This is a genomic window from bacterium (genome assembly GCA_013360215.1).
Lineage (GTDB): Bacteria > CLD3 > CLD3 > SB21 > SB21 > JABWCP01.
Genome location: JABWCP010000025.1, coordinates 1 through 46,797, shown reverse-complemented (window position 1 = coordinate 46,797; position 46,797 = coordinate 1). Strand labels below are relative to the sequence as shown.

General features: G+C 45.0%; 44 protein-coding genes. 19 read left to right on the top strand and 25 right to left on the bottom strand.

The features are described 5' to 3' along the window. Positions 1 to 126 (bottom strand): single-stranded DNA-binding protein (locus tag HUU58_13200; protein NUN46628.1); only part of this gene is annotated, 126 nt, incomplete at its 3' end. Positions 127 to 323: 197 nt separating this feature from the next. Here HUU58_13200 and HUU58_13195 point away from each other — a divergent pair. From HUU58_13195 to HUU58_13170, 6 genes are all read left to right on the top strand, one after another. Further along, entirely contained in the window at positions 324 to 1,166 is an 843-nt protein-coding gene (locus tag HUU58_13195) for a WYL domain-containing transcriptional regulator (protein NUN46627.1), read from the top strand. A gap of 127 nt (positions 1,167 to 1,293) precedes the next feature. After that, positions 1,294 to 2,073 (top strand): ParA family protein, encoded by a 780-nt coding sequence (locus HUU58_13190; protein ID NUN46626.1) that lies wholly within the window; start codon positions 1,294 to 1,296, stop codon positions 2,071 to 2,073. A 12-nt stretch (positions 2,074 to 2,085) separates the two neighbouring features. Beyond that, on the top strand, positions 2,086 to 3,015 hold the full coding sequence (locus HUU58_13185; GenBank protein ID NUN46625.1) for a ParB/RepB/Spo0J family partition protein: 930 nt from the start codon (positions 2,086 to 2,088) through the stop codon (positions 3,013 to 3,015). A 2-nt stretch (positions 3,016 to 3,017) separates the two neighbouring features. Then, positions 3,018 to 3,182: a hypothetical protein gene (locus tag HUU58_13180; GenBank protein ID NUN46624.1), complete on the top strand. Its 165-nt coding sequence runs from the start codon at positions 3,018 to 3,020 to the stop codon at positions 3,180 to 3,182. Beyond that, the gene (locus HUU58_13175; GenBank protein ID NUN46623.1) at positions 3,139 to 3,585 is read left to right on the top strand and encodes a hypothetical protein; all 447 of its coding nucleotides are present in this window, start codon (positions 3,139 to 3,141) and stop codon (positions 3,583 to 3,585) included. Before HUU58_13180 ends, HUU58_13175 begins: the two co-directional genes overlap by 44 nt. 149 nt (positions 3,586 to 3,734) lie before the next feature. Next, positions 3,735 to 4,652 (top strand): radical SAM protein, encoded by a 918-nt coding sequence (locus HUU58_13170; protein ID NUN46622.1) that lies wholly within the window; start codon positions 3,735 to 3,737, stop codon positions 4,650 to 4,652. Positions 4,653 to 4,892: 240 nt separating this feature from the next. Here HUU58_13170 and HUU58_13165 read toward each other — a convergent pair whose 3' ends face one another. The 7 genes from HUU58_13165 to HUU58_13135 form a co-directional block, all read right to left on the bottom strand. Next, the gene (locus tag HUU58_13165; protein NUN46621.1) at positions 4,893 to 5,168 is read right to left on the bottom strand and encodes a hypothetical protein; all 276 of its coding nucleotides are present in this window, start codon (positions 5,166 to 5,168) and stop codon (positions 4,893 to 4,895) included. After that, on the bottom strand, positions 5,165 to 6,193 hold the full coding sequence (locus HUU58_13160) for an RHS repeat-associated core domain-containing protein (protein NUN46620.1): 1,029 nt from the start codon (positions 6,191 to 6,193) through the stop codon (positions 5,165 to 5,167). The genes HUU58_13165 and HUU58_13160 overlap by 4 nt, the downstream gene beginning before the upstream one ends. 2 nt (positions 6,194 to 6,195) lie before the next feature. Further along, the gene (hutH, locus tag HUU58_13155; protein NUN46619.1) at positions 6,196 to 7,710 is read right to left on the bottom strand and encodes a histidine ammonia-lyase; all 1,515 of its coding nucleotides are present in this window, start codon (positions 7,708 to 7,710) and stop codon (positions 6,196 to 6,198) included. Between the two features lie 8 nt (positions 7,711 to 7,718). Further along, a complete protein-coding gene (locus tag HUU58_13150; GenBank protein ID NUN46618.1) occupies positions 7,719 to 8,468 on the bottom strand; it encodes an EI24 domain-containing protein in 750 nt (249 codons plus the stop codon). A gap of 10 nt (positions 8,469 to 8,478) precedes the next feature. After that, positions 8,479 to 9,699, bottom strand: coding sequence for an SGNH/GDSL hydrolase family protein (locus tag HUU58_13145; GenBank protein NUN46617.1), 1,221 nt, complete (start codon positions 9,697 to 9,699; stop codon positions 8,479 to 8,481). Beyond that, positions 9,699 to 11,069, bottom strand: coding sequence for a dipeptidase (locus HUU58_13140; protein ID NUN46616.1), 1,371 nt, complete (start codon positions 11,067 to 11,069; stop codon positions 9,699 to 9,701). The genes HUU58_13145 and HUU58_13140 overlap by 1 nt, the downstream gene beginning before the upstream one ends. A gap of 74 nt (positions 11,070 to 11,143) precedes the next feature. Beyond that, entirely contained in the window at positions 11,144 to 12,118 is a 975-nt protein-coding gene (locus HUU58_13135; GenBank protein ID NUN46615.1) for an isoaspartyl peptidase/L-asparaginase, read from the bottom strand. A gap of 147 nt (positions 12,119 to 12,265) precedes the next feature. Here HUU58_13135 and HUU58_13130 point away from each other — a divergent pair, with 147 nt between their 5' ends. Together HUU58_13130 and HUU58_13125 are read left to right on the top strand one after the other, a co-directional pair. Beyond that, a complete protein-coding gene (locus HUU58_13130; protein ID NUN46614.1) occupies positions 12,266 to 15,526 on the top strand; it encodes a hypothetical protein in 3,261 nt (1,086 codons plus the stop codon). A 23-nt stretch (positions 15,527 to 15,549) separates the two neighbouring features. Then, complete coding sequence (locus tag HUU58_13125) at positions 15,550 to 16,011, top strand: GatB/YqeY domain-containing protein (GenBank protein NUN46613.1); 462 nt, start codon at positions 15,550 to 15,552, stop codon at positions 16,009 to 16,011. 89 nt (positions 16,012 to 16,100) lie between these two features. On the opposite strand, the gene HUU58_13120 is transcribed toward HUU58_13125, so the two are convergent. The 11 genes from HUU58_13120 to sucC all read right to left on the bottom strand — a co-directional run bounded on the left by HUU58_13120 (position 16,101) and on the right by sucC (position 26,489). Beyond that, positions 16,101 to 16,520, bottom strand: coding sequence for a hypothetical protein (locus HUU58_13120; GenBank protein ID NUN46612.1), 420 nt, complete (start codon positions 16,518 to 16,520; stop codon positions 16,101 to 16,103). A 99-nt stretch (positions 16,521 to 16,619) separates the two neighbouring features. Next, complete coding sequence (locus tag HUU58_13115) at positions 16,620 to 17,096, bottom strand: nuclear transport factor 2 family protein (GenBank protein ID NUN46611.1); 477 nt, start codon at positions 17,094 to 17,096, stop codon at positions 16,620 to 16,622. A 346-nt stretch (positions 17,097 to 17,442) separates the two neighbouring features. After that, positions 17,443 to 17,892: a Holliday junction resolvase RuvX gene (gene ruvX / locus HUU58_13110; protein ID NUN46610.1), complete on the bottom strand. Its 450-nt coding sequence runs from the start codon at positions 17,890 to 17,892 to the stop codon at positions 17,443 to 17,445. A 41-nt stretch (positions 17,893 to 17,933) separates the two neighbouring features. Next, positions 17,934 to 18,251 (bottom strand): integration host factor subunit beta, encoded by a 318-nt coding sequence (locus tag HUU58_13105; GenBank protein NUN46609.1) that lies wholly within the window; start codon positions 18,249 to 18,251, stop codon positions 17,934 to 17,936. A gap of 100 nt (positions 18,252 to 18,351) precedes the next feature. Further along, complete coding sequence (locus tag HUU58_13100; protein NUN46608.1) at positions 18,352 to 19,131, bottom strand: class I SAM-dependent methyltransferase; 780 nt, start codon at positions 19,129 to 19,131, stop codon at positions 18,352 to 18,354. Next, positions 19,128 to 20,750: a hypothetical protein gene (locus HUU58_13095; GenBank protein NUN46607.1), complete on the bottom strand. Its 1,623-nt coding sequence runs from the start codon at positions 20,748 to 20,750 to the stop codon at positions 19,128 to 19,130. The genes HUU58_13100 and HUU58_13095 overlap by 4 nt, the downstream gene beginning before the upstream one ends. Before the next feature lie 17 nt (positions 20,751 to 20,767). After that, the gene (locus HUU58_13090) at positions 20,768 to 21,436 is read right to left on the bottom strand and encodes a hypothetical protein (GenBank protein NUN46606.1); all 669 of its coding nucleotides are present in this window, start codon (positions 21,434 to 21,436) and stop codon (positions 20,768 to 20,770) included. Beyond that, positions 21,433 to 22,863 (bottom strand): HAMP domain-containing histidine kinase, encoded by a 1,431-nt coding sequence (locus tag HUU58_13085; GenBank protein ID NUN46605.1) that lies wholly within the window; start codon positions 22,861 to 22,863, stop codon positions 21,433 to 21,435. Before HUU58_13085 ends, HUU58_13090 begins: the two co-directional genes overlap by 4 nt. Positions 22,864 to 22,941: 78 nt before the next feature. After that, positions 22,942 to 23,829, bottom strand: coding sequence for a site-specific tyrosine recombinase XerD (gene xerD / locus HUU58_13080; protein NUN46604.1), 888 nt, complete (start codon positions 23,827 to 23,829; stop codon positions 22,942 to 22,944). Between the two features lie 302 nt (positions 23,830 to 24,131). Further along, positions 24,132 to 25,226: an adenosine deaminase gene (add, locus tag HUU58_13075; protein NUN46603.1), complete on the bottom strand. Its 1,095-nt coding sequence runs from the start codon at positions 25,224 to 25,226 to the stop codon at positions 24,132 to 24,134. 45 nt (positions 25,227 to 25,271) lie between these two features. After that, positions 25,272 to 26,489, bottom strand: a complete 1,218-nt coding sequence (gene sucC, locus HUU58_13070) for an ADP-forming succinate--CoA ligase subunit beta (GenBank protein NUN46602.1) — start codon at positions 26,487 to 26,489, stop codon at positions 25,272 to 25,274. A gap of 355 nt (positions 26,490 to 26,844) precedes the next feature. Between sucC and HUU58_13065 the strand changes: the two genes are divergently transcribed. From HUU58_13065 to thiE, 11 genes are all read left to right on the top strand, one after another. Beyond that, the gene (locus HUU58_13065) at positions 26,845 to 28,002 is read left to right on the top strand and encodes an FAD-binding oxidoreductase (GenBank protein NUN46601.1); all 1,158 of its coding nucleotides are present in this window, start codon (positions 26,845 to 26,847) and stop codon (positions 28,000 to 28,002) included. Positions 28,003 to 28,061: 59 nt separating this feature from the next. Further along, positions 28,062 to 29,084 carry a bifunctional oligoribonuclease/PAP phosphatase NrnA gene (locus HUU58_13060; GenBank protein NUN46600.1) on the top strand — a complete coding sequence of 341 codons (1,023 nt, stop codon included), beginning with the start codon at positions 28,062 to 28,064 and terminating at the stop codon, positions 29,082 to 29,084. 2 nt (positions 29,085 to 29,086) lie between these two features. Then, on the top strand, positions 29,087 to 30,589 hold the full coding sequence (locus HUU58_13055) for a leucyl aminopeptidase (protein ID NUN46599.1): 1,503 nt from the start codon (positions 29,087 to 29,089) through the stop codon (positions 30,587 to 30,589). Between the two features lie 2 nt (positions 30,590 to 30,591). Next, positions 30,592 to 32,127 carry a DUF4301 family protein gene (locus HUU58_13050; protein NUN46598.1) on the top strand — a complete coding sequence of 512 codons (1,536 nt, stop codon included), beginning with the start codon at positions 30,592 to 30,594 and terminating at the stop codon, positions 32,125 to 32,127. A gap of 273 nt (positions 32,128 to 32,400) precedes the next feature. After that, entirely contained in the window at positions 32,401 to 33,948 is a 1,548-nt protein-coding gene (locus HUU58_13045; protein NUN46597.1) for an Rne/Rng family ribonuclease, read from the top strand. Between the two features lie 33 nt (positions 33,949 to 33,981). Further along, positions 33,982 to 34,749 carry a radical SAM protein gene (locus tag HUU58_13040; protein NUN46596.1) on the top strand — a complete coding sequence of 256 codons (768 nt, stop codon included), beginning with the start codon at positions 33,982 to 33,984 and terminating at the stop codon, positions 34,747 to 34,749. A gap of 20 nt (positions 34,750 to 34,769) precedes the next feature. Further along, positions 34,770 to 35,615 carry a GTP cyclohydrolase I FolE2 gene (locus HUU58_13035; GenBank protein NUN46595.1) on the top strand — a complete coding sequence of 282 codons (846 nt, stop codon included), beginning with the start codon at positions 34,770 to 34,772 and terminating at the stop codon, positions 35,613 to 35,615. 12 nt (positions 35,616 to 35,627) lie between these two features. Next, positions 35,628 to 36,572: a M28 family peptidase gene (locus HUU58_13030; GenBank protein NUN46594.1), complete on the top strand. Its 945-nt coding sequence runs from the start codon at positions 35,628 to 35,630 to the stop codon at positions 36,570 to 36,572. Between the two features lie 13 nt (positions 36,573 to 36,585). Continuing rightward, positions 36,586 to 37,356 (top strand): enoyl-CoA hydratase/isomerase family protein, encoded by a 771-nt coding sequence (locus HUU58_13025; GenBank protein ID NUN46593.1) that lies wholly within the window; start codon positions 36,586 to 36,588, stop codon positions 37,354 to 37,356. 106 nt (positions 37,357 to 37,462) lie between these two features. Further along, positions 37,463 to 39,172: a 2-oxoglutarate dehydrogenase, E2 component, dihydrolipoamide succinyltransferase gene (gene sucB / locus HUU58_13020; protein ID NUN46592.1), complete on the top strand. Its 1,710-nt coding sequence runs from the start codon at positions 37,463 to 37,465 to the stop codon at positions 39,170 to 39,172. A gap of 64 nt (positions 39,173 to 39,236) precedes the next feature. Then, on the top strand, positions 39,237 to 39,869 hold the full coding sequence (gene thiE / locus HUU58_13015; GenBank protein ID NUN46591.1) for a thiamine phosphate synthase: 633 nt from the start codon (positions 39,237 to 39,239) through the stop codon (positions 39,867 to 39,869). Positions 39,870 to 39,880: 11 nt separating this feature from the next. Here thiE and ruvB read toward each other — a convergent pair whose 3' ends face one another. The 6 genes from ruvB to HUU58_12985 form a co-directional block, all read right to left on the bottom strand. Continuing rightward, the gene (ruvB, locus tag HUU58_13010; protein ID NUN46590.1) at positions 39,881 to 40,924 is read right to left on the bottom strand and encodes a Holliday junction branch migration DNA helicase RuvB; all 1,044 of its coding nucleotides are present in this window, start codon (positions 40,922 to 40,924) and stop codon (positions 39,881 to 39,883) included. Between the two features lie 5 nt (positions 40,925 to 40,929). Continuing rightward, entirely contained in the window at positions 40,930 to 41,943 is a 1,014-nt protein-coding gene (gene lpxD, locus HUU58_13005) for a UDP-3-O-(3-hydroxymyristoyl)glucosamine N-acyltransferase (GenBank protein NUN46589.1), read from the bottom strand. A gap of 69 nt (positions 41,944 to 42,012) precedes the next feature. Then, positions 42,013 to 42,564: an OmpH family outer membrane protein gene (locus tag HUU58_13000; protein ID NUN46588.1), complete on the bottom strand. Its 552-nt coding sequence runs from the start codon at positions 42,562 to 42,564 to the stop codon at positions 42,013 to 42,015. Positions 42,565 to 42,594: 30 nt separating this feature from the next. Then, positions 42,595 to 43,287, bottom strand: coding sequence for an OmpH family outer membrane protein (locus tag HUU58_12995; protein NUN46587.1), 693 nt, complete (start codon positions 43,285 to 43,287; stop codon positions 42,595 to 42,597). Between the two features lie 15 nt (positions 43,288 to 43,302). Continuing rightward, positions 43,303 to 45,684, bottom strand: a complete 2,382-nt coding sequence (bamA, locus tag HUU58_12990) for an outer membrane protein assembly factor BamA (GenBank protein NUN46586.1) — start codon at positions 45,682 to 45,684, stop codon at positions 43,303 to 43,305. A 65-nt stretch (positions 45,685 to 45,749) separates the two neighbouring features. Then, a complete protein-coding gene (locus HUU58_12985; protein ID NUN46585.1) occupies positions 45,750 to 46,544 on the bottom strand; it encodes an isoprenyl transferase in 795 nt (264 codons plus the stop codon). Between the last annotated feature and the right edge of the window lie 253 nt (positions 46,545 to 46,797).

The following is a 46,797-nucleotide window of genomic DNA, read 5'->3' as shown; positions in this document are numbered from 1 at the left end:
TTTAAATACCTGCGTCGTCGCTACGCTAAACGACGTGATCGGCGTTCCCGTAGGCGTATAGCGTACCTGCGGATCACGGCCCAGACGACCGATCAATACAGCGCGATTCAAACTTCCTTTGTTCATGACTTGTTCTCCTTGTTTTGTTTTTATGTGTTATTAGTAAATTCTTTTTCGTTTCATTTTTTGTATCATTTCCATCATCGTAACGTTATTAATTTATAGTCAGCTGACAGCTCTTTTCTGTCAATTTTTGACAATATTTGATTTCAATATTATTTTTAATGACATTTCAACGATTAATTTTTATTGGGATGCGTAGCATGATTAATAGTATTGATGATCTTCAGCGTCAGATCGAAATCGCCGCGCTGATTTATGAATTCCCCGACAAATATTCCGAAATAGACTTAGCCGAAAAATTTCATACCAGCGAATCTTCCATTCACCGCGATATGCGTGCACTTCGGGCGATGGGCATCACCGTCAATTCCCGCAAACGCGCGTTTCGCATCGAACTATCTCTTTTGCAGATCAATACGCTCATCACGACATATTTCGCCTTCGGGAATAATGAAACGATCAAAAATCTTCCGCTCGTTTTGGAGCGATTTCAAAACAAAACGTTGAGTTTCTTCGTTGAAACGATCCGCGCGATACGCCAAAAGCATGTCATCGAGATCGAATACCGTTCAGCTAAAACCAACCGTTATCAGTGGCGTACCGTCACTCCGGTTACGTTTTACAATGCCGGAAAAACGCATTACCTGATCGCGATACACCAAGACACGGCTAAAATGTTTACCATCGAGCGCATTCAGAACTTTCGTTTTTCGCGGCAGGCATCCTCCATCAAAAATGTCCCAACGCTCAACGAACTGTTTCGCCATTCCTGGGGATCTTTTACCGGCGGTAAACTGACCGACGTGCATCTGCGTTTCAAAGATGATCTAGGCCAATACATGGCCGAAAAATTTTGGATTGAAGAGCAGGCGATGAAACAAAGCGATAACGGGTTTGAAATTCGGCTCAAAGTCAAACTGTCCAATGAATTTATAGCGTGGATTTTGGGATGGGGTGATGCAGTGACCGTTTTGGCCCCGGACGAATTGCGCCAAAGCGTCCTCGAAAAGGCAAAAAGCATCGTAAATCATTATAAAAAATGATCTTATAATGATTAAAAATAGCTCGCATTTTTATAAAAAATGCGTTGCTAAATAGAACCCGCTTCCCTATCTTTGCGGGCTATTCGTGAAACATCATACAGTGTTCCACATCGTTTCAGGAGAATGAATGGGCAGAATTATTGCCATAGCCAACCAAAAAGGTGGCGTCGGTAAAACGACGACTTCGATCAATCTTTCTGCGAGCCTCGCCCATGCCGGCAAACGCACGCTTATTATTGATATGGATCCGCAGGCCAATTCCACGACCGGCCTCGGTTTTGATCTCGAAAAAATCGAACGCGGTTCGTATGAAGTTCTGATTCAAACCGTTCCGGCGACCGATACGATTTTGAAAACGATGATGCCCAGTATGGATCTCCTTCCGGCGCACATCCGCCTTGTCGGCGCCGAAATCGAATTGGTCAATCTCGAAGAACGCGAACACATGTTCAAAAAAGCCATTGCTCCGATTCGCGATCAGTACGAATACATTCTCATTGATTGCCCGCCGTCGCTCGGTCTTCTCACGCTTAATGCGCTATCGGCCGCGGATACGGTACTGATTCCCATTCAGTGCGAATATTATGCGCTCGAAGGATTACGCCAGTTGCTCAATACCATTCGCCTCGTCCAGCGTCACCTCAATACCGATCTGACCATCGAAGGCGTGCTGATGACGATGTACGACAGCCGCCTCAATTTGTCCAATCAGGTCGTGGGCGAAGTCAAAGAATATTTCAAAGACAAAGTTTTCAAAAATGTCATTCACCGCAATATCAAACTCGGTGAAGCGCCCAGCTTTGGTAAACCGATCATCCTCTATGATCCTGCGTCCGTCGGTTCTCAAGACTATATGGGCGTGGCCAAAGAAGTCATCGCCAACGTCATCACGCCGCAACCGGCATAACACAAATTTTATATGAATTTTACGCCCAAAAAAAATACGGGTCTTGGAAAAGGCCTTAGTGCGCTTATTCGCGAAGAACTTAATGCCGACGGTACGCTCAAAGATGAAGTGCGGAGCGATACGCCCATCGCTAAAATACCGATTGACCAGATTCGTGCAAACCCCTTTCAGCCGCGTAAGGAATTCGAACCGCAGGCGCTGGAAGAACTAAAACAATCGATTCTGCAAAACGGTATCATTCAGCCGATCACCGTTCGTAAAACAGCGACCGGTTATGAATTGATCGCCGGAGAGCGCCGTTTTCGCGCCAGCAAATTGGCCGGGCTGACTGAGTTACCCGCTTACATCCGTGAAAATGTCACCGATCAGGAAATGCTCGAACTGGCCATCATCGAAAATGTCCAGCGCGAAAAACTCAATCCGATCGAATTGGCCGAAGGGTACCAGCTACTGATCGAAACCTGCAATTTGACACAAGATCAGGTCGCTCAAAAAATCGGCAAAGATCGTACGACCATTACCAATATTATTCGTTTGCTAAAACTGCCGGCCGATATCCAGGAAAGCCTCAAAAAAGAAGAAATCACCATCGGCCACGGACGCGCTCTGATCGCACTCCCCTCCGAACAGCTTCAGCTCAAAGCATGGAAGCAGATCGTGGACGGCGGCATGTCCGTTCGCAAAACCGAACAGTTGGTCAAAACGACGCTTGAGGAACTCGAAGGAAAAAGCCACAAAGTTTCGCCGAATAAATATGAAATCGAATCCGCGCAACCGGCCAACCCGCATATCGCGGATGTGGAAGGACGCCTGCGTATGAAGTTAGGCACCAAAGTGCGCCTGCATCATCACAAAGACGGCAGCGGCTCCGTAGAGATCGAATATTATTCGAATGACGACTTGCAACGCGTCATCGAAATGATCGAAACCATCCGGGGATAATCATGGGTGTGGGTGAACATATCCGTAAGCAAATCGGCCAATCCAAAAAACGCCCTACGGAACTCGTCGCAGAGCTGAATGAATTTCTAAAAAAAATCGGCAAAAAACCTAAACAGGAAAACAATGAACGAATACGAAAAATTGTTGGTCCTGCTGACAAAAAATGAAATCCGTTTTATTGTAGTCGGAGGATTTGCCTGCGTTTTTAACGGACATGTACGACCGACCGAAGACGTTGATATCATCGTTGATGATCATATTTCCAATCTCAAAAAACTCATTTCCGTTTTATCCGGCTATCATGACGGGTATGCCCGCGAACTTTCAGTTGAAGATTTTCCTGATGAAGAAGGTGCCGTTCGCCTCATTGAAGTTTTTCCAATAGATATTTTTACTCGGATAAACGGCAAACGTTATTCCGATCTCACCTCTCATATTCGTTTTCACGCTTTGGACGGGCACAAAATTCCTTTTTTGGATGCTTCCATGTTGGTTTGGTTCAAAGAACAATCACTCCGTGAAAGAGATCAAATGGATGTTGCGGCTTTGAAGCATCTTTTGAAAAACTAAACAGGTACAGACGAAAACTGATTTTGTTTTTGTTCGATTATAGGACAGCAGGCTGTTTTTGCGCCTGACCAAAAATATCCTCGTAACGGATGCTCAACCAATACGCGCGTGTTTTTTCAATTACCATACGTTGACAGAATTTTATTTTTATGCCCTGTACGCCTGTCACTGTTCGAACCATCCTCAACAAAACCAAACGCCGCGATCCATGGTTTTTGGATGACTATACCCTCAATCCGTACAGCGGCTGTTCGACGGGATGCGTATTTTGTTATGTGCATGGAAGCCGATACGGTACACACACCGAAAAAAAACTATCCTATAAAACCAATGCGCCTGAACTGCTGGATAAACAGTTAAGCCTTCGCGCCAAACGCGGACAATATGGATTTATCGTACTCGCTTCCTCCACCGACCCGTATGGACATGCGGAAAAGGAACTCGGGCTCACGCGCCGATTATTAGAGATCATCTTGCACCACCGATTTCCGGTTCACATCATCACGCGTTCCGATCTGATATTACGCGATACCGATATTTTGATGCACATCGGTAAGACTGCTATTTTGCCCGAAGACTTGTTAGGCAAAGTACCGTCGGGCGCACTCATCACATTTTCTTTTTCGTCGATAGATGATCGCACGGCGCACATCTTCGAACCCGGTGCGACACCGCCGTCGCGCCGCCTGCAAGGACTGAAACAAATTTTGGATGAAGGATTTTACGCGGGCGTCAGTCTGATGCCGCTGCTACCGTGGATATCCGATACGGCAGATCAACTCGAACTATCGTTTTCGACGTTTGCACAAATCGGGGCACGGTATATTTTTCCGGCTTCTTTGACTTTGTACGGTGATCAGCCCTCCGACAGCAAAATCCGTACACTCCGGACGATTCAACAGCATTATCCGCACTTAATAGATAAATACCGTGGGTATTTCGACCGTTCTGCTACGATGCCCGATTATTATCTGACTGCGTTGGAAGAAAAATTGAATAGACTATGCGAAAAGTATCGGCTACCGAATCGGATAAATATTGAACAGAATAACAATAGGTATATATAAATTCACGCACACGCTGCAGTATCATCTCGCGGCACGCGTGACGACACGAACGCATAGCGGGGGTTAGACCTGTCACGCCAAAGGCGTGACGCACGGGCGAACTTCAAAAACTACTTAGCCACGGGGATGAATCATCACGCCGAAGGCGTGACGTGATAGCGCGGAAAAGAAAAACCCTCCGGTAAGGGAGGATTACGGGGAAATACTTTAGATTAATATTAAAAAATAAATCGAATTCTTCTAATTCACTAAAATGATTTTTACATCAAACTCATCACTTAATTCATTAACTGAATCAACAATAACAGAGTGGCTTAAGTTAACAATTTGGTGTTTCTCCCATGTAATGTTTTGATCTCTCATGAATCTCTTGGCTTGATCTGGAGATTCAAAAACTAACAGCTCTACACAATTACCTTCTCCCTTTCTCATAATTGGGCCTGTTGTTTCTTTTCCTTCAAACTCAGAACTGTTAATAATAGCAAACAATCTAGCATCCAAATTAAATGTTTTCATTTTTCGTTCCTTAAATGTTCACCTATAGTTCCTCCTCTTTTATGCTCCTCGCTAATAATGCGTGCTATCTTATTTCCATTTTTGTCAGTTCGCGAATATTGGAATAAAGCCCCAGCCTCTGTGTCAGATACTTTTTTAAAGTTTTTACTTACTTCTCTGCTCGCACCGCCCCATGGATAGGTTTGACCCGAAGTAGCGCTTACTGTTGCATCGGCCTTTCCAAGAACCTTTGCGGCATCGGACATCTTAGCGGTTGTACTTACAGCGTCAGCGGTTTTAACTAAATTTACCGCATCTGCTGCAACCGTAGCTGTCGCAGCAACATCAAGTACAGTTTCAGTAATTGCTGCTGCTTTTGTATAGTTATTAGAACTAGACATATTATCTACGCGTGTGTCCACGGCATTAATCACATTAGCTAAAGCTTGGCCTGGATCTGATGCTATTTCAAGGCCCGCTTTAAGTAGATTCATTGAAAATGAGGCCCCATTCGATTCTTGAGATAATCCATCAACTATACTGCTGCCAAAATTGTAAACCCCTTGAACTATACCTAAAAAAGTTGCAGTTGTTGGGTTATTATTACAAAACAAATTAACGGGATGTGCAGGCTCTAATCCATCCAAATCGATGTATCTAACCGGCATATTGCCGGCATATTGATACGGAGTCCACTGTGGATATTTATCAGTCAACGGATCGACAGAAATAAATCGAGCTATATTTTGGTTGTAATATCTTCGTTTGTAATAAATTAAATCAGATTCTGAATCGTAGAGTTGACTCGTGTAGCCTTCTTTCGGTTCATTGACCGTACTCGACCCGCGTGATTCTTTACCGAAGGGATAGTAATCGCTCCACGAATCTACGGGAACTCCTGCTGTATCTTTGACGGTGACGCGCACGCTTCCGAGGTGATCGGTGAGGTAGTAGTAGCGTTTCTGGAGGGAGTCGAGTTTGCCGAGGAGGTCGTTGCCATAGATATTGTAATGCTCCAAACGCCACGCGGCATCAAGTCTATCCATTTTTATCCCCACACCGCATTTACCATAGCGCCCGTCTGTAACTGCGCATTGGCCGTTTGAATATCCACACTGGTATTGCGGTCTTTATCCAAAGTCGGCACATATTTCCTAAGTAAGTCGTATGCTTTTTGCGTTTTGCCGGCAAATGCGATCGGCTTGCGAAAATCGCCCGCCTGGGCCGCGCACAGCCATTCGATGGCTAAAATATTTTCGACGTTTTCGATAATCCGGTAGGCTTTGCGCGCGCCGATAGTACCCATGCTGACGTGATCTTCTTTATTGGCCGAAGTCGGTACGGAATCTACACTGGCCGGATGGCTCAGCGATTTATTCTCCGATACCAGCGCCGCGGCCGCGTATTGTGCGATCATATACCCGGAGTTGAGCCCGCCATCTTTTGCCAAAAACGGCGGCAAACCGTCGCTCAAATGCCCGTCCATCATCCATGCCGTGCGACGTTCGGAAATATTACCGATTTCACTCACGGCTATCGCCAGAAAATCCATTACGAGCGCGACCGGCTGGCCATGAAAATTACCACCCGATAACACATCGCCGTCTTCCGAAAAAATCAGCGGATTATCTGTCGCCGCATTGATCTCCCGCTCGACGATCTGTTGTACATACGCGATCGCATCCCGCGTCGCGCCATGAACCTGCGGCATGCACCTCACGCTGTACGCATCTTGCACTTTTTTGCAATCGGCATGGGACGCGATCAAAGGACTGCCCGCGACCAGATCACGCAGACGTCGCGCGGACTCGATCTGACCGGTTTGATTTCGCACATCCTGGATACGCGGATCAAACGCTGTCGGCGTACACAGCAAAACCTCCATGGACATGGCGCCGCAGATTTCAGCCGCTTCCATACAATTTTTTGCACGTATGAGATTGACGACCGCCGTAGCCGTCATCGTTTGCGTACCATTGAGCACAGCCAGGCCTTCTTTGGAGCGAAGCCGTACCGGCTTTATTCCTGCGCGCTTCATAGCTTCGCCACCGGGCAGACGTTGCCCCTGAAACCAAGCTTCGCCTTCGCCCATCAACACCAAAGTCAAATGCGCCAGTGGCGCCAGATCTCCGCTCGAACCGACGGAACCTTGTTGTGGTATCACCGGTAGGACGTCCGCATTAAACATGGCTAATAATGTTTCGACGATTTCCAATCGTACACCGGAATACCCTTTGGCTAATCCGTTGGCTTTAAGAAGTAACATCACTTTTGCGATGTCTGCCGGAAAAGGTTCACCGACGCCGCAGGCATGGCTGCGCACTAAGTTTTCCTGTAAAATTTCAAGCTGATCGTCGGAAATGCGTACGTCGCTGAATTTTCCGAATCCCGTATTCACACCGTACACCACACGCCCCGAGCTGACAATGTCTTCGATGGTCCGGCGTCCCCGGTTAATAGTTTGTTTAGCGGATTCGGTCAATACCACGCGGGGTTTATTTTTCAGAATTTCTGAAATCACCGCAATACTCAGATTGTCTCCATGGATGGCAAATTCTGTCATAGCTCCATTCACCGTTTTTGTTGCATAGGTTCACGTATATACATGAGCGTGGCGCTAACGGCCAACACAGGTATAAAAAGTACATTGATAAAAGGAATCATCAAAAGCAGAGCGGAAACGCCGCCGAAACCAAAACAGAAGGCGCGATTGGCCATTACAAAACGCAGCTTTTCGCGAAAACCAAATCGGCGATTTTCCAATACATAATCCAAAAAACTGAATGCTGTCGCGAAACTGACATACCCGAACATCAGTATCGCATAGAGCACACTTCCGAAGCCGGGTATCAGATGGAGCAACATGAGCGGCAATAAAACCAAAGGCGTTATCAGAAACAAAAGAAATGTAATTTTTTTCAGTTCGGCGATCAACGCGCGGTAGAGGTCATGCCACCACGAAGTGGTATGATCGGATACGAGACCTTCAATATGTTCCGATTGTACACTGAGGTACTGATTAAAAGGTGCAGCGACTAATCCGCCGATCAAACTCCAAATGTAGGCCATGATCAGTATATAGATCGTCAGTATGATCGCTGCGACAATCCAAAAAAGTACAATATTCATTTCACCGAGAAACCCGGTTTCCATCCAATGTATGACATCGCTGATATGTATGATCGTCCATACGAAAAAAGCACCGAAAAGCAACACATTGATCAGAAACGGTGCTAACACCCACCGCAGGAGACGGTGATGAACGATAAAACCGAACGCCGTAAAAGGATAACTTGTGCCGCGTAATAATTGAGTTAACATGGGTTCTCTATTAGTTGGTGACGCGATCTTTAATGCGTTCAAATAACGTATCGGCGACCAAACGATGTCCCCTTGCCGTCCAGTGCAGATCATAGGCAAAATGTGTCGTTTCACCGGCTTGATCGGCAGCCTTCAAAGCAGGTTTCAAGTCTATGTAAGCCGTTTGGTTTTCTTTACACATCCGAATGACCAGATTCCTGATTTGCTCCTGTACCTTCTCAGGAGGTGATGAAACAGCCCAAACTAACTTCTCTTTCTGAACAACCGCAAAAGGCGACGGTATGGCCGCCAGCATGATATCCGAATGATTGTGACGCGCCAAGTCAACCAAACGCCCAAACGTTTCCGCCGTAAACTTTTCGTTACGACGCATGGTCAGCGTATCGGGCAAAGCAATATTGGCTTGTTGCCCTGCACACCATCGTGCAAAGGCCGGTCGGTAGATACGATTGGTCAATACATCTTCCCGCATTGCATCCGGAATTTCTTTTATCCGTTTTACAGCGTACGCACTGTCTATACCGGATACCATCAGATGTTGTACGAGTTTATCTTCCGACCAAGGTAACACCGCTCGGAATTCAGTGAGCGCTTTGTGTTTCCATTGCTTCTTGGTAATTTTGATCAGTTTGAATAATCGCGGCGATATCCCTTGTAATGAATTCCGGATAAACGCATAAGCACCCGTTTCGTCTAATACATCTCCTGTCGGCAATACCTCAGAAACTTCATCCGAAACATCATTACCTTCGAAGAACGATACGATCGTCAAATCCGGTTGATAGCGGATGCCGACGGACTGATAAAAGGCTAAATAATCACCGATCGCCCGATTGGAAATGCCAAGATTGATGACTTGTACGCGGCGCGACGAACTCGTGCTTTTAAAGAAAGTATTGAACCTGATTTCAAGCTGCCGTGCATAAACTTCGGCATCCTCTACGCCAAGCCCGTAGGTATAAGAATCACCCAAAATAACTATACGGTACGTATTGCGCGGTTTCTCAAAGGACACATTCGGCGTGCGAAAACCGAATTCATTCTGTTCGTACGCGACATTAAACTCAAACGTTTTGTGACGATACTGATGATTGGGCATTCCGGCATAATACAACAACGGATTATAACCCATCAGCCAAAGAATGCCTTCACAAATCCATAAGGACACGACCACTGCACTGAGGAAAACCCCAATGCCGGCAAAAATGGAAAATGACTTGTGAATTGCCATTATTTCATTTTGGCCATTTCATCATAAAAATACGCCGTGGTCAGAATGCCTTTATGAAAATTATCCAGCTTAAAGCGTTCATTGGGCGAATGGATCGCGTCGGTATCCAAACCAAATCCTAACATAATCGTTTTGAGTCCCAGCAAGCGTTCAAAAGCCGCCACGACAGGGATCGAACCGCCTTCGCGTGTAAAAAGTGGTTTCTTTTTGAATACTTTTTGCATCGCCGTCGAAGCGGCGGTCATTTCTTTGGTCGTAATATCGGTCATAGCCGGATCTCCGCCGTGCAACGCGATCACTTTGACCTGCATCGTTTTCGGCGCTATCTTTTTGATATATTTTTCGAAAAGTTTGGCGATCTCCGCCGGTTTCTGACCGGGAACTAACCGCATGCTGATCTTCGCACCGGCTTTGGATGGCAATACGGTTTTGGCACCTTCACCTTGGAAACCGCCCCAGATACCGTTGCAATCCAGTGTCGGACGCCCGCTCACCTGCTCTAAAATCGAATACCCTTTTTCACCGAATGTTTCTTTGATGCCAAGGTCTTTCAAATAGCCTTTTTTATTAAAGGGCAGTTTTTTATAAGCATCGCGTTGTGCTTTGGTGAGCGGTTTGACTTTATCGTAAAATCCCGGAATCGTGATTTTTCCGTTTTTGTCTTTGAGTTTGGCGATCATGTTAGCCAATTCATTGATCGGATTACCGACGGCGCCGCCATAAGTACCACTGTGCAGATCACGGTTCGGACCGGTTAGTTCGACTTGCATGTAGCAGAGCCCGCGCAATCCGTAAGCAATCGAGGGAATACCGTCATCAAACATGGACGTATCGGAGATCAATACGACATCAGCCTTGAGCATTTCCTTGTTTTCTTTCATAAACGGCTCAAGATGTTCGCTGCCGATCTCTTCTTCGCCTTCGATCATCAGTTTGACATTCACCGGCAGACTACCGTTGATTTTCAAATGCGCTTCGATGCTTTTCAGATTGAGGAACACCTGGCCTTTGTCATCCGCCGATCCGCGGGCATAGATATAGCCGTCACGAATGGTCGGTTCAAAAGGACCGCTGGTCCAAAGATTGAGCGGATCAACCGGCTGCACATCGTAGTGCCCGTACAAAAGTACGGTCGGTTTGCCCGGTGCGCCAAGCCATTCGCCATACACGACAGGATGCCCCGCCGTAGGGCAAACTTTTACGTTATTCAATCCGATATGGGTCATGTGCTGCGCTACCCATTCCGCACAATGCTGTACATCTTTTTTGTTTTCGGGATTGGTACTGACGCTGGGAATTTTCAAAAAATCTTTGAGTTCTTCGACATAACGGTCCTTGTTGGATTCGATGTGGCTGATGACCTTTTCCATGTTGTCTCCGGTTCGAAATGATATAGGTAATTAAGGTTAATTTATACTGAACAGAACTTTTTTTTCGTTTCGGTTTATTCCCAGATTTTAACTTCAAATCTTCCCGATGCATCGGCTGCACCGCGAAACATGCCCGGCGTATTAAACTCAAGTACGATATGGCCTTTTTTATCCACAGCGATCAATCCGCCATCGCCTTTTTCCAAAACTTCATGGATCAGGTAACGCGCACTCTGAGACAACGTTTCATTTTTATACTCAATACGCGCAGCCAGATCGCGGGCGACCGTGTGGCGAATATACTGTTCACCCGTACCGGTACACGACACGGCGCAAGAGGCATTACTGGCGTAAGTACCGGCGCCGATGATGGGCGAATCCCCGATCCGACCTTTTCGTTTATTGGTCATACCGCCGGTCGAAGTGGCGGCATACAAATTTCCCTCGCTGTCCAACACGACACAACCCACTGTACCTTTTTTTTCATCGGCCGAATGATCAAGTTGTATCTGATGTTTCTGTTTCGCTTTTTTCCACTGCTCGTAGCGATAGGCATCGTAGAAATAATCTGCACCGGCCGTATCCACACCCATTTCACGGGCAAAAACTTCAGCACCCTCACCGGATAAAAACACATGCGATGTTTTTTCCATGACAAGGCGTGCCAGCGAAATCGGATTTTTTATTGTTTTAACACCGGCTACCGCCCCACAGGATAACGATTTTCCGTTCATGATCGAAGCGTCCATCTCATGCGTACCGTCCGCAGTAAAAACCGAACCTCGGCCGGCATTAAACAACGGGTTGTCTTCCAGAACGCGAACAACCGTTTCGACGACATCCAGCCCGTTCTGTCCGGTTTCCAACATTGCCACGCCTTTTTGCAACGCCTCCGTCAAACCGGCTGTGTATTTGTTTTTAACAGAGTCGGGCATATCTTTGGAAATCACCCCCGCACCGCCGTGAATGGCTATGGCATATCGTAGTTTGGCCTCTTGCGCAAAGGTTTGCATGGTAACGGCTAAAAAAATTAGAAGAAATAAGTGCATAAAACTTACGAAAAATATCGTCCGATTTTACGTGGGATGTTACCATTTTTACCCGTGAGATTCAACTTTTTATACATGTTTTGTTTTTGCATTTCGCACGTTGGACGCCTATATTTTCCGACATTTATTCACAATATCCTACGCGGCATGAATCGGAAATCGCTGTACTTGATTTTATTCTGTTGGATTATGACGGCTATGCCGATGCATGCGCAGCAGCCCTTTCTCCGTTATTATAATCTGAGTTCCGGTTTTCCACATGCGCAAGTTTGGGATATTGTGCAAGATGCCAATGGTATCCTGTGGTTCGCGACGACCGGCGGATTAGTACGCTACGACGGTATCGAGTACACGGTGTATACCAAAGATGAAGGATTACCCGGCAATACGATTCGAAATCTGAGTTTGGATTCGTCCGGTATCATCTGGCTTGGAACGGATGAGGGTTTAGTTCGTTTTGACGGTAAAAATTTTACTACAATCACCATCACCGACAATGGCGAATCTTTAGCGGTTTGGCAACTCATCAAAGACCGCACGGGCCGCACGTGGATAACTACCGACCGCGGCATTTATTTGCAAGACACCGCTCAATACCATCACATCAAAATCAGTCATCTTCCAGAGTCCGTGTCTTTTCGCACGGCTTTTGTAGACAGTTATGGTCATATCTGGTTTGCCGGCAGTCGGGGTATCGCTTGGAAATATTTTAACGGTACAACCTATACCGATTCTTTTTTTGTTATACCGCGATCACCATCCGCATTTCCGTCTTATGTTTCTGAAATGGCTCAGGACGGCCGCGGACGCTTGCTTTTCGCCACCGACAACGGGCTCGGCGTGACGGATATCAACGCGATGCTTGATCAGAAGAGCCTTGATGTACGCGCTTTTACGCGATTGTATGATAGCCGAAACGGACTTCGAAGCAGCAAAATAAAATCCGTATGCGCGGCCAATGATGCATCGGTGTGGATCGGTACAGAGTTAGGTTTCGCCAAGTTTACAAACGGTAATTTTGAAAATATACTCGCCGATGAGAATGTATCATCTAATAGTTGTGTTTCAATTTTTTCCGATCGCGAGGGCATTATTTGGGTGGGCACAGACGGCGGCGGCGTGATCAAATTACCTTTTCACAATATTCGCAATTTCACCGTCAAAGACGGGTTAGCCTTTAATGTGGTCAATGCGATCACCGGCGATGGGAAAGGAACTATCTTCATCGGCAGCGATCGGGGCGTCAATCGCTGGGATGGAAAAAAAATGCACCTGATCACACCAAACAATCCATTGGCTAATACGATTTGGTCTCTGCATGTTGATCGCAAAGGTGTTTTGTGGATTGGCTCCGAACAGCACATTTACACCTATGAACAGGGACAACTCACCGATCGCACCGATATATTTACTAAAACCGGCGGCCCTATCGTAGACATCGAAGAAGACCTCACCGGTCAACTTTGGTTTGGCACGCTTTCGGGTTTGATCCGATGGGACGGCCTATCCGCAACCGTGATCAATAAAGACTCCGGACTCGCCGGTAATGCGGTGTGGTCCGTTTTTGCCGATTCACAAAATACCATTTGGGCAGGAATTGATGGAGGGCTTTCGCGTATTGAACAATTGCCCAACCATACGATGCATATCACAAACTGGACAAATCGCGACGGACTGATTGATAATACAGTCAATGTGGTTCGCCGTGACCCTTCAGGCATTGTATGGATAGGTACGGATGCCGGAATTTCGCGTTTTGACGGTAGTCATTTTATTAATTACAAACCCAAGTCTCTCGGCTTTGGGGATAACGTCGTACCGGTACTCGCATGGGATTTTATGCATAACGAATTGTGGGTCGGCTGCAAAGGTTTTGGCCGCATGCGTGTTGATGCCGGGATGCAGGTTACCAAAATGCTCAACCGCAATCGCGGTTTACCGATAGACGAGAGCACGACGAACAATGCTTTTTTTATTGATGAAAAGCATCAGATATGGATCGGTACATTCGGCGGTGTCACCTGTTATGATGAAAAGTCCGCGCCCATGAATATGCCCGCACCGCACGTTCTGATTCAGCGGATTCGATCGGATGATTCCGTTTTTGTTTTGCCGGATTTTACGCCGCATCTAACCGATAAATCTTGGACGATAGAAACCAATACCGTTACGTTTGAGTTTGTCGCACCGTCATTTCTTGATGAAAAGGACAACTGGTATCAATACCGCCTCGAGGGATTTGATCAAACGTGGTCGGAATGGACGCGCAAAAGCGAAGTGCGTTATACCAATTTGGGGCCCGGCACGTACACGCTCCATGTTCGTGCACGTAATGCCGAGTACGTGTTGTCATCGGACGAAGCGCGCGCTACACTCCACATTCCGCGACCATTTTGGATGAATCCCGTCATCATGCTTATTTTTGCAGGCATCGCCCTGTATGGCGCTTACGGGACATACCGTATACGTGTCGCATTCAAACTGCGTTCGATGCGTGACCGTACCCAGCGCCTCGAATCCATGGTCAATCAACGCACCTCGGAGATCGAACGGCAAAAAAACGAACTCGAAGGTCTATTGGATCAGCTCAAACGAACCCAATCGCAACTTGTGCAATCAGAAAAAATGTCGGCGCTCGGCCAACTCGTCGCCGGTGTCGCACATGAAATCAACAACCCCACGTCCGTTCTGACGGGCAACGTGGCTTATGTCGGAGATTATATCAAAGTGCTTCGCCAGCTCATAGCCAAATACGAATCCTTGCTACCGGCGTCCCGAGAAATAGCATCGTATAAAGAAGCACTGGATTACGAATTTGTTATCAGCGATTTGGATAATCTGTTATCCGCCATACAACACGCCTCCGACCGAATTCGCCTTATCGTCAAAGATCTTCGTAATTTTTCACGCCTTGACGAAGCCGATCTGAATCAGGTGGATATCCACGAATGCATCGAAACCACGCTGAAACTTTTTTACAACCAATACCGTCACATCCTCCGCATTGAAGGACAATACGAAGCAACCAAGGCGGTTTATTGTTATGCCAATCAAATCAACCAAGTTTTGCTCAATCTTTTTATCAATGCGGCACAAGCTATCGAACAACGATTCCGCGGCAAAAAAACCATCGAAGGTGTCATACGAATTCATACAGCCAATACGGAAAACGGTATCCAGGTTAAAATCAGAGATAATGGCGCAGGCATTCCTCCGTCAATTCGCAGTAAGATTTTCGATCCTTTTTTTACAACCAAACCCGTAGGACAAGGTACAGGTCTCGGTTTGTCCATATCCTACTCCATCATCGAAAAACATAACGGCTCAATCTCTGTGGACAGCCGCGAAGGTGAATTTACCGAGATGACATTTAGTCTTCCTTTACAACCTAAAACTCTACCATCATAATTTATAAACATACAAGGAGTGTTATGAACGTTGTTGATTCCGAATTATTTAAAAAACTCGGCGAAGATATGAAAGCCGCCATGAAATCCGGCGAAAAGGAAAAACTAGATATTATTCGCACGCTCAAAGCCGGATTGCAGAAAGTTTTAATCGATAAAGGTCAAAATTTTAAAGCGGAAGACGAGATGAATTTTCTTCTCGCGGAAAGCAAACGCCGTAAAGAAGCTATCGAATTATATGAAAAAGGTGGACGTCAGGATCTGGCCGACAAAGAAAAAACCGAACTGGCCCTCATTAGCGAGTTCCTTCCGAAACAGTTGAACGATGATGAATTGGCCGCTATTATTGACGAGGCGATTCGTACAACAGGTATTACCTCCGCCAAAGACATGGGTAAACTCATGGGCGCACTCATGCCTAAAGTCAAAGGTAAAGCCGACGGAAAAAAAGTTCAGGATATGGTCAAATCCCGATTAGCCGGTTGAGGCATTCCTCATAAAATCATAGTTCAATAAAAAAACGCCTCAACATGGAGGCGTTTTTTTATTACATCCATCACATCACTTGACGAAAACTATTTTTGCAATTTGAATATTAAACCATCCATAAAACCGGCATAAACTACACGGTCATCCGGTGATGCACTCAAGGCCGTCACCGCCGTTGATCCTGTATAAACGATTTCTCGTTCAAGCCCGTTCATACGCCACACATTACCGTCGGTATCTCCGGCGAAGATGCGATCCCTTGCTTTGACAAAAACATGGATATTTTCAGCGCCTTTTAATTTTATTTTATCGGCTTGACCTCCTAAGGAGGCCCGACCGACTTCATTGGTACGTGTAGAAAAATAATACGAATCTTTTCGGCTCCACTGCACCGCAGGAATCCACGCAGGTTGAGTTAATATCTCCTTCATAGGTTCGTGCGAACCCCGCCATGTAAGGAATCGGAAGCCGATGATACTATGTTTGTATGGTAGTATTTTCGACATTCATCGACTGCCCATCCGAACGGATAAGACTCCAATAAATGATTACAAAGCATAAACTTATGCCCGAGATTGCGGATTGTACAACATTGATGAAATGAATTATTTGTTCAATTGAGCTCTAATTTGTGCATTATATTTTTTGTAGTCCCCATAATCAAAATGCTTTGTAATTTGGCCATTTTTGACCTCCAAAATGGTGACAAACGGGATCGAAATTAGAAGCGCTTCATCGCTTTTTTCCTTGTACCACGATGTCGGTACGATACACTCAAATGTGGAAGAAATAATAACCAAGGATCCCGTACTGAAAACTCTCTCCATATTAAATTTTACGTAGGGTGGTCTATCGTTCTTGAAACGATCTTTAAAAACGTTATTAAAAAAACCATGTACTTTTTCTTTTCCGTCGAAAACATAAGGCTGACCAAATGCTTCGGTCGCGGTTGGGTCTTCAAAATGAACACCGTCGGAGTAAAATGATTTCATTTTCTCAAAGTCCCAATTGCTGTATGCCTTCATATATTCTCTGGCCACGGTTTCAATGGAATCTGTTTTCGTTTGGGCAAATGAATCCATAGTTATTACCATCAAACAAGCGAAAAAAAAGGAGAAGTTTTTCATAACATCGATCACTTTTGGGGTTAATTAACTCTGTTTATTGGATACAATATACGTAAGTAGTTACTAATAATGCAATTTTTTTTTAGCAACAACCAAAAAACATAAACTTATAAGTAGAGGCCATTTCGATAAGTTAAGTCGGTTTCAGTTTTTGAACTGCGCGTAAACGATTGGTTGGGTTTTGTGGCATAACGGCTTCTAAGAATGCGTCACAAGCGAATGGTGCGCGTTTTGCATTCATTCTACGTTCTTTGAACGAGATATAGAAGGCGAACATATCCTCCACGTGTCGCAAGTGGTCTTATTTTTTTGGATGAAGGCGCAGGTAATCGAGATAATGCTGAAGAATCACCAGCGCCGCTAACGTATCTATTTTTTCTTTAGTGCGGCGTTTTTTCTTTTCTTCCGCCTCGATCAAAAGTCGTTGCGCCGACACGGTGGAAAAACGTTCTTCCCAGGGAATAATCGGAAGCGCCGTTTTTTCTTTGAGGATGGATATGAATTGATTGACGGTACGTGTCTTTTCCGTAGCCTCACCGCTTGGTGCTATGGGCAGACCAATTATTATTTCCGTCACATCTTCTTTCGAAATTATTTGAGCAATCTGATTGGCAGCATGACGGTCATTTTCGACTGCCAGCGTCGTTAGGCCGGATGCAATGATCTGCATCGGATCCGTGATCGCAAGACCGACACGCCGCTCACCGTAATCAATAGCTAAAATGCGTCCTTTTTCCATAAAAAAAGCCATGGTTTTTTCCATGGCTTATTATTCATATAAAATTATTTCTTTTATTCCTGCTCGCCCTTCAGGGGTTGTTTCAAAACCTCTTTGAGCAACTTACCGGGTTTAAAATGTGTTTTACGACGCGGGGGAACAAATATAATCTCGCCGGTTTTCGGATTGCGTGCTTTGGGTTTGGCTTTGGTTGTTTTGACTTCAAACACTCCAAAATCGCGCACTTCGATCCTGACATCCGGATCGGCCTCGGAGAGTATCTCCCGGATCGAATCAAATACAATATCTACAACGTGTTCCACTTCGTGAATTTTTTGACCAAGCTTATCAGCTACACGTTTGGAAACATCTTTTTTGGTCATAGTTTTCATTGGAGAATCTCCTAATGCACGCGCAAAGCTAAAACAAATAAAATCAACTAAATTCGCCCAATTATAAAATAAATAACTAATTAAGTCAAGTAAAATCAGGTCATTTTCTTCGCATGGTCATGTACATACCTAAAACAAAAAACTCACGGATGAATGGTAAGTACTTCATTAAATTTATTTTACGTGGTTTTTTCCCATAGCGAATTTCATAGGATGGCCGCACCAAATAATAATCATAACGATCAATTTTGAAAGCCGATGCGCGAATGGATTTTTTTAGGGAGCCAATTGTAGTTTGACTGGCGATCAGTTCATGTGCTACTTGCAGTGCGGCATCGTTCCCCTTTTCCACTGTTTTCACGTACTTGATATACAATGAGTTAGGTAGTAAATGCGTATAGGGTAATTTTCCCAAAAAAGTTTTCGAGAAAACCTGCTGATGTGCGCCATAAGGCCCGTAATACGGCGGAAACGTAATAAAAATAACACCGTTTTCACTTAACAGCGTATCGCATATCTCAAATGCTTCTTTCTTTTTAGGCAAATGTTCGATCACGTCACGAAATAGTATAATATCATATTTATCGGCATACCGCTCACGATGTGAAGGATCATAGATATCGGCGGTAACGTATTGCACTTTGGGAGTATTAAGTTTGGTATAATCAAAAGGATTTAGCTCCACGCCGACCGCTTTCGATGCGCGTTCGGCAAACGCCTCTATCACCCCACCGCTTCCACAGCCGATCTCTAAAATTTTTTTTCCGTCAATGGAAACGCCCCATTGCTCCAGCATGGGAATGAGATATTGTTTGGCCAGTATGTTCTGATACGTAAAATAATATTCCTGCCAATTGGCGAAATCGGATGGACGAATCATGACGGTTGTTTTACCTTTTCAAAAATGTAGATGACAAATTTTTGATCGGACGATAGGAATTGCTGCTTGAGTTGAAAATTCTTATCACCCGCCAGATCTTCGCGAAGTTGAACATTGGAACTCAAACGATGGCTATAGTGCGAATCCCAAATTACGAAGCTTCCGACAGGTAAATCCGCAAGCTTCTCTTTTCGCATACTTTCATAGCCACCCTCTTCCATTGTTTTGGTATAGTTATTAAAATTATCAAAGAAAAACCACCATGTGTGTGCGATCATGACTTTGGGCGTTTTACCACGGATGTTCTCTTTATAATAGTCATAACAATTTTTTACGGTCTGATGCTCGGGAGCAAACGTAAGCGGTTTTTCTTTAACAAAACAATAGGCTACCGTTAGTATGACAGTCCCGGTGATCATCATTTTTTTAAAGAAAATTCCATCTAATTTAAGTACCGCTCTTAAAATAAATAATAAAAATAAAACAAGCGCTGTTCCGAATTTAAGATGTTCTGCTTTATCCGATAAAAAATACTGGCCAACCAATTCAAACGAGTAGTATGCCAAAATCAAAACGCTTAGTGCCGCTAATATAAATGCATCCCAAACGACTGAATTTGTTTTTTGTTTATCCTCAAACCCGATCCAACGATTGAATCCATCCAAGGCTAAAAGAGCGATCATGGGACCGACGGCTACAAAATGACGTAAAAAACCGACCGAGGCTACATTCCCTTTCCAGTAGAAATATACATGCACCGCAAACATCAAAACCACAGAAGTATTAAGTAGAGACAGCTTGCGTAATCTGATATCCGAGACCAACTGGAACAATAGAAAAACAAAAATCACAGGACCCGTAATAAAAATAAATCGCTGAAAATAATGTTCAAAAGGTCCGTTTTGATATAACCCGTGCCCAAAAGCTTTGGATTGGGTCAACAGATACAGCGGGTCTCCTGTCGAAATCATGCCGGCGATTTGATACACGGCTAAACCCGTACCAAGCAGCAATACCGGTACCCATCGGCGTTCACGCAGCCAGGGAATCGCTATCAAAGGAAGTATAAGCACCGTCTCGGAGCGCGCCAAGGGCACCATCGAGAAAAGTAAAGCGGCTTGCCATAACTTATTGCGATAATAAAAATATAATGCGATGGCAACGAAAAAAGCCGCCAGCGGTTCGGCACATAAACTAAATGATGTCGTTAAGACCAACGGTTGAAAAAAAACAAAAAGTACAACCATCCAAGCATAAGGCCGTCCACTTTCCTGTGCGGCTTTATAGGTAAAAAAACATGTCATCACGGTCAAAAGAGCTACACCGGAAGCGACATACCAATACCCAAACTGAGCCGGAATCGAAAACAGCAAAATAGCCATCGGGCGCCCCCAGATATCCAAAAAATATCCGGGCTTCACAAACGCCGCCTGCGACATAAAATAACGCCCTATGTTATCATCGTCATACGGGCGCGGTGAATTGACCATATAATAGATAAGTGTCAATACTACGGTTGACATGGATAATAACAACCATGTTTTCGTTTGATTCCAATCCGTCAATTCGGACGATTTCAAAGGAGGTGTGTTTTTGGTTTTACTTTCTTTGTTTTTCATAACATGTTTTATGTGAATTAAAAAGTTTTAACTAATTGAATGCGAGCCGTTCCTGTGCTCGGCGGTTCGATATAAAATCTCCATCCGGTCGTGCTTTGAGCCGTGGTCATGCGCTTATATTGACGCGTCACATGTACGATACTCATCACATGATTGACAAACAAACCAAAATACATATATGTAGAAACCTGACGAAATCGCTTCGTATCGGCACGCATCTTATCGTACTTCCGACGATCAGAATCTTTTTGCCACTGCCAATAGTTGGCATCGGTCTCATCATATAAAAAATCCGTTCCTGTTGCACGGCGCTGCGTTTCATTGTACGTGTAGATATCGCGATACTTCCCGATATTCACATAGTATTTCGCCGGTTTAGGTGATCGGATATCTACGCCGGCTTTTCTTGCCGCCAAAGCGCGAGCGTCTTCTTTAAGCCATCCGCTGTACGCACGCGTATAAAAATGAGTAGCCCAAAACAATACTTCCGCCGTAGCAAAATACTTACCGCTTCCCCATCGCTCAAATTTCCAATCCGATAAATACAATTCACCCGTACCGGGCGCTAATAAGGATAGTATAATCGCTTTCTTTTTTGATGGGCCGGATGGCGTTTGCTCTTGCGCCTGTATACCAAAACTATACGACAACATCACTACTGCACACAACAAATACCGTAACCTCATGCAGACACCCCTTCTTTTGTCGGAAAGACCAAATGCACAATCGTACCAGTCGCTCCACTCGACGTAATGGTTATATCTCCGTTGTTTTCATCTACAAATTTTTTTACGATGGCTAAACCTAAACCGGAGCCCTTTTCTTTCGTCGTAAAGAACGGATCAAAGATTTTCTCTTTTATATTATCCTCGATGCCATGTCCGTTATCCTCGACGGTAATTTCGATCATCGCATTGACACGCTGCGACACGATACGCACGCGGGGCAACACATTACCCGACTGCATGGCATTTTCGATCAGATTGATCAAAATTTGCCGCAAGTGCCCCGGATCCGCATAAACTTGTTTCTCATTCAACTCGACTTCCCACTGTACCGATTTTTCCGTCGTAAGCGCCGAAAGATTGATTCGAATTTCATCAATAAGTTTGGACAAATCACAGACCATCGGTTGCGGCTCTTTAGGTCGTGCGTAGTCTAAAAAATCATTCACGATTTGTTTCATTACATCCAACTCGCGCAAGACTTTGAGAATAGCTTTCTTGCGGTTATCGCCGTCCGGAATTTCTTTATTCAGTAAATGGGCATACAATTCCATCCCGCCAAGCGGATTGCGCAATTCATGCGCTACGCCGGCCAACATAGTTTTCATATACTGATCGCGTTTAAGGATATTTTCACGCATGCGATCCATAGTACGTCCCAAAAAACCCACCTCATCGCCGGTTTGAATAGCAATTTTGCGATCAAGCTTTCCGCTGCCGATATGTTCCGCTTCGACCATAATCTGTTTTATCGGCGTAGAAATAGAACGTGAAAAATAAAACCCGATTGCTACGGACACAACCACACCGATGATGCCGACGGTGATTAAATGCCATTCGATGCGCTTCATCAAATATAAGAACGTCGCGCTGCCGTCCACAGCGATGACGCCATGGGTCTGCCCGTTCACCGTGAGCGCCACAAAGGCTGTTTTATATAATTTTCCGTCATATGTCTCAAACAATATGGAGTGCGATGGCAATCCGGCGGCCGCGCGTTCAAATTCGTATTGATTAAACTTGAGAAAAGGATACGCATACCCGATACGTACGCCTTCCTCCGTATCCATAAGACTCCGCCCGTTGGGATCAATGATATAAATTCGCTCAACATCGGTCGCATCGCGCAGATCCGTCAATTTCTGTTTAAACGTACGGTAAGTGCGCGAATTTTCATCGCCGGACTCAAGCTTGGAAACCATTTCGGTATGTATCTGAAGTTTGGCGGCCTGCGCGACGGCCAGCAGTTTCTTCCCGAGTTCTTCATCAAGACTGCTCTCGGTGTACCAATAATGAATAATTCCGCTGGCGCTGAATATGGTAAGGCAAAACGCGGCAAACGTAACGATGAGTTTATTTTGAATTTTAGCGCGTATTCGGCGTAACATAGATGCGCAATCTATCCGATTTCTCCGCTAATGGCAAGCGATTTAAAAGTGCAGTACGCATTATCAGAATAATAATACCTATCCTCGCGGGTGAAATGTCTTGTGCACTTCTTTGAGGTATTCGCGATCAATATGCGTATAGATCTGTGTGGTCGAGATATCCGAATGACCAAGCAACTCTTGCACGACACGCAAATCGGCACCGCCCTCAAGAAGATGTGTGGCAAAGGAGTGACGAAATGTATGCGGTGTAACCTCTTTCTGAATGCCGGCCATCGTGACGTATTTTTTTAAGATTTTCCAAAATCCCATCCGGCTCATCCGCTTACCTTGCGCATTCAAAAAAAGTACTTCGTCCGCCGATCCGCTCGCCGCAAGGTGCGGACGCACTTTCTCCCGATAATAGGTTACCCAATATCCCGCGGTATCGCCCATAGGCACAATACGTTCTTTGGAGCCCTTGCCAAATACCCGAACGTAATCCGAAAAAATATCCAACTGCTTGATCGTCAGTAGTTCCGAGATGCGCATACCGCACGCGTATAGCAATTCGATCATTGCGCGGTCTCGGATACCGAGCCGGGACGAGGTGTCCGGTTGCTCAAGCAACGTTTCGATTTCCGGCACCTCCAGTACCGAAGGTAAGGTTTTTTCGATTTTGGGAAGGTCAATCAATTCGGCAGGATCGTTTTCAAGAATTTCTTCCTGTAAAAGAAATTTATGAAACGTACGGATGGCGGATAAATTACGGGCGATGCTTTTTGCCGTAAGCCCAAGGCCATCCAGCGTTTGCACAAGCTCACGCACGTCTTGCATGGTAACATCTTCGATTTTTTTTCGTTCGCGTGATTCCATGACAAACTTCAGATAGCGTTCCAAATCGTTACGATAGGAAGCGAGCGTATTCGGTGAAACGTTTTGTTCAACCGAAAGATAATCTATGAAGTCCTGAAGATGGTGTTTCATAATCGCTTATTTACACGTGAAAAGCATCCCATGCGATTGTAATCAGGTTTTTTAAGAGATCAAAACAAAAACAAGGATGGGTAGTCTATTCTACGATAATCGTTTGGAAAAGAAGATGTAAACAGAATTCTTGGAATGCTTTACAGCTTGACGAACTAACCTTGCAACGCGGCACCGACTCATTTGCAAATCTGCGTTATCACACGATCATCGTGATGATACGCCGACAAACAGCAGAATGGTACAACGGTTTTTAACCTAAGTTAGAACGCACTTCCATGTGGCGGCAGACTAATACTTCCTTAATTGGCCTGCGCTTTATCTTTGATATAGCTGGATTCAAATTCAAAGCTTTGCAGCTCGGCCAACGCATCATTGAGCAGAACGACGCGCTCACGGTATGGAAGAAATGTACTTTTGAAGCCATTGATAATGATGTTGCAAACATCATCAAACGACAGATCAAAAGTTTTCGCCGCACGATAAATTTCTTTGGTTACGGTTGTACCGGAAATCAATCGGTTATCCGTATTGACCGTGACGCGCAAACCGAAATCATAATAGGTGCGCAACGGATGCGACGAAAAATCTTTTACGGCTTTGGTCTGGACATTGCTCGTAAGGCAAATCTCAAGCGGAATGCGGTGATCATTGACATAGTTAAGCAGATCGCCGTCCTCGATAAGGCGTGTACCGTGGCCGATACGGTGTGCACCGCAGTCATGGATCGCTTGTTTGATCGAATCCGGTCCATAGGCTTCGCCGGCGTGGGCGGTCGTATTGACGTTATTTTTGAGTATGAGCTCAAATGCCGCACGGTGATCTTTTGCCGGATAACTGTCCTCTTGACCGGCAAGATCAAAGGCCATGACTTTTTTCCCTTTGTAGGCGACGGTCAATTCGGCCAGTCGCAGAGAAGTTTCAGGGCTGATATTGCGCATACCGCAAATAATAATACCCGTTTTGATTTTATATTTGGATTCGGCGCGTTCGAGTCCACGGATCACCGCGTCCACAATCTCGGTGAGACGCAGTCCGCGATTGATGTGCAGAATCGGCGAAAAACGTACTTCCAGATAACGTACGTTTTCTTTGGCCGCATCCTCCGCCAGCTCAAACGCCGTGCGCTCAATCGCATACGCTTCCTGCATCACGCTGAGCGTGATCGCAAAACCTTTGAGGTAATCCACCAGGTTTTCACACTTATCACCGACTTCAAGATAAGATTTTAATTTGACCGGATCTTCGAACGGCAATTGAACATTTTGTTCTTTAGCCAATTCGATCAGCGTCTCGACGCGATTACTGCCGTCAAGGTGACAATGAAGTTCGGTTTTAGGAAGACGGTGAATCAGTTCTTCTGTTACTTCGATGCGATTGAGTTCTTTTTTTGCCATGGTATCCGCCTATAAAAATTCCCGCTTGCGCGGGAATTTGGTTTTTTAATTTTTCTTTACCGCCTGCAATATCATATCGGCTGCGTCGTTGAGCTCATTGGCCACGAGCATCGGTATTCCCGATTTTCTCAGGATTTCTTTCGCTTCTTCCGCGTTGGTGCCTTTGAGGCGAACGATCAACGGTACGCGAATATTGACGTTCTTTGCAGCTTGCACGACACCGTTAGCAATACGATCGCAACGCACAATACCGCCAAAAATATTGATGAAAATGGCTTTTACATGCGGATCCGACAAAATGATTTTAAAACCATTTTCTACGGTTTGTGGGTTAGCACCGCCGCCGACATCCAAGAAGTTAGCGGGATTGGCACCGGCCAGTTTGATGATGTCCATTGTCGCCATGGCCAAACCGGCACCGTTGACCATACAACCGACATTGCCGTCCAGTTTAACGTAATTGAGATTATATTTTGACGCTTCCACTTCGAGCGGATCTTCTTCGTCAATGTCACGCAATGCGGCAAGATCGGGATGACGATACAGAGCGTTATCATCAAAATTAATTTTGGCATCAAGCGCCACGACACGGTTATCTTTGGTAATGACCAGCGGGTTGATTTCAAACAGTGACGAATCCGTTCCGATAAACGCATCGTACAGCGCCATGGCAAACTTCACAAAATTTTTGTGAATATCGCCTTCGAGCCCGAGGGCAAACCCGAGGCGCTGCGCCTGAAACGCACGAAAGCCGACCGTCGGATCAACGTATTCTTTGATGATTTTTTCGGGATGCTCTTCCGCCACTTTTTCGATTTCGACGCCGCCTTCAGTAGAGGCCATCATCACATATTGGGAGCGTGCACGATCTAACACCAAACCGACATAGAGTTCTTTGGCAATATCAAGACCTTCGGCAACCAAAACTTTTTTGATCAGTTTTCCCTGATCGCCGGTCTGATGCGTGACAAGCACATTGCCCAACATTTTTTCGGCATATTCTGCAACTTTATTAATATCCGGTGTGAATTTTACACCGCCGTGCTGCACCACTTCGTTGCGCTCTTTGGCTTTATAAATAGTACCTTTACCGCGACCACCGGCGTGAATCTGTGCTTTGACAACCCATGCTCCGATACCTTGCGCTTTCAACGCTTTGGCGGCATCTATTGCTTCCGTTACGGTAGCGGCAGGGATTCCCTCTTGAATCGGTACTCCGTATTTCTTTAATATGGCTTTACCTTGGTACTCATGAATATTCATGTAATCATATCCTCCGATGAACGTGGAATAGTTTTTTGCTTTTGAATTGCGCGCAATATATAAAATCGGCATGTATAATCAAAAAGAATTTTTGCTTTGTACCAAATATTCAAAATACTAACCATTTCATTTTCACATCTTGTCACTTTTGGTTCTTAACTAAAACAATACATCTTATTATTAATCCTATACTTGCAATAAACTCGATTTAAATTGTGCTTGTTAACATCAGGTGGCAACTGTCATCATAGTCTCAACCCAAACTTTCAATTTGCCTTTCACTAAATATTGATTTATATTAAGCTTATGAATTTTTAATCCTAACTTATTACGTTTATATTTTACAGGGATTCCCATGAAGCAGAAATATGATGTGGTGGTAATCGGAGCGGGATGTATCGGTGCCAGCGTGGCGAGCCACCTCGGAGAACTCGGTTGTGCTAATGTTTTGGTTTTAGAAAAAGAAAAACTTATCGGTACGGGCTCAACAGCCAAATGTGCAGGTGGTGTTCGCGCTCAGTTTTCAACGCCGATCAATATTTACATGAGCCACTACAGCATTCGCGAATTTGAAACATTGGAAAAAGAATACGGTATTCAGTTCAATCAATGCGGTTATCTGTTCGTTGTTCGAAATGAAGAGCAAAAAGAACGTTATTTGAAAAATATGGAAATTCAACAAAGTTACGGCGTAGATGTACGATTCATTTCCAAAGATGAAATCGCAGCGCTTGCACCTAATTATGGGTTGGACAACGTACTCGGTGGTACATTTGGCGCAAAAGACGGCTTGATTGATCCTTCGATGACGGTCGATGCTTATTTCAAACGCGCGCGTAAACATAACATTGATTTTGAGACCGAAACACCTTGCACCGGATTTAAAACCGCCGGTAATCGGATCACGCACGTCATCACTCCCAAAGGTGAAGTGGCATGCGACATGGTGGTCAATGCAGCGGGGCCTTTTTCCAAAGAACTCGGAAAAATGCTCGGTTTTGAAATTCCCATCGAACCCGTACGCCGCATGATCACCACCACCGGTGAATTACCTTTTGTGACCAATAAATTTCCGATGGTTGTGGACGTCACGACCGGTATGTATATGCACAAAGAAGGTAATGGGCTTTTGATCGGTCTCGCTAATAAAAACGAAAAACCGGGATACGACGAAAACATTGATACGGAATTTTTAGACGAGATGCTGACAACGGCTCTGGAAGTCATGCCTTATCTCGAAAATGCAGAAATCAAAACACAATATCCCGGAACGTGGGGCGGCTTGTATGAAGAGACGCCGGATCATCATAGCATTCTCAGTTATGTTCCGCAGTTTAGTAATTTTATCGTGGCGGGCGGCTTTAGCGGTCACGGCCTCATGCATGCACCGGCCGCCGGGCGTGCCATCGCAGAACTTGTTACCAAAGGTACATGCGACACGTTTGATCTGAAGCCGCTGCGTTTCACGCGTTTTGCCGAAGGCGACCTGACCAAAGAACGAAATGTCATTTAAAAGAAAAACGGTTCTCTTATAATAATCCACTATATCGACACCAATCTGAGGATGGCGTTATGGCAACGAAAAAGGCCAAAAAGAAAAATATGTTTGACGCGATAAAACCGGTGATAGCCAAAGCGAAAACTTTTGTTTTGACGACTCATGTCAACCCCGATGGAGACGGCCTCGGCAGCGAAGCGGCAATGTATCTTTTCCTGAAATCACTAAAAAAATCACCGCGTATCATCAATACAAGCCCGATCTCCAAATCCTATCAACACCTCAATTACGGAAACATCATTGAAACATATGAACCTGTCAAACATGACAAAGTCATACAAAAAGCCGACGTCATCATGGTGCTTGATATCAGTGTATCCAAACGACTTGATCGGATGCAAGAGGTAGTCGTCCAGGCACCGGGTACGACGATATGTATTGATCACCATTTGGATAACGATGGTTTTGCCGACCACCTGTGCATTGATGAAAAAGCGCCGGCAACAGCAGAACTGGTATATAATTTCATTCGTTACTTCAAAGGTAAGCCCAACTTTAAAATGGCCCAGGCGCTGTACACTTCTCTGCTCACGGACACCGGCGGATTTCGTTTTAATTCTACGCGCCCTGAAACGCACCATATGGCCGCCGAGTTGCTCGCACTCGGCGTAAAACCTAACGACATTTATTCGCAGATTTTCGAACAAGGCCACATGAGTTCATTGAAACTGCTCGGGCGGGCGCTTGATCGTATGAAAAGTGAGTGCCACGAAGGCATGCATTGGACTTATCTTACAAAGAAAGACTTTCAGGAAACCGGTACATCGAAAAATGATACCGAAGGATTTGTCAACTACGCTCTGAGTCTTGAGAACTCGATGTTCGGTGTATTTGCATACGAAACCGATGAAGGATATATCAAGTTCAGCCTACGTTCCAAAGGTCATGTTGACACCCAAGCTTTTTCCAAACGTTACGGCGGCGGCGGTCACAAAAATGCGTCGGGCATTTCGCTCAAAGAACCATTTGATGCTACGCTAAAAAAAATAATTCCCGAAATGGTTAAATATTACAACGAAACCTACGGTAAAAAATAATTATGCACGTATCGGCCAAATATTCCAAGCTCAAGCACTGGAAGAGCGAATTAACGTGCGTATTTATTGCCAAAAACGAGCCCGTAAATTTTTGGAAAAATGAACTTGAAGATATCTACGAAGACACGATTCCCAAACTACTGAAGTCCAAAGAATTTGGCGCGGAAGAAGAAAAAACATTTCTCCTTTTGGGTAATGACAAAACCTCAAGTAAACGCATTGCACTTATCGGGTTGGGCGAATACAAAGATCTCGAGCCGGAAACTCTGCGGCGAACGGCGGCCAAAGCCGTGCGTACGGCACTCGCTATGGAATATTCTAAAATCACGCTCGCCTTTCCTGCGCATTTGCGGCAAAAAAACTGGACCGATGATCGCATAGCTCAGGCACTTACCGAAGGCGCTTGCCTTGCGCATTATAAGTATGATAAGTACCATACGGACAAAAAGCCGCAAGACCGGCATCGCATTACAGAGCTAACGCTTATTGCCGATCATGAACCGACGGCCGCCATGCAGCAAGGTGTTCGGGCCGGAGAAATTATAAGCAATGCGGTCAATTTTACCCGTGATCTAGGCAATGCGCCGGGCAACGAATTGCCTCCGCGTGTATTAGCCGACCGTGCAACTGAGATGTGCCGTACGCACAAAATCAAATGTACCGTATTCAATGAGACCAAAATCAAATCGCTTAAAATGGGCGGCCTTCTTGGTGTCACCGCCGGCAGCGCCGAACCTCCGCGGCTGGTCATCATGGAATACAAACCCGCTAAGCCAAAAAACACTAAACCGATCGTACTCGTCGGCAAAGGATTAACATTCGATTCGGGCGGCATTTCGATCAAACCGGCGGACCAAATGGATCGCATGAAGTTTGATATGTGCGGCGGTGCAGCCGTCATCGGTATTATGCAAGCGATTGCCGAATTGAAACTCCCGTTGCATGTCGTAGGCATCGTCCCCTCTTCTGAAAATCTTACCGGCAGCCGCGCTTATAAACCCGGCGATGTTTTGACGATGTATTCCGGCAAAACGGTTGAAATCATCAATACGGATGCCGAAGGACGATTGATCCTCGCCGATGCGCTGGCTTACGCTCAGCGCTACAAACCGGAAGTGATCATTGACTATGCTACGCTTACTGGACATTGCGTGATTGCATTGGGTACGCATGGCGCCGGTCTTTTTGCCACGAATAGTAATCTCAAACAAAAGTTGATGCACGCGTCCGATGCAAGCGGCGAAAAAATATGGGAACTCCCGCTGTGGAAAGAATTTGACAAACAAATCAAAAGTCATATAGCCGACATCAAAAATACCGGCGGTCGCCCGGGCGGCGCCTCCACCGCGGCGGCATTTCTCAAACATTTTGTGGGTAATACGCCGTGGGCCCATTTAGATATCGCCGGCACCGCCAATAGTGAAGAAGAACTTCCTTACACGGATCGCATTTCTGCGACAGGATTTGGCGTAAGGCTTACCGTCGAAATGTTACGCCACTGGTGATCATGTCGGATATCGTACTTACGGATAATGACCGCACTTTACTTGCCCAAATCGGCAAATCCCCCGAACAACTGTCGGCTGAAATCGAATTTTTCAAAACCGGATTTCCATTTGTCGAATTGGATCGTCCCTGCACCATAGGCGACGGCATAACAGTTTTACCCGACGATACGTACGATGCCTTAATAAAAAAAGCCGACGATGCCGCGGCAGCAGGACGTGTTAAAAAGTTTGTACCCGCTTCCGGCGCGGCTACGCGCATGTTCAAAAGTTTGATGGCCGTTCATTATGATCGGATGCTTCAGCAAAATACCTCTCACCCCGACACGCGTTTTTTAAAAACTTTTTTTGATCGGCTTACCCAGTTTGCTTTCTATGATGAGTTAGACGGTGTTTTGGCAAAAGACGGTTTGTCTTTGGAAACCTTGCGCCAAACACGTTCCTATTCAGACGTATTATCATATCTGATGCATGATGTCGGCTTGGACTATGCCCACAGACCCAAGGCGCTCATTCCTTTTCATCGTTATCCCGAGGGTTCACGTACGGCTTTGGAAGAACATTTGGCCGAAGCTTTGGCTTATGCGACAGATACGGATCAGAATGCGTACGTGCATTTTACCATTTCAAGCGAATACCGCCAACTTATTGATTCGCACATTCAAACGGTGCGTTCTCGTTACGAAACGAGCGGTCGTCGCATTCAAATTGAAATCTCAGAGCAAAAATCTTCCACCGACACACTTGCCGTTGATTTGCACAATCGGCCTGTCCGCGATCGGGATGGTCGTTTACATCTGCGACCGGCCGGCCATGGAGCTTTGATCGAGAATCTTAACGATCTGTCCGGCGATATCGTTTTTATCAAAAACATTGATAACGTCGTACCTGATCGTCTCAAAGAACCGACATTCCGATACAAAAAAGTTTTATGCGGTCATCTGGTTGAAATGCAGCAAGAAATTTTTGGTTATCTTAAAAAACTAAAAAATAATCCTCCGAATCCCGAAACGGTCACCGAAGCCGAATCGTTTGCCATTTCACGACTTGGCATGCAAGCAAGTTCGACGAAGGATATCCGCGAACGGCGTGATAATTTGATGCAATTTTTAAACCGTCCGATCCGTGTTTGCGGAATGGTCCGCAATCAAGGCGAACCCGGAGGTGGTCCGTTTTGGGTGAGAGAACCTAACGGAAACCGCTCGCTTCAGATCGTGGAAACAGCCCAGATTGATCTTCAATGGCCCAAACAAAAACTCATTTTAGATGACTCTACACATTTTAACCCGGTAGATATCGTTTGCGGCGTCCGTGATTTTGAAGGAAAGCCGTTTGACCTGCATCGCTTTATTGATCCACATACCGGCTTTATTTCCAAAAAGTCCAAAGATGGGCGTGAAATAAAGGCTATGGAGTTACCCGGGTTATGGAATGGGGCCATGGCTAAGTGGATCACTATTTTTGTCGAGGTGCCGCTCATTACATTCAACCCCGTCAAAACGATCAATGACCTATTAAGACCGGAGCATCAACCGTAAAGCAAAACCTTGCTTTTTTAGAGACTTTGGCGTATTATCGCCCGCAACGTATGAGTGTATTATCATTTGATATATATAAAATTGTAACCACGAATGTGGCAGAAATTTTCTTCCAGGTTTAGGGGCGCAGCGATGTTATCTGATATCGGTCTGCCCGCGAATACCACGGTGCAAATCCGTGATTTATATATTTGTTCTTTTCCAATAGTTTTGGAAATCCGATCCTGTACGTTAAGGAAGAACCTCTGCCCTATTCGATAGAATAGGACACGTATGAAAAAAGAAATTATCATCAACGCGACCGATGCCGAAACGCGCATCGCCATCGTGGAGGATGAACGGCTCGTCGAAATTTTTGTCGAACGGCCGGAAAAAAACCGAATGGTCGGCGACATTTACAAAGGTCGCGTCGCCAAAGTTTTCCCCGGCATGAAAGCCGCCTTTGTTAATATCGGCATGAAGCAGGATGCCTTTCTGCATTTTTCCGATATCGGCGATAACACGCACGAATATGCTGTCATCAATGATGCCGATGACGCGGACGATAACGAAGCGCCGGTCAAACCTTTTAATCACCCCCGTATTCACAATCATGATAACCACGGACGCTTTTTACGCGTCGGTCAGGAAATTCTCGTCCAGGTCATCAAAGAGCCGATTTACAACAAAGGCGCCCGTGTAACTTCGGAAATTTCGATACCCGGCCGATTTACCGTGCTCATCCCCAACGACCCCAATGAAATGATCGGCATCAGCCGAAAGATCAATACTGTTCCCGAAAGAAAACGACTCCGCCGATTGGCCAAAGAAGTCAAACCGCGGGATTTTGGTCTGATCGTACGCACCAATGCGGAAGAGCGCGATGAAGAAGTATTGCGTAACGATATTCGCAATTGTTTGGACACCTGGCACGATATTGATACCAAAGCTCAAAAAATGTCCGCACCCAATCTCGTGTATAAAGATATGGAAATGGTCTCCAGTGTCATCCGCGATCTTTTTTCCAATGATGTCTCCCGTGTACTTATTGATGATAAAAAATTATACAAATCGATTTCTAACTATATCTCGACGACATCACCGCAACTTGGCAATCGTATCGAACTCTATCGCAGTAACAAGCCGATATTTGATTTGTACAATATCGAACAGGATCTGCAACAAAGTATCGAGAAAAAAGTTCCGCTCAAAAACGGCGGTTACATCATCATCGAACATACGGAAGCGCTTATTTCGGTGGATGTCAACAGCGGGAAATACATCGGACGCGGTTCTTATGAAGAAAACTCCATGGCCGTCAATATGGTCGCTGCGCGTGAGACCTGCAGGCAGTTGCGTTTACGGGATATCGGCGGACTTATTGTTATTGATTTTATAGATTTGCACGACGAGCGCAACAAGAAAAAACTTTTTGAAGAAATGAAAAAGGAACTTCGAAAAGACCGCGCCAAATTCAGCATTCTTCCTATGGACGAATACGGTCTTATTGAGATGACGCGCGAGCGCATCCGCCCGAGTATTATGTTTTCGCTCAGCGAACCTTGTCCGGCCTGTAGCGGTACGGGTCGCGTGGGCAATCGTACCACGCTATTTGATAAAATCGAACGTTGGGTGCGCCGTTACAAAGAAAAAAATAGCTTTTTCTCCAAACTCGAATTCGTCGTCAATTCCGATATTTTGGAGCAGGTCAAACCCAAAATAAAAAATATGCGCTGGCGCTATCTGATTTTTAGCCGTGTCACCGGCGAACAGGAAATCCGTATGGACGAATTTCGTGTGCTGCAAAAAAATGAGGATATTACGGAAATGTACGGTTCCTAAGAATTTCAAATTATCCACTTTTAGCTGATACGCATGTTTTTACACGCCACTACAATATATGGACCGCTTACCACGCGCCGATTGGGCACATCGCTGGGGATCAATCTGCTTCCGGTTGGACGTAAAGTGTGTAATTTTGAATGTGTGTATTGCGAATGCGGATGGACCGATACCTCCGTCAAAGATGTGATCCCGACGTTGGAAGAGTTTACCGAGGCACTCGAGTCCAAACTATCGGCATTACGACAACAAAATCAGAACATTGACCACATTACTTTTGCCGGCAACGGCGAACCGACTTTACACCCGAATTTTTCAGCCATTATTGACACCACCCGTAAAAAACGTGAGAAATACTTTCCGAATGCCCGTATTGCTGTTTTAACCAATGCAACGCGTGTTCACAAAACTGAAATATTCGATACCCTCAAAAAAACCGACGACCCCATTCTCAAATTGGATGCCGGAACAGAAACTATGTTTCAGCGGATTGATATACCGGATAAAGGAATTTCGCTGGACGGTATAACGGAAACTCTTAAAAAATTTAATGGCAACCTAATCATTCAGACCCTATTTTTACGCGGCGAACACCAAAACACGGTGATTGATAATACTACGCCGGAAGAAGTTCACGCATGGCTTCGTCGCATCGAAATGATAAAACCGCGAAAAGTAATGATATATCCGATTGATCGTGATACCCCGGTTAAAACACTCGAAAAAATAAGCGCAACCGAATTAGAAAAAATAGCTGCTCAAATCCGTACGCTCGGTATCACCGCCGAGGTATTTGGTTAGTCTATAACATAAGGAAAACAATGTCCGCTATCGAAGATACGCAAGGTCGAGACGATTTTCGTAAAATGCCCATTCAACGGGTCGGCATAAAAAATCTCAAATATCCTCTGACTTTTATCAATGCCGCAGGTCGACGCATTCCTACCGTTGCCATGTGGGATTTGGCTGTTGATTTGCCCCACGATAAAAAAGGTACGCACATGAGTCGTTTCGGTGAAATCCTCAATGCCTGGCAGGACGGATTATCCATCGAAAGCATGCCTTATTTCATGAATATGATGCGTGAACGGTTGCACGCGGATCGCGCTTTTGCAAGAGTGACTTTTGCTTATTTTATCGAAAAAGAAGCGCCGGTCACACTCACCAAAAGTTTCATGGATTATACCGTTGCGCTCGACGCGACCTGTGTTCACGATAAAATGACGTTGTCCTTGGAAGTACAGGTGCCGGTCACCACGTTGTGTCCTTGTTCCAAGTCTATTTCCGAATACGGTGCGCACAATCAGCGCAGCCTTGTAACCGTAAAAGCCGAGTGTGAAACGGATAATTTTCTCAGTATCGAAGAATTGGTTTATTCTGTTGAAACATGTGCCAGCAGCGAGCTCTATGTCGTACTCAAACGCGAAGACGAAAAATACGTAACCGAACGCGCATACGATCATCCGGCATTTGTCGAAGACCTGGTACGCGACATCGCCATCAAACTCTCGCAAGATGCACGTATCGTGCGTTACCGTGTAGATGTGACCAATTTAGAAAGTATTCATAATCATGACGCTTATGCCGTGATCGAATCCCAAAGCGTTTCATCGGTACTATCTGATAACGGGGCCAAGCATCATGCATCGCCCGAACAACATTCCTAACACGGAGTTTGCATGCGCAGTCTATTCCTTCTGATTTTGACCGGTCTGATGATATCGGTCAACAGCTGCCATTGGTTTGTAGTAAAGCCGCAATTTGACGGCCAATCGGCCATGAATTACCTGAAAAAACAATGCGAAATCGGCCCGCGAAACCCGGGATCTGAAGGCCACCAAAAAGCGCTCGAATATATGACGGAAGAGCTGCGCAAATATTGCGATCGCGTAGATCATCAGAAATTTCATTACACGGACAAACGCGATACAACCAAAAAATTTGAACTCACCAATATCATCGCGTCCATCAATCTCAATCCTAAAAATAAAAAGCGCGTTCTTCTTTGTGCGCATTGGGACACACGCCCCTGGGCCGATAAAGATCCCGATCCGGCCAATCGCATGAAGCCTATCATCGGCGCCAATGACGGGGCGTCCGGTGTAGCGGTATTACTTGAAATGGCGCGTACCATAAAGCAACAGCCGCTGGACATCGGTGTGGACATTATTCTTTTTGATTTGGAAGATTACGGCGATCACAATTGGGAATCCAAACCGGATAGTCTCAATGCTTATTGTATCGGATCGGAATATTTTGCAAAGAACAATAAAACATATTTTCCGGACTTTGCCATTCTGCTTGATATGATCGGTGATAAAAATCTGGATTTACCGATTGAACAAAATTCGTACACCGGCGCAAAGGACATTGTGAATAAAGTCTGGGATGCCGCCAAACGTCTTGAAAAACCGGCTTTTCGTAAAACGATTGAAAGCAATGTTTATGACGACCATATACCGCTGCTTCGGATCGGCATCAAATGCATTAACATCATAGATTTTGATTATCCGGATGACAGCAACCGTTACCACCACACGATGGATGATACGCCCGATAAATGCAGTGCCGAGAGCCTGCAACAAATCGGCGATGTATTAGTCGAAGTTTTGTACAACGAATAATCACGGAGCATCTATGGATTATACAACGATACGTGTCGACCATCATGCGCGCGAAGCGCACGTGACGCTCAATCGCCCACCGGTCAATGTCATCAATCTGTCCATGATTGATGAACTAAACGTCGCATTAGATAAAATCACAAGCAACCCGGATGTAACAACGATTGTGTTTCGCGGTGCAGGTGATAAAGCGTTTTCAACCGGCGTTGACATCAAGGATCACACGTTGGACAAGATCAACAGTATGTTGAAATCGTTTCATCATATTTTTCGCACTTTGGCTAATTCCGATAAAATCACCGTTGCTTCTGTCCACGGCTATTGCCTCGGAGGCGGTATGGAATTGGCTACTTTCTGTGATTTCGTAATTGCATCCGATTCGACTATTTTTGGCCAACCTGAAATCAAAGTAGGATGCTACCCTCCGGTTGCTGCGGCATGGCTACCACAAAAAATAGGGTTTCGTCGCGCGATGGAAATTTGCATGCTGGGTGAAAATATCACGGCGCACGAGGCGTTATCGCTCGGTTTGATCAACAAGGTGGTGCCGCCCGATGAACTTCCATCCGCAACCGATACGCTTTTACAAAATCTGAATGCCCTCAGCGGTACCGTACTAAAACAAACCAAACGAGCACTGCTGGCCGGCGCGGATAAACCCTTCACTACCGCACTTGATACGGCTGAAAACATATACCTCCAAGAGCTGGTCAAAACGCACGATATCGAAGAAGGTATTACCGCTTTTATGCAAAAGCGAAAACCGGAATGGAAGCATCGCTGACAAGGGTAAATTGGTATTGAAAGTGAAACTCTTTTTTGATACTTTGCCCCGCTTAATTCGAAGAATATACAATATTACATACATGATCAATTAAGGAGCGTTACTCATGGCAAAAGTGGATATGGTCATGCCCCAGATGGGCGAGAGTATTGCCGAAGGCAAAATTCTGAAATGGCACAAAAAAGTCGGCGATAAGATAAGCAAAGACGAAACAGTCCTTGAAATCAGCACCGACAAAGTGGACTCGGAAATCCCTTCGCCCGCATCGGGCATTATTGCTGAGCTCATCGTTCCTGAAGGTACTACCGTCGCTGTTGGCGCATTGATCGCACGTATCGAAACTGATGCTAACGCCTCGGTCGCATCGTCGGCATCTACACCTTCTCCTAAGGTTGAGTCCAAAACAGCTCCTGTCGCACAAAGCACGCCTGCTTCAAAGCCTGCTTCCGGTGGGGCCTCGGTAGATATGGTCATGCCTCAAATGGGTGAAAGTATTGCCGAAGGTAAAATTTTGAAATGGCATAAAAAAGCCGGCGACAAGGTGGCCAAAGATGAAACTGTCCTCGAAATCAGCACTGATAAAGTAGATTCTGAAATTCCTTCTCCGGCATCCGGCGTTATTACGGAAATTATCGTTCCTGAAGGTACAACCGTGGCTGTTGGAACTTTGATCGCACGTATTGGTGCCGAAGGCGCTACGGTCGCCGCTTCAACAACGGCCGCACCGACGCCCAAAACCGAAGAAAAAATGCATTTTTCTAGTTCTATTGAAGATTTCCAGAAACAGAACCAAATCACGGCGTCAGCGACTCCCGCAGCTACTGTAAATGCCGGCGGCGGCATGGTTAAAGGCGAGAGCAATCGCTTTTATTCACCGCTCGTACGTTCCATCGCAAAAGCTGAAGGGCTTTCGATGCAGGAGCTGGATTCGATCGCCGGAACCGGGCTTAATCATCGTGTAAGTAAAAATGACGTACTCGCCTATTTAGCTAAACGTCCCAAAGGCGGTGTTCGTCCTGCTGCCACGGCGACAACATCCGCATCTACAGCGGCCGCACCGGCTAAACAGGTTTCCGATGTTAAATACGGATACAATAAAGAACGCTCGGAACTCATCGAAATGAATAATATACGCCGCATTACTGCTGAGCACATGCGCCGGAGTATTGACACTTCCGCACACGTGTATTCGATGACGGAAATTGATATGAGCCGCGTCGTACGTTTTCGCGATAAATACAAATCGGCTTTTGAAAAGCGCGAAGGATTCAAACTTACTTTTACCCCGTTCCTCATTGATGCGATGGTGCGCGCGATCAAAGATTTTCCGATGATCAATATCTCCGTTGACGGTAATACCATCGTGAAGAAAAACTACACCAATGTGGGTATGGCGGTATCTATCGAAAATAATACGGCGCTGATCGTACCGGTGATCAAAGATGCCGATGCGATGAACTTAGTAGGCATTTGCCGCGCAACGAATGATCTCGCTCTACGCGCACGCTCTAAAAAGCTTCGCCCCGAAGATATTCAGGATGGAACGATTACGTTGACCAATATGGGTGTTTTCGGTACGACGGTAGGCTTCCCTATCATCAATCAACCTCAGGTTGCAATTATGGGCGTTGGCACGATCAAAAAACGTCCTGTAGTGATCACTACCGATGATGGCGAAGATATGATCGTAATACGCCCAATCATGTATGCATCGCTCTCTTACGACCACCGTGTCGTGGACGGCGCTCTCGGCGGACAGTATCTGCAACGCGTCGCATACCATCTCGAAAATTTCGACGAAAACCAGACTATTTAATATTTGTTATGTTTCAAAAAAACTCCCGGCATTACCTGTCGGGAGTTTTTTATTGTGATGTGTTATGAATAAACGATTAAACGTAAGCTTATATTTTATTGCTGATGTCGGCATGATACCCGCAGGCAAAATATGTTCTGTAGTCGAAGAAGCTATTCAAGGCGGTGTCACGTTCGTACAACTGCGAGCAAAAAATCTTTCTGTCAATGCGATGATTGCGTTAGGGCGAACAATTCACCACGTAACATATAGCAAAAATATTCCGCTGATCATCAATGATCGTATAGAAGTTGCCGCGGCTATCGGTGCGGAAGGCATACATCTCGGGCAAGAGGATATTACCATCGAAGCAGCGCGTAAGATATTAGGCGATTCGGCAATTATTGGAATTTCAACCCACACGCAACTGGAAGCGCAAACGGCCGAATCCGCGGGCGCGGATTATATCGGCGTCGGCACTGTTTTCCCGACGGCATCCAAAAAAGATATAGCCGGCATTATCGGTACAACGGGGTTAAAACAAATTCGGGATTTGGTAAAGTTACCTGTAGTAGCGATCGGCGGTATAAACCAAAATAATGTTAAAGAAGTTCTCGCATGCGGAGTTGATGGGATTGCTGTAATATCCGCGATCGGTCTATCCGTAAACCCCCGTGAAACAACCCGCGCACTCAAGGATCTCTTGACAGTCAATTAGATTTTCGGCGATCATTCTTCCAGATCTAAACCGGCCTGCTGAGAAGTTTTTCTAGGTCGAATACGCAGATGATCGTAGGCCAATTTGGTAACTTCTCTACCACGTGGTGTACGCTTTAGGAAACCTTTTTGAATCAGAAACGGTTCGTAAACTTCTTCGATGGTTCCGCTTTCTTCGCCGACGGCTATGGCGATATTATCAATACCCACCGGTCCACCATTAAAGCGTTCAATAATATTAGATAAAATGCGTTTATCCATTTCGTCCAAACCATGCTCGTCCACTTCGAGTGCTTTTAAGGCATAATCGGCGATTTCTTTATCAATGATTTTTTTACCGCGCACCTGCGCAAAATCCCGCGCACGTTTTAAAAGCCGATTGGCAATTCGCGGCGTACCGCGCGAACGGCTTGCTATTTCATTAGCACCGCTGGCATCTATGTCCACTTGTAAAATTTCAGCGGAACGGGTGACGATGTGCGCCAAATCTTTATCGTTGTAATAATCCAACCGCGAAGTAATACCGAAACGTGAACGTAATGGTGCGGTGATAAGTCCTGCCCGCGTCGTCGCTCCGATCAATGTAAAATGCGGCAACGTCAACTGAATGGTACGCGCACTCGGGCCTTTATCAATGACAATATCGAGTTGAAAATCTTCCATGGCCGAATATAAATATTCTTCAACGATCGGATTGAGACGATGAATTTCATCAATAAAAAGCACATCACGTTCTTCCAGATTGGTCAGAATGCCCGCAAGATCACCGGCTTTGTCTAAGACCGGGCCGGAGGTTATTTTGATATGCACACCTAATTCGTGCGCTACGATATGAGATAACGTCGTTTTTCCAAGGCCTGGCGGCCCGGATAATAAAACATGATCCAAAGCTTCGCCGCGTAATCTCGCCGCCTCGATAAACACTTTAAGATTGTTGATAATCCGTTGCTGTCCCACAAATTCATCAAAACGGGACGGACGGAGAGAAATATCCAAATCCAGGTCTTCCGGTACTTTGCGTGGTCTCGCTAATCCGTCATCGGTAACTTCTTGCATAGGCTTTACACTTTATCTTTTTGATCGTATTGTTCTATTATTTTTTTGAGAGTAGCTTCGCGCCGCAACGCCACATGATGTTCGCGTGCGGGATATCCGGACACGGTTGTATTTTCATCCACGGAACCAATTACACCGGCCTGTGCAGCAATTACTGCGCGATCGCCGATATTAATGTGGCCGACAAGTCCAGCCTGCCCGGCGATAGTTACATGGTCGCCGATACGCGTACTACCTGCGACGCCGGCTTGCGCGGCAATTACAGTATGCGGACCGATAACCACATTATGTCCGATCTGGATAAGATTATCCAATTTGCATCCATGCCCGATTTTTGTTTCGCCGACGGTTCCGCGATCTATACAACAGTTAGCCCCGATCTCAACATCATCGCCGATCACAACGCGTCCAACATGCGGAATTTTCAAATATCCTTCTTTCGTTTTATGAAAACCAAACCCATCGCTGCCGATTACACTTCCGGCATGAGCGATCACTCGGTCGCCTATGATCGTATTATCATAAATGGTGACATTGGGATAAATGACACATTCTTTTCCAATACGCACATGATTTCCGATGACAGCATGAGCAGATACCAATGTCCCCCTGCCTATAATCGTATCATAACCTATGACGGACGATCTATGAGTTTTTACACCGGTAGATAGATTACTTTTTCTTTTACGCGCGTTACCTCTACGATGAGCCCTTTGAGCAATCCACCATGTCAGTACCTTTATGATATCTTCATAAGGATCTTTGGATAAAATATAAGTCGTGTTTTTTTTCAAACATTGATCAGCTAAATCTTTTGTAAAAACTTTTTCCGAAACAATCCAAAATTTTGAATTGCCGGAAATCGCTTGGGGGACATATTTTTTTTGAAACAAAAAAATCACTTCCGATTCCAAAGCGTACATGGGTACGTTGAATCCGGTTATTTCAGAATCCGACCCGACAAACGACCGCTCTAATAATTTGGCAATGTCGGAAAATTTATTACTTCGCGACGCCATCCACCCTCAATAAATAAAAAATGGAAACCTCAATTGAAGTTTCCATTTTTTTGTCTTTAAATCAAATTTTTATTTTCCGCCTGTTCCCGTGGTAGGGGCTGCCGTGGCCATACGAATTAATTCATCAATCGTTTTTTGGGTCATGTCCAATTGAGGATCATACGCCAAAATCATACCTGGCGAGCTGTCCAAAATCATATCATAACCTTTAGCTTTGCGAACTGTTTCAATCGCTTTTTTCACTTTATCCAAAATCGGAGCCATCAGTTCTTGCTGTTTCTTATACATTTCTTCCTGATATTTTTGCTGCGAATTCTGGATCAGGTAGGCGAGTTCTTCCATACCTTTTTGGAACGTTTGTTTGATGTTATCTTTGATCAGCGGGTTGTCTCGATAATTTTTCACATAGTCTTCCTGCATCGTTTGCAAGGAATCCTGCATGTATTGAAATTGTTTATAAATGCGTTCTTGTTCGGCTTGTAATTTAGTTTGAACAGTCTCGGTTTCTTTCAAGGATTGCAAAATTTTCTGAGAATCGGCATAGCCAATTTTACCTTGTGCCTTTAACACCGCATTTATTCCCAGAGTCAACATGAGAATCGCTATCATTGTTTTTTTCACGGATATTCTCCTTTAATATGGAAATGTAGATTAGTTATCTTTGATTGCAGGGTCTGAATCGTTCTCTTTTACAGGCTTACTTGTTTCATTGGTTGTACCTTTAGAGCTTCGCCCCGAAGGCGTGCGGTTGGCTGGATTTGTACCTGGCGCTTTCAAGTTTGAATCCGTTCCCCGTCCTTCGATTTGAACAGTCGTTAAACCGACAGCCGGCAATTCTTCCAGAACAAGCAATGTCAAATCGAAACGTTTATCAATAGAAACCGGGTTACCTGTTGAGATGTCAAAAACAACATCATATTTTTCTTTCAATCGTACGTTGTCTATGGCGCGTTTCACTTTGTCTAATATGGGCTGCAGTAATTCCTGTTGTTTTTTGTATAATTCACCCGTTACAGGAGAAAATTTCTGCTCACGGTAAACTAAAATCTTTTGTTTAGCATCGGCAATATTCTTCTCTAACACATTTTTGCCGCTTTTGGTCAAGGTGATACTCAATGCTTCATAATCTTTTTCGATTAATGCCACACTGTCTTCCATCGCCGAAAGCCGATCTGTCCAATCACGTGATAATTTTTCCAGCTCCGTCTGCACGTCTTGCACCGACTGGATTTGTGTTATAAGATATTGAAAGTCTACATAACCCATTTTACCCTGTGCGTACACATCGCCTATATATACAGGACTAAAGGAGAAAAGTAAACTCATCCAAACTAAGTATTTCATAAAAGACCCTTTTAACTAAAACTGCTGCCCAAGCTGAAAGTGAAGTTTGGGGAAGTTACGGCTCTTATCCTTTCGATCAAGGCCATAGGCTACATCCAAACCGATCACCCCTACAAGCGGCATAAATAAGCGGAAACCATAACCAATAGAACGTTTGACTTGGAAGGGATCAGTAGTTTTTAATGATTGAAACACATTACCCGCTTCAGCGAAGCCCAAAATAAACATTGTTGGGTTCGGAATCACGGGCAACCGGATTTCTGCAGAGTACTTAACCATTGACGTTCCTCCGATCGGATACGAAATGCCGCTTTCAGTCACCGCTTGACCGCCGACTTTTCTTCCGCCGTATCCGCGCATTTGGATAGAACCTATATCCAGCGCACCGCCGCCCATGTAGAAGCGATCAAATTGCGGAATGTCCTCCACCGATGAGGTAGATCTAAATGTGCGCACATAACCCATCGTAAAGTCCGTATAAAAGACAAAATTCCAAAATAACGGCATATAATTTTGAGCGCGGAACGTGTTTTTGAAGAAATTTTTCGGTAATACACGCAGCGAATTCAAATAGCCGACCGTATCAATAGAAAAGAAACCGATATCGGATGTCAATGTGAAAACCGAACCGGTTTTTGGAAACTCCGCGGCATCGCGGCTGTCACGATTTATTACCTGCGATAACGTCACAGATTGAGTATGGCCGTACGCAATATAGTCTGACACTTGACTCGTGCTCAAAGGCTTAAGTTTTGAATTACCATAAGCAACAGACCAGCTCGCCGTAAAAAAATCGTCGGGCCACTTGAGGCGACGACCGAAGTTAACGGAGCCGCCATAACTTTGGCTCTTATAGCCGACATACTGTGCGCGGCGATTACCATCAATCGAATAATACATACTGGCACCGAACGAAGTGCGCGTATCAAATAAATAGGGCTCCTGAAACCCTATAGAAAACACTTTATATCCGGCACCGCCTAACTGTAAGTTGAGGTTTACGACCTGGCCGTTGCCTAAAAAATTATTAAACGCCACACCGGCAGAACCGATCAACCCGTCCTGAGCACTATAGCCTATTGAAAGATTGGCTGTATCTGTCGGCTTCTCTTTTACGGTAATGATGACGTTTACTTTGTCCTGGCTCACGGGTTGTACGTCAGGTATAACCGTTTCAAAATAATTCAGCACCATCAAGTTACGCTGTGTGCGAATCAACGCATCACGACTAAATTTTTCACCCGGATAGGCCACCGTTTCACGGCGAATAACTTTTTCTTTTGTTTTAGTATTATCACGTATCTCCACACGCTCGATATCAACTTGATTGCCTTCAGTGACTACAAATTCAAGATTGAGCGTATCCTTATTAGATGGTCGCTCAATCGGAACAAGTTGGGCGTAAATATAACCCCTATCATAATACAAGGCATTTACTCGCTCCTGCATGTTGCGGTCATATTTTTCTTGATCATACACATCACCGCGTTCAAAGCCCAATGCCGCCGTAAGTTCGTCTCCAGAAAAAAGTGTATTGCCGGTAAACGAAATATTACCGATGTGATACTTAACCCCTTCTTCAACCCAAATATCGATATGCAGATCCTTGTTGTTCTGTGCGTAATACACTGAATCCTTCATAATTTGGATATCACGAAAACCTCTCTTCTTGTAAAACATCAACAACTTCTTAAGGTCTTCGTTATATTTCTTTTCATCAAAATCACCGCTCTTAAACCATTTCCAGAACCCGCGTTTGGCCTTAGTATCATCAAAGGCCCCCTCCAATTTACCATTGCTAAAGGCCTTATTCCCGTGAAATGTTATGCCGCGAATCTTCACCTTATCATTTTCTTCAATTTCGATTTTGAGTAAAACCTTGCCGGTATCCGTTTCCGAATTATAAGACTTTACATCAATTTCAACATTGCGATACCCTTCGCTAGCATAAAGCTGGCGCACGCGTTCGGTAGCTTTTTTGATATGTTGCGGGCTTACCGTCTGACCATTGAACAAACCAAATTTGGATCGGACATCTTTTTCTTCAATTTCATCCGTTCCGTTTATTTCAAGATTTTCCAGACGCGGATACTCTTTAACTTCAAATACGACGGCAATGCCGTTTTCTGTTTGTTCACCAAAAACCTGAATGTCTTTGAAGACATTCATTTGCCATAGATTTTCCATGGCTTTCTGAATATCATCCAGGTTAAACTCTTGATCTACCGACAGGCCTGTGGCAATGACAATTAATTCCGGATCGGATTTGATATTGCCTTCGATTTTAATGGATGCGATTTTAGGTTTGGCTCCGGACTGCGCAAACAAAGCAGATGCACGGTTACTTCCTAAGCAGAGCAAAAAGGCGGTGATGACGATGATTTTTGCAAGTTTCATTACGTGATTCGTTGTCTCCGGATATTGATACATACTGAGTTACGTGGGTATACGATAAAATGTTATTATTTTTCTTTTTTTTCTTCCGCGATCTGCTCGCTTACTTTTCCGAAACGCCGTTCGCGTTTTTGATAATCCAATATGGCCTTGTACAGCTGAGGTTTGCGAAAATCCGGCCAATAGATATCCGTTATATACAATTCGGCATACGCAATCTGCCAAAGTAAAAAGTTACTTACACGAAATTCTCCGCTCGTTCGTATTACAAGATCCGGGTCCGGCAGATCAAAGGTATCCAGATACTTAGCAAATACCGATTCGTCCAGCGAATCCATCAATGTTTTTTTTCGCGCAGCCTCTTGATAAAGCCGTTTTACGGCGTCGAGAATTTCAATACGACCGCTATAACTCAAAGCGAGATTGAGCACCAAGCCTGTATTATTTTTAGTTATTTCAATCGCTTTTTCTACCTGATTTAGCGTACCGGCAGGCAACATATCTATATGGCCGATCGTTTTAACTCGTACATTTTGACGATTAAGGCTATCAATCTGATTGAGGATCGTACGCATAAGCAGCTTCATCAAGGCCGAAACCTCCCAGCTTGGGCGTTTCCAATTTTCTTGACTGAAAGCATACAGTGTCAGCGCTTCGATGCCCAGTTCACCACAACCCTCCGTGATATCTTTGACCGAATTAACGCCTTCGTTGTGCCCGGCAATTCGCGGTAATCCACGTTGTTTAGCCCAGCGACCGTTACCATCCATAATGATGGCTATATGACGAGGCATAGACCGTTTTTGCAATTCGGCACGTACCAATGCATGATCTGATTCTGAGAGTTTTTTCTTTGCGACGATTTTGAGTATATCAAATTCGGAATTCGCTGAAGATGACTTCAATAAGGCCACGCCTTGAAACGCTCCGTAGATCAATAAAAGATTATTTTATAACGATTTAAATTATAATAAACCGTGAGGAAACAAGCAAGGCAAAATGCCTTTTCATTGATTGTGGGAAACGGAAGCAACATCGTACCCCCCTTTGGATAGAAGGGAAAGAAGGATTGAGATTGGTGATAGAACATTGCAGGAAGTCTTGCGAGCGTAGCGA

Bases quoted from the DNA above. Each gene is read 5' to 3' on its own strand.
- HUU58_13195 (NUN46627.1), top strand. From the start codon at position 324: ATGATTAATAGTATTGATGATCTTCAGCGTCAGATCGAAATCGCCGCG.
- HUU58_13190 (NUN46626.1), top strand. From the start codon at position 1,294: ATGGGCAGAATTATTGCCATAGCCAACCAAAAAGGTGGCGTCGGTAAA.
- HUU58_13185 (NUN46625.1), top strand. From the start codon at position 2,086: ATGAATTTTACGCCCAAAAAAAATACGGGTCTTGGAAAAGGCCTTAGT.
- HUU58_13180 (NUN46624.1), top strand. From the start codon at position 3,018: ATGGGTGTGGGTGAACATATCCGTAAGCAAATCGGCCAATCCAAAAAA.
- HUU58_13175 (NUN46623.1), top strand. From the start codon at position 3,139: ATGAACGAATACGAAAAATTGTTGGTCCTGCTGACAAAAAATGAAATC.
- HUU58_13170 (NUN46622.1), top strand. From the start codon at position 3,735: ATGCCCTGTACGCCTGTCACTGTTCGAACCATCCTCAACAAAACCAAA.
- HUU58_13165 (NUN46621.1), bottom strand. From the start codon at position 5,168: ATGAAAACATTTAATTTGGATGCTAGATTGTTTGCTATTATTAACAGT.
- HUU58_13160 (NUN46620.1), bottom strand. From the start codon at position 6,193: ATGGATAGACTTGATGCCGCGTGGCGTTTGGAGCATTACAATATCTAT.
- hutH (NUN46619.1), bottom strand. From the start codon at position 7,710: ATGACAGAATTTGCCATCCATGGAGACAATCTGAGTATTGCGGTGATT.
- HUU58_13150 (NUN46618.1), bottom strand. From the start codon at position 8,468: ATGTTAACTCAATTATTACGCGGCACAAGTTATCCTTTTACGGCGTTC.
- HUU58_13145 (NUN46617.1), bottom strand. From the start codon at position 9,699: ATGGCAATTCACAAGTCATTTTCCATTTTTGCCGGCATTGGGGTTTTC.
- HUU58_13140 (NUN46616.1), bottom strand. From the start codon at position 11,069: ATGGAAAAGGTCATCAGCCACATCGAATCCAACAAGGACCGTTATGTC.
- HUU58_13135 (NUN46615.1), bottom strand. From the start codon at position 12,118: ATGCACTTATTTCTTCTAATTTTTTTAGCCGTTACCATGCAAACCTTT.
- HUU58_13130 (NUN46614.1), top strand. From the start codon at position 12,266: ATGAATCGGAAATCGCTGTACTTGATTTTATTCTGTTGGATTATGACG.
- HUU58_13125 (NUN46613.1), top strand. From the start codon at position 15,550: ATGAACGTTGTTGATTCCGAATTATTTAAAAAACTCGGCGAAGATATG.
- HUU58_13120 (NUN46612.1), bottom strand. From the start codon at position 16,520: ATGTCGAAAATACTACCATACAAACATAGTATCATCGGCTTCCGATTC.
- HUU58_13115 (NUN46611.1), bottom strand. From the start codon at position 17,096: ATGGATTCATTTGCCCAAACGAAAACAGATTCCATTGAAACCGTGGCC.
- ruvX (NUN46610.1), bottom strand. From the start codon at position 17,892: ATGGCTTTTTTTATGGAAAAAGGACGCATTTTAGCTATTGATTACGGT.
- HUU58_13105 (NUN46609.1), bottom strand. From the start codon at position 18,251: ATGAAAACTATGACCAAAAAAGATGTTTCCAAACGTGTAGCTGATAAG.
- HUU58_13100 (NUN46608.1), bottom strand. From the start codon at position 19,131: ATGATTCGTCCATCCGATTTCGCCAATTGGCAGGAATATTATTTTACG.
- HUU58_13095 (NUN46607.1), bottom strand. From the start codon at position 20,750: ATGAAAAACAAAGAAAGTAAAACCAAAAACACACCTCCTTTGAAATCG.
- HUU58_13090 (NUN46606.1), bottom strand. From the start codon at position 21,436: ATGAGGTTACGGTATTTGTTGTGTGCAGTAGTGATGTTGTCGTATAGT.
- HUU58_13085 (NUN46605.1), bottom strand. From the start codon at position 22,863: ATGTTACGCCGAATACGCGCTAAAATTCAAAATAAACTCATCGTTACG.
- xerD (NUN46604.1), bottom strand. From the start codon at position 23,829: ATGAAACACCATCTTCAGGACTTCATAGATTATCTTTCGGTTGAACAA.
- add (NUN46603.1), bottom strand. From the start codon at position 25,226: ATGGCAAAAAAAGAACTCAATCGCATCGAAGTAACAGAAGAACTGATT.
- sucC (NUN46602.1), bottom strand. From the start codon at position 26,489: ATGAATATTCATGAGTACCAAGGTAAAGCCATATTAAAGAAATACGGA.
- HUU58_13065 (NUN46601.1), top strand. From the start codon at position 26,845: ATGAAGCAGAAATATGATGTGGTGGTAATCGGAGCGGGATGTATCGGT.
- HUU58_13060 (NUN46600.1), top strand. From the start codon at position 28,062: ATGGCAACGAAAAAGGCCAAAAAGAAAAATATGTTTGACGCGATAAAA.
- HUU58_13055 (NUN46599.1), top strand. From the start codon at position 29,087: ATGCACGTATCGGCCAAATATTCCAAGCTCAAGCACTGGAAGAGCGAA.
- HUU58_13050 (NUN46598.1), top strand. From the start codon at position 30,592: ATGTCGGATATCGTACTTACGGATAATGACCGCACTTTACTTGCCCAA.
- HUU58_13045 (NUN46597.1), top strand. From the start codon at position 32,401: ATGAAAAAAGAAATTATCATCAACGCGACCGATGCCGAAACGCGCATC.
- HUU58_13040 (NUN46596.1), top strand. From the start codon at position 33,982: ATGTTTTTACACGCCACTACAATATATGGACCGCTTACCACGCGCCGA.
- HUU58_13035 (NUN46595.1), top strand. From the start codon at position 34,770: ATGTCCGCTATCGAAGATACGCAAGGTCGAGACGATTTTCGTAAAATG.
- HUU58_13030 (NUN46594.1), top strand. From the start codon at position 35,628: ATGCGCAGTCTATTCCTTCTGATTTTGACCGGTCTGATGATATCGGTC.
- HUU58_13025 (NUN46593.1), top strand. From the start codon at position 36,586: ATGGATTATACAACGATACGTGTCGACCATCATGCGCGCGAAGCGCAC.
- sucB (NUN46592.1), top strand. From the start codon at position 37,463: ATGGCAAAAGTGGATATGGTCATGCCCCAGATGGGCGAGAGTATTGCC.
- thiE (NUN46591.1), top strand. From the start codon at position 39,237: ATGAATAAACGATTAAACGTAAGCTTATATTTTATTGCTGATGTCGGC.
- ruvB (NUN46590.1), bottom strand. From the start codon at position 40,924: ATGCAAGAAGTTACCGATGACGGATTAGCGAGACCACGCAAAGTACCG.
- lpxD (NUN46589.1), bottom strand. From the start codon at position 41,943: ATGGCGTCGCGAAGTAATAAATTTTCCGACATTGCCAAATTATTAGAG.
- HUU58_12995 (NUN46587.1), bottom strand. From the start codon at position 43,287: ATGAAATACTTAGTTTGGATGAGTTTACTTTTCTCCTTTAGTCCTGTA.
- bamA (NUN46586.1), bottom strand. From the start codon at position 45,684: ATGAAACTTGCAAAAATCATCGTCATCACCGCCTTTTTGCTCTGCTTA.